Source organism: Microbacterium sp. SORGH_AS_1204 (assembly GCF_030818935.1).
In the GTDB taxonomy this organism is placed as follows: Bacteria; Actinomycetota; Actinomycetes; order Actinomycetales; family Microbacteriaceae; genus Microbacterium.
On sequence record NZ_JAUTBD010000001.1, the window covers coordinates 2,917,085 to 2,973,633 of the forward strand.

Below are 56,549 nucleotides of genomic sequence, written 5' to 3' on the forward strand. Positions count from 1 at the left end.
TGCCCGATCCCTCGAACGGCACGGTCGCGTCGCTGTCGCCGTGGACGACGAGCGTCGGAACGGTGACATTCGGCAGGTCGTCGCGGAAATCGGTGGTGGCGAAAGCCTCCATCGACTTCAGCGCCGCGTGGTGGTCTGCCTGATTGGCAAGGCGCTCGGCCTCGGCGCGGTCGGCCTCCGAGACGGCGAGCGTGCCGTCGACCGAGAAGAAGTCGGTCGTGAACTGGTGGTAGAACGCTTTCTCGTCGTCCTTGAGCCCCTGCTTCATGCCGTCGGCGGTCTCGTCGTCGAGCGGGCCCTCGGGGTTGTCGTCGGTCTTGGCCAGGTACGGCGGTACGGCCGCGGCGAAGACGACGCTGCGGATGCGCTCGGAGCCGTGACGCGACAGGTAGCGCGCGACCTCGCCGCCGCCCATCGAGAAGCCGACGAGAGTGGCGTCGCGCAGGTCGAGCGCCTCGAGCACGGCGCTCAGGTCGTTCGCGAACGTGTCGTAGTCGTACCCGGTGCGCGGCTTGTCGCTGCGACCGAACCCGCGGCGGTCGTAGGTGACGACGCGATAACCGGCGCCCTCGAGCGCGGGAATCTGGTGCGCCCACGACTCACCCGAGAGGGGCCAGCCGTGGATGAGCACGACGGGACGACCCGTGCCGCCGGTGTCGTCGACGTGCAGGTCGATGTCGGTCAGGAGTCCATGGTGTGCGGTGATCTCGCTCATGGCGGCAATGGTCCGGGGCCTTCCTGAACGCGGGCCCCTGCTTGACGCCAGGGTGTCGAAACGGTAACGCTCGCCCACCTGCCGAGGCACACACCGCCCACGGATGCAACGGCTCGGAGGCGCCTACCGGGCTTCGCTAGCCTGCCCGCATGTCATCGACACGTGTTCCCGGCTCGACCCTGCTCGCCGCGATGAGTGTGCTGGGCGTGCTGGCGCTCAGCGCCTGCACCCCGGCATCCGATGGCGCACCCGCGACCGGCGTGTCCGGCGGGCAGACGTCGTCGTCGGACTCCACAACGGTGGACGACGACGGCCGGACCGTCGTGACCGTCGTCAACACCGCTGAGGCGAGCGCCGGAGGTCGCGCCTTCCAGCTCGAGCGCGACGACGACACGTGGGAGGTGCACGTGGCCGTGGGCGATCGGGAGATCGAGGTGCGCGTGGCATCCGATGGGACGACGGTTCGGTCTTCCAACGACGACGACGCCATCGACGCCGACGAGCGTGCCGCGCTGGATGCCGCCGTGACGACCCTGGCGGACGCGGTGCGCATCGCCACCACGGAGCACTCCGGCGGCGAGCGTCTGGCCGAGGTTCAGCTCGACGAGCGTGACGGCACGTGGGCCTGGGAGGTGGAGCTCTCCGGCGGCACGACGGTGCGCGTCTCCGCCGCGGACGGCGCGGTCCTCTGACCCGCCCCACGATGCAGAGTGGCCCGCCGGGCGCAACCCTCACGCCCGAACGGGCGCGTTCGCGCCGCCCTCACTACACTCGCGCCATGAGCCACGCTCCCGACTCCGACGGTCATAGTCCGAGCGCCCGGGTGACCCCGGGCGACGCATCCACCCGGGGGGCGGTGAGCAGCCGGTGAGCGATCTCGCGCTGAACATCGTGCTCGTGGTCGTCTTCGTCATGATCGGCGGCGTGTTCGCGGCGACGGAGATGGCCCTGGTCACCCTGCGGGAGAGCCAGGTCAACGCCCTCGCCGCACGCGGGAGACGAGGTCAGAAGGTCGCAGAGCTGGCCCGCAATCCGAACACGTTCCTGTCCGCCGTGCAGATCGGCGTGACGGTGGCGGGATTCGCCTCGGCCGCGTACGGCGCGTCGTCGATCGCGCCCTCGGTCACCCCGCTCTTCGAGGGCCTCGGTCTCGAACCCGCGATGGCCGCGACCGTGGCGACCATCGCCCTCACCCTCGTCATCGCCTACCTCTCGCTCGTGCTGGGCGAACTCGTGCCGAAGCGGCTGGCGATCCAGCGCAATGCCGCGTTCGCGTACGCGGTCGCGCCCGTGCTGAACGGGTTCGCCACTCTGATGCGGCCGGTGATCTGGCTGCTATCCATCTCGACGAACGTGCTCGTGCGTCTGCTCGGCGGAGACCCGAACAAGACCGGCGAGGAGCTGACCGAGGAGGAGCTGCGCGACATCGTCTCCAGTCACGAGGGACTCCCGGCCGATGAGCGCCGCATCCTCGATGACGTCCTCTCGCTCCGCGGCCGCCATGTCAGCGAGGTCATGCGTCCCCGCCCGGAAGTGGTGACGCTGGACGCCGGAGGCACGATCTCCGAAGCGCGCGACATCGTCCGCGAGCTGCCGTACTCCCGTTACCCGGTGGCGGAGCAGTCCATCGACGACGTGGTCGGGTTCGTGCACGTGCGCGACCTCTCCGACGACGTCGACCGTCCTTTGAGCGCGGTGATGAGGGAGATCCGTTACATCCCCTCGACCGCGCGGGTGCTTCCGACCCTCACCGCGATGCGCGCGGAGGGCAGCCACATCGCCGTCGTGGTCGACGAGTACGGCGGCACCGACGGCATCGTGACGCTCGAGGATCTCGTCGAGGAGGTCGTCGGCGAGATCTTCGACGAGTACGACACGGATGCCGAGCAACCCCTGGCCGAGGGGGAGCACGGCGTCGTCGAGGGCCGGCTCAATCTGCAGGACTTCGAGGAGGCCACCGGTGTGACCCTCCCCCGCGGCGCCGCCGACACGGTCGGGGGCTTCGTCGTGGAGCGGCTCGGGCGACTGGCGAGGGCGGGTGACACCGTCGAGGTCGACGGTGCGACGCTGCAGGTGCGCGCGGTCGAACGCCGGCGCGTGGCAGAACTGCTCGTCACGCGACACCCCGTGGGCGAGTCCGAGGTGCCTACCGTCGACTGACGACGGCAGGGCGGGCGACACCCGCGACGGCCCGGGGCGGACCGTCAGGCGACGTCGCCTCCGAGCGGGGCGGCGGGACCGCCGAGTTCGAAGTGGTGCCCGTTGATGGCGAGCAGGTCTCGGTCACCGTCGGGGGCGACGTTCATCGGTGCCGTGGAGCTCGTGTCGCTTCGGCTGATCATGCGGCCCATGCTCACTCGATCCGGGGGTGCCACGGCAGGGGTTGACATCCCCGTGCCGCGCCGGACGGCAGGATCAATTGTGGACAATCAAATTGTGTACAATGCTTCTCTCATGCCTGCCGTCGATGCTCTCGTCTGCTTCGCTCTGTACGCCGCGAATCGCACCACCGCACAGGCGTACCGTGTGCTGCTCGAACCGTGGAACCTCACCTACCCGCAGTACATCGCGCTCGTCACGCTGTGGGGCGACGGGGAGCAGACGGTCAGCTCCCTCGGCGAAGCCCTCCAGCTCGACTCGGGCACGCTGTCGCCGATGCTCGCGCGCATGGAGGCCAACGGCCTGCTCACCCGCGCTCGTCGCGTCGACGACGAGCGCGTCGTCACGGTCACCCTCACCGACCGCGGACTCCGGCTACGAGACGAGCTCGCCCATGTTCCCCGCTGCATCGCCGCCGGCGCCGGACTGACCGACGCGAACAGCGCACGCGAACTCATCGACGCCCTGCACCAGCTCACCGAGGCCATGAGAGACCTCCGTGACCACCCCGACACCGTGCTCGCCGCCGCCGGCATCCCCCGCCCCCGGGCATGAGCATGTTCCCCGCCCCCTACGAAAGGAACCCCCATGGAAGCCCTCTACACCGCTGAAGCCGTCTCCACCGGACACGGTCGTACCGGCCACGTCACCGCGGGCAGCTTCATCGACCTCGAAGTCGCTCCCCCCACCGAGCTCGGCGGCTCCGGCCAGGGCACCAACCCCGAGCAGCTCTTCGCCGCCGGCTACGCGGCGTGCTTCCACGGTGCCCTGCACGCCGTGGCGCGCGGCCGCAAGGTCACGCTCGAGGATTCCTCGGTCGGCGGACGCGTGCACATCGGCTCGAACGGTCAGGGCGGCTACCAGCTCGCTGTGCTCCTCGAGGTCGTGCTGCCCGGCATCGAGCCCGAGCTCGCTCAGCAGCTCGCCGACGAGGCCCACCAGGTCTGCCCGTACTCCAACGCCACGCGCGGCAACATCGAAGTCACCGTCACCGTCTCGGAGGACTGACCTTCTGGTGACACCGGGGCGGGCGCCGAGTCATCGGAGGGTCGGACCGGCCGCACCGCGGCAGCACCAGCGGCTGCGGGTGGGCATGGGCACTCTTTCGACGAGATCGCGTTCCGTCCCGGTCCGCTCTCCCCGCCGCCGACCGCGCTGCGCGGCCGGTCAGCGCAGTTGCAGCTCGCTCTCCGTCTTCGCGTACGATCGGCGCAGCCACTGGCCGAAGCCGGGCTGCGCCAGGCACGCCGACGCGGTGTCGCACGTGACAACAGGATCTTTTGACGCGTAGGTCTCGTACACCCCGACCTTGCCGTCGAGGGCGTCGCCCTCGACGTTCACCGGCTGATGCTGCGACGGGTATCCGATGTAATAGGTGACGTTCTCGGCCGGGACCCCGACTGAGGGCGCGACGGCGCGCACCAGCGAGCCGACGCAGGAGTGGTCGGGATGATCTCCCCGCGCGAAAGCGCTCTCGTGCGGGATGTTCGTGGTCACATGGTCAGGGCTGCCGGCATGGATGAGTTCGGCGACGGTGTCGGCCAGGCGACTCGCGTCGAGTGTCGGCCCGTCATCGACCGGTTGCAGCACCGGCACGGTCCCGTTGATCAACTGGGTCAGCCCGGCACCCCCCGTGCTCGGGAACCCCGTGGCGTTCAGATTGCCGTCGGGCAGGCGAAGCACGGTGATCGAGAGGCGGGGATCGTCGACGGGCACGAACCGCGTCGCGCGCGCGCCGCTCAGGAGCGTGATCTCGCGCGTCTCCCACGGCATTGTGACATCCCGCATCCGGTCGTAGGCGGCACGGATGCCGGCCTCCCGTTCCAACGCGTAGTCGAGTCCGCGGCCCGCGTCACCGGCCGTGACGAAGACCGTCCGCAGAGTCGCCCCGGAAGCGATCACGCCGGCGAGGTGGGGGTTGGCGAAGATGATGTCGTCGTCGGCGTGCGCCCACACGGCGACGGTGGTCTCGCCCTGCGGCGGCTCGTAGGCGGGTGACGTCGCGCGCGGCGAGGTGCTCGGAACCGGAACGATGGGGTTGAGTTCCACCCACGTGCCCTCCGGGCCCGCCGAGCGTCGGATATCGCGGTAGATGAGCGCGCCGCCGCCCAGGGCGGCGAGACCTCCCACCGCGACTCCGGCCAGCACCAGCGCGCGGCGGCTGACGACCGGTCGCCGGCGCGGTGCACGCTCTGCCTCGTTGCCGCCTCCGTGCGAAGGCTCGTCGATGTCACTCACGGCAACTCCGTCCTGTGATGCGCCCCCCGGCGACGGATTTCGGGTACGTCGCGCCCCCGGGACGCCCTTCGACGCTATCGCGCTCCGCACGATCGTCCGAACGCGCCGCAGCGTGCCATCCGAGCCGATCGCTCGATCATCCGATGTCGACCGGAACCGTGCCGCCCGTATGCACCCGACGCATCGGCGATCCTCAGCGCGCGCCTAAGGACGGTCGTGACACTCGCCGTATGCAGACCTCCTCACCGCCGCGGTCACTGTCGCCCGTAGCCCTCCGCGTGCGCGCGGTGCTGAACGAGTGGGATCCGATCGGCGTTCGTCAGATCAGCAGTGCGTGGCCCGACGATGAGTACGACGACCTGATCCTGCCCATTCTCGAGGCTCTCGACGTCCGCCCCTCCGTCGGAGAACTGGCGGCGGAGCTGCGCACGGTCGTCGAGGTCGATTACGGGCTCCCCACCCCGGACGGATGCCACGACACGGCACGCTCGCTCCTGGCGATCGTTCCGTGAGCAGATCACCCGCCCTATCCGGCCGGTGGCGCGGTAGCAAGCCCTGCCGGCCGTTCGGACGACGCTCCTAAGGTGCCGTCCATGGTCGATCTCACCCGCCCGCAGACACCCGATCCCTACCCGCTCCTGCCGGCGACGGCATCGTTCGAGGTCATGAGCGATGACATCGTCGACGGTGGGCCGCTCGACGACGCGCAGGTCGCCGATGCGGGCAACACCTCGCCGCATTTGCGCTGGTCCGAGGTGCCGGAAGGGACGAGATCGTTCACCGTCACGTGCTTCGACCCCGACGCCCCCACGCCCAGCGGCTTCTGGCACTGGGTCCTGGTCGATCTCCCCGCCGACACCCGCGAGCTGCCCACGGGCGCCGCCTCGGCGACGCTTCCCGACGGCGCCTTCCACGTGCGCAACGACGGCGGGGAGGCCGGTTTCATGGGGGCTGCTCCCCCGCCCGGCGACCAGCCCCACCGCTACCTCTTCGTCGTTCATGCCGTCGGCGAGGACACCCTGGGCGTCGAGCCCGACGCCACCCCGGCCGCCGTGTCGTTCGCCCTGGCGTTCGCCACCCTCGGCCGCGCGATCCTGTACGGCACCTACAGCCGCTGAGGAGCGACGGTGACGCAACGAACCGAGGGCGTCGACGAGGAGCAGACGATCGCGGGCGTCGAGGAGCGCGTCGCGGCGCGTTTCCCCGAGGCGGCGCCCGAGGTCATCCACGATGAGGCCGTCGTCGCGGTGGGCCGCTACGCTGACGCGCCCGTGAAGGACTTCGTCGAGATCATCGCGGAGCGCGACGCCCGCTCCGCCGTCGAGGAGTCGATCGGCGAGGACTGACCCGTTCAGTCCATCTGCAGTTCGGCCTCGGCCTTCGGGTACGACCGACGGAGCCACTCTCCGAAGTTGCGTGTCCCGAGGCACGCCGCGCGATCCGCGCACCGGATGACCTCGTCCTGCTGCGTATAGATGCGGTAGGTGTCGACCTTGGCATCCAGGATCGCGCCGTCGAGATTTCGCGGCAGGTCCCTCGACGGGTAGCCCACGAAGTACTGGATTCCGGGACCGATCGCCGCATCCGCAGACAGGGTGTCGCGCACGACGGTGCCGACGACCGAGTGATCGGGGTGGTCGCCCGGGGCGAAAGCGCTTCCCCGCGGGATGTGGGTGAGCACGCGCGACGGGGAGTACCCCGCAGCGAGCTCCGCGACCGAGGAGAGCAGTTGCCCTCGGGACACGTCGGGACCGCCGCCGACGGGCGCGAGCGTCGGCACTCCGCCGTCGAGGAGCCGCCCCAGCGTCGCGTACCCGGTCGCCTCGAAGCCCTCACCCGTGATGTTGCCGTCGGGCAGGCGGAGGAAGACAACGGACAGTCGCGGGTCCCCCTGCGGGGTGAGGCGACGCGCATGCACGCCGGTCTGCAGGAGCAGATCCGTGGTGTCCCACAGTCCGTCGATCCCGCGCATCTCGTTGTAGGCGCGGAGGATGCCGAGCTCCCGGGCCTCGACATAGCCGTTGCCCCTGCCCGCATCGCCCGCGGTCACGAACACCGTCCGCACGCAGTCGCCGGCGGCGATCGCGTCGGAGATGGTCGGGTTGGCGAAGATGATGTCGTCGTCAGGGTGGGCCCAGACGCCCAGCACGGTCTCGCGGTCGCATGCCTGCGCGGCCGGCAGCGGCACAGGCACGGGCGTCGACGACGCCGTCGCACTCGCGGCCGGGGTGGGACCGGCGGTCTGCGGCGGGGAGGTGGGCGTCGGAGAGGGGGACGGGCCCGCCGGGGTCGCGACCGGATCGGGACGCAGGAGGGCGAAGGCGAACACGCCGACGGCGGTTGCGACGACGACGACGGCCACGGTGATCACGGCGAGGATCGCGGCCGCGGGGCGCCGCCGCCGGGAGCGTCGAGTCCGCAGGGCGGTGCGTGTCATCGGGGTCCCTTCCGCAGACCGCGTCGCGGCTGTCGTTCCGCGACGCGGACATCGGAACTCGGCCGGACGCGGATGGTGCGCGCCCGAGTGTAGGGGAAGGCCGTGACGGGGGCGAATGGGTCCAGTCGCCCCCGCGGCCCCGCGCTCTGCACTCACGTTTCGGGCGTATGAAGACCTCTCGCGGGTGAATTTAGGGGTGACTTCGGACTGTTATTGTTCGCGAGGTGGGATCGACGCAGGTCGATCGGGGGGAGGAACAGGTCGTGACTATCGACCTTCGGGATAGCGCATCCGCATCGGATCCGGAATCGCAGGTAGCGCACGCGGCGCAGGCTTCCGTCGCGGCGGAACCGCCCCCGCCGATGTACCCCCGCGATCCCTGGCGCCGCACCTACCGTCGCAACCTCGTGATCACCGACCTGCTATCGCTCGTCTGGGTCGTCTACGGCACGCAACTGCTCTGGTTCGGCCTGGGCAACGCGCAGCTGGCCGCGCGCGCCGACGGCCGGATCACCGACCTGTCGTACTGGACATTCTCGGCCATCCTCATCGCCACCTGGATGTGGGCCCTCGCCTTCGTCGAATCGCGCAGCGACCGGGTCATCGGCACCGGCTCGGCCGAGTACGTCCGGATCGCCGACGCAAGCTTCCGCCTCTTCGGCACCGTCGCCATCATCGCGTTCCTGACGCAGATCGACGTCGCCCGCGGATACCTTCTGATCAGTCTGCCCCTCGGCATCGCGGTCCTGCTCTTCACCCGCTGGATCTGGCGTCAGTGGTTGATCGTGCAACGTGCGAAAGGACGCTATTCGGCGAACGTACTGCTTGTCGGCTCCTTGAGTTCCGTGACCCAGCTGGCCCGGGAGTTCGCCCGTATGCCCAGCGCGGGGTACCGCGTCGTCGGAGCCTGCGTGCCCAACGGCAAGATCGCCGACGTCATCCCGGGCACCGAGATCCCGGTCATGGGCCATGTCGGTGACGTCTCGCGCGCCCTCGCTGTCACCGGCGCCGACACCGTCGCCGTCACGAGCGCCGACGACCTGCCCGCCGACAAGGTCAAGGAGATCTCCTGGAGCTTGGAGGCCGGCCGGCAGCACCTGGTTCTCGCTCCGAGCATCGTCGATATCGCCGGTCCGCGTCTGCACACGCGCCCGGTCGCAGGACTCCCCCTCATCCACGTGGAGACACCGAAGTTCTCACGCGGGCAGAGCTTCCTCAAGCGCACCGTCGACCTCACCGCGGCGTGCCTGGGCGTCATCCTGTTGAGTCCGCTCCTCGCCTTCCTGATGCTCTCCGTCCGTCTGTCGAGCGATGGTCCGATCTTCTTCCGTCAGACACGCGTGGGCTTGCGCGGCCGCGAATTCACGATGATCAAGTTCCGTTCGATGGTCGTCAACGCCGAGGAGCTGCTCGCCCAGCTCGCCGCCCAGCAGCGGGACTCGGGCAACGAGGTCCTGTTCAAGATGAAGAACGACCCCCGCGTGACGCCCATCGGGCGGATCATGCGCAAATACAGCCTCGACGAACTCCCTCAGTTGTTCAACGTGATCGGCGGATCGATGTCGCTCGTGGGCCCGCGCCCGCCGCTGCCGTCGGAGGTCGCCGTCTACGCCGATCACGTGCACCGGCGCTTCCTCGCCAAGCCCGGTATTACCGGACTCTGGCAGGTCAGCGGCCGCTCTTCGCTGTCGTGGGAGGAGTCGGTCCGGCTCGACCTGTCCTACGTCGAGAACTGGACCCTTCTCGGCGACTTCGCCATCCTCGGGCGCACCGCCCGCGCCGCCCTGGCACCGGGCGACACGGCCGCGTGACCACCTCTCACCCCGTCCCTTCCCCGCACGCCGGCGCCTCCGCCGGCACGGGGCGATCCTCACCTGAAAGGGCTTCATCGTGCGTCTGTCTGTAGTTGGTTGCGGCTACCTGGGGGCCGTGCACGCCGCGGCCATGGCATCCATCGGTCACGAGGTCGTCGGCATCGACGTCGATGAGCGCAAGATCGCCGCGCTCAGCAAGGGCGAGGCGCCCTTCTTCGAGCCCGGCCTGCAGGAGATCCTGACCGAGGGCATCGCCTCCGGCCGGTTGTCCTTCACCACCGACATGGCGGCCGCGCAGGGCGCGAAGGTGCACTTCGTGGGTGTGGGCACGCCCCAGCAGGCCGGCGGGTACGCGGCTGACCTCACCTACGTGGATGCCGCCGTCGACGGGCTCCTGCCATACCTCAGCGAGGACGACATCGTCGCCGGCAAGTCGACGGTCCCGGTGGGCACCGCCGCCCGTCTCGCCCCCCGTGTGGCGGAGCGTGGCGCCACTCTCGTCTGGAACCCCGAGTTCCTCCGCGAGGGCTGGGCCGTTCAGGACACCATCGACCCCGACCGCCTCGTCGCGGGCGTTCCCACCGAGGACGGGTCCCCCTCCGCGGAGGGGGAGCGCACCGCACAGGTGCTGCGCGAGGTCTACCACCCCTCGATCGCCAAGGGCACGCCCTTCATCGTCACCGACTACGCCACCGCCGAACTGGTCAAGGTGTCGGCCAACGCGTTCCTCGCGACCAAGATCAGCTTCATCAACGCGATCGCCGAGATCGCCGAGGTCACCGGCGCCGACGTCACGACGCTGGCAGACGCGATCGGTCACGACGCCCGCATCGGCCGGCGCTTCCTGGGCGCGGGCATCGGCTTCGGCGGCGGCTGCCTGCCCAAGGACATCCGCGCGTTCTCGGCCCGCGCGGAGGAGCTCGGGCGCGGCGAGTCCGTCGCCTTCCTGCGCGAGGTCGACGCGATCAACCTCCGCCGCCGCGACCGCGCCGTCGAACTGACCACCGATGCGCTGGGGGGCAGTGTGTTCGAGAAGAAGGTCGCTGTGCTGGGGGCGGCCTTCAAGCCGCACAGCGACGACATCCGCGACTCCCCCGCGCTCGATGTCGCGGTGCGCCTGCACGGTCTGGGCGCCCGGGTCACGCTGACCGACCCCGCCGCCATCGAGAATGCGCGGCGCATCCATCCGCAGCTGACGTACGAGGAGGACCTCGACGCGACCCTCCGTGACGCCGACGCCGTCATCGTCGTCACGGAGTGGGACGAGTACCGTCGCCACCTCTCGCCCGAGCACGCCGCGTCGCTCGCGCGTGGACTCGTCGTGGTCGACGGACGCAACTGCCTCGACCCGGCCGCGTGGCGGGCAGCCGGCTGGACCTACTTCGGCATGGGTCGCCCCTGACCGAACCTTCGATGGATCACGCCCCGGCCGTTCGGTCGGGGCGTCTTCCATAGGGGCCGGGGAGACGTCAACGGTCGCGACGGATCCCTCCACCTCGCCGTAGACCGGGGGGATCCCCCGCGAAAGGCCCCCCATGTCGACAACCACATCGAAGCCCGACTCCCCCACCGACCTGCACAAGAGGTCGTGGAAGTACGTCCTTCGAAAGACCCTCCGCGAGTTCGGCTCCGACCAGTGCACCGATATCGCCGCGAGCCTCGTCTACTACGGTGTCCTGGCGCTGTTCCCCGGGCTCATCGCGGTGTTCTCGCTGCTCGGCGTCGTGGGCCAGAGCGACGCCGCCGCCGACACGGTGCTCGGTATCGTCCGCGACGTGGCTCCCGGCGGCACCATCGACCTGCTCGAGCAACCCGTGCGCGAGATCGCCTCCTCCCCCGCCGCGGGCTTCGCCCTGGTGACCGGACTCGTGCTCGCCATCTGGTCGGCGTCCGGCTACGTCCGCGCCTTCGGACGCGGCATGAACCGCATCTACGAGATCGAGGAGGGCCGCCCGTTCTACAAACTCCTCCCCGTGCAGCTGCTGCTGACGGTGGCCACGGTGGTGCTCGTCGCCCTCGCCGCACTGCTGCTGGTCGTCTCCGGCCCTCTCGCCGAGGCCGTCGGCGAGGGTCTCGGGCTCGGCAGTGCGGTGGTCACCACGTGGAACATCGCGAAGTGGCCGGTGCTGCTGGCGGTCGTGGTGGTGATCCTCGCGATCCTCTACTACGGCTCCCCCAACGCCAAGCAGCCGAAGTTCCGCTGGATCAGCGTCGGCGCGATCGTCGCGATCCTGATCCTCGCGGTGGCGACGCTCGGCTTCGCCGTCTACGTCGCGAACTTCTCCAACTACGACCGCACGTACGGCTCGCTGGCGGGAGTGATCGTCTTCCTGCTGTGGTTGTGGATCGCCAACATCGCGATCCTTTTCGGGGCGGAACTGGATGCCGAGCTCGAGCGCGGTCGACAGCTGCAGGCGGGCATCCCCGCCGAGCGCGACCTGAAGCTCCCCCCGCGCGACACGACCAAGATCGAGAAGACCCGCGAGAAGGAGGAGAAGGACATCGCCGAGGGGCGTCGGATCCGTCAAGAACACGGCGGAGATTCCGGCGACGCCGGAACGGCGTCGTGACGAATACGCGTGCCGACACGTCTCCTTGCTGACGGCCCGGCCCACGGGCCCGTCGGAATGGAGGATGCCATGCGCAACAAGATCATCCTGGTCGGGGCGATCGCGCTGATCGCTTACGTCGCGGGTACCCGCACCCCGCGGGTCGCGGTGAAGAGCCGCGAGTCGGTGGGCCACCAGATCGTGCGCCTGTGGAGCGACCCGCGTGCACGCAGGCGTCGCCGCAGGGCCGCGAAGAAGGCGGCGACTGCAGCCGAGAAGCGCGCGAAGAAGACGTTCCGCGACCTGCGTCGGTGATCGCTGCCGGAGCGGCTTTCCACGGCGCCTCCGGCGCCCTCGGTGAGGCTTGAGCCGCTCGGGCACCACCCCTGTGGATGACACAGAGCGCCATTCGCATGCGCATGTGAAGATGTGCATGCGACACCGAGGAGGCCCATGAACATCACACCGCTCTCGATCCCCGCCGACGCCACCGTCGGCACCGACGACATCGACGACCTCGGGGCCGGCTTCGCGCCGCGCTGCCCGGAATGCCTGCACACATCGCAACCCTGGGAGGTCGGTCGCGGCGCCGCCTGGCGGTGCCCCGGTTGCGGACTGGCGCTGATCGGCTGAGACCGCGCGGGCTACGCTGACCCCGTGGTCGCCAGCATCCTCATCTCGGTCTCCGCCGTCGTCTCGGCGGTGCTCGTCGGTTTCGTCGCGCGCCGCATCCTCGGCACGGCAGTCGGGTGGCCCCGCAGCATCGTGGTGGGTCTGCTCGTCTTCGTGCTCGGCGTACCGTCCGCGGCCTGGACGCTGCGGCAGACCGGACTGGTGCAGACGGGCGGAGCGATCCCCGCCGAGGACGCCTGGCTGTGGATCGGCCTCGTCGCCCTCTCGCTCGCCTGGGTCTTCGCGCTCGGCGTCGCGGCGCTCGTGGCGAGCGAAGCCATCTTCCCGACGCGCCCCCTACCCAACCCGATCGATGTCGTCCGAGCGGCGCTGCGCCAGCGCAAGCGCACCCGTCGATACCTCGAGATCCTCGCCATCGCCTCACGTCACGGCGTCGGCTGGCTCTTCCACGGCGGCCGCTCTCGGGTCGAAGACCAGTTGAGCACGTCCGAGGAGCGTGCGAACGCGATCGTCGCGACGATCAACGACGCCGGCGTCAGCTTCGTCAAGCTCGGCCAAGTGCTGTCGACACGTCGTGACCTCGTTCCCGAGCCGTACCTCAGCGCGTTGGCGTCGCTGCAGACGAACGCCACGACGCTGCCCTGGTCGACCGTGCAACAGGTTATCGAAGACGACCTGGGCTCGCCGATCGGCGAGGTGTTCGCCGAGGTCGACCCCACTCCGCTCGCGGCCGCCTCCGTGGCGCAGGTCCATCGCGCGCGCCTGCTCGACGGTACGCGCGTGGTGGTCAAGGTGCAACGCCCCGCCGCGCGCGCCCAGGTAGAAGCCGATGCCGACATCATCGATCGGCTGGCTCATCGCGCCGAGGCGCGCACTCGCGTCGGGCGCGATCTGCGTCTCGAGGCCGTCGCGCGCGGCTTCACGGCCACCCTGCTCGAGGAGCTCGATTACCGCATCGAAGCCCGGAACACGGCGATGATCGGAGCGACACTCGACGAGATCGATCGCGCCGAACCCGCCCGGCGCGGCGTGGTCAGCACGCCGCGCGTATTCCCGAACGCCTCGCATCAACGCGTCCTGACGATGGAGCTCGTCGACGGCACCGCCCTCAGCGATTCCGCCGAACGACTGTCGTCTCTCGATGCCGCGCAACGCGACCGTCTCGCTCAGGTGCTCATGGCGACGGTGATCGAGCAGATCCTGGTGTACGGCGTCTTCCACGCCGACCTGCACCCCGGCAACGTGCTCCTCCGCCAGGACGGGACGCTGGGGCTCATCGACTTCGGAGCGGTGGGGATCATCGAGCGCAGCCGCCGCCAGCAACTGACGGCGCTGCTGCTGGCGGCGCTCAGCGAGAACGATGTCGCCGCCGCCGACGCCCTGCTCCTGATCGTCGACGCCCCCGATGACCTCGACCTCAACGCCTTCCGCCACGACGTGGGCGTCGTTCTGACCAGCGAACATCTCCGGACGACCGGCCACGGATCGATCTTCACGCGTATGGTCGACGTCATCCGGCAGCACCGCATCGCTCTGCCCGGAGAGCTGGCCTCGGCCTTCCGCAGCTTCGCCACGCTGGAAGGGTGCCTGCGGGTGCTCGTCGACGACTTCGACATGGCCGGTCGCGCCCTCCCCCTCATGCCCATGCTCCTGAGGCGCACCCTGTCGCTCTCGCGAATGGCGACCGACCTGCAGGCGCAGTCCGTCATCGCCCTCGCCCGGTTGGAGCAGATCCCCCGACGGCTCGACGCCCTCCTCACCGGCGCCGAGAAGGGGTCCATCGGCATCACGCTGCGCGGACAGGACGGATCCGACATCAGCGGCATCCTGGCCCGCACCACCGGCGAGATCGCCTCGACGCTCGTATCGATCGCCGCGGTGGTCATCGCCGTCGTCCTCGTCATCGCCGGTGGCGGACCCGTGCTCGGCGGCTCGATCACACTGTTCGCCGTGCTGGGGGCGGTGGTCGGCCTTTTCGGCTTTCTGGGGCTGCTGCGGATCGTGCGCCGCGGGTTCACCCGCCGGTCCTGACCGCGCGCGCGGACTCGCCTCATCGGGGATGCTGCCTAGGGTGAGACGTGCCCTCCACCCCCCAGCCGTCCCGACCGCAGCGACTCCGGGCCGCCGTGGCGATGTCAGCCATCGGCGCGGCGCTCTACCTCGCCGGGCTCGCGGTCGTCGTCCTGTCGCCCGAACATCTCGATGGACACGCAGACCTGCTCTTCCGCGTCGCTTTCCGGTTGTTCCCGTCCGCCAACGGGCGCGAGGTGGATTTCGGATTCAACGTGCTGCTCTTCCTGCCGTTCGGCATCCTGCTCGCTCCGCTTCTCCGTTCTCACGCATGGGCGGTCCTCGTCGTCGCGTGGGCCGTTCCGACGGTGATCGAGATCGCGCAAGGGCTGTTCCTGCCGGGGCGCGTCAGCAGCATCTTCGATGTCGTCGCCAATGCCGCCGGCACTCTGACCGCTGCCCTCTTCGTGGAGGGCATGCGGCGCCGACTCACCCGTTAGTTCGCCCCTCTGGTCGACACCGTTGGTTCCCTCCACGACGCCCGCGGCCTCCCGCCGCATTTCGTCGCCGAGATCGCGCAGGATGCGTCGAGGATGCAACTGCCGCGGGTCGTACTCCCGCCAATCCGGGGCCAGGTCGTCGAGGTCGCGCGTGACGCCCGCCTTGCCCTGCTGGTAGAGGGCGTGCACCCGGCCGATCATCTGCGGCAGCTTCTGTCGCCACTCTCTCAGACGGGCCGGTCCGACGATCAGCCCCACCAGTATTCCGACGAGAAGAAGCTTGTCGACGTCTATGCCGAACACCTCAGCCCCTCCGTGCCGCACGTCGGCTCGACAGCGCAGCAAGACGCGTCCGGTACTCGCGCCGCGTCGCGGGGGGCAGCGGCGAGGAAGACGCCGCGGATCCCTCCGGGGGGAGCGCGCCGACGGCCGCAAGGATCGCGGATACCGCCTGGGTCGCCTCGCGTTCGAAGGCGGTCCACACTTCCTGCGCTCGCCCGACGGGATCCACGACGTCGTCGTCTTCCTCCGGCATCACCCGCCCACTCAGGCGCGCTCGCCCTGCCGCCCGCACGAGACCCTCCCAATCGCCTGCGGCATCGCGTACCGGGCCGTGCGCGAGGAGGCGGGCGAACTCACGCACGGTGAAGACCCTCGAGAGGAGATCGGGACGCAGATCGAGGACGACTCGTCGGTGGGCGCGCTCCGCGCACAACACCGTGTCTCCCGTGGCGAGGACACCCTCATCGAGCCGTCGCGTTCGGTGCCCGGAGAGATCGAGCCCGTAGGTCTTGCCGAGGTCGATGGTCTCGGGCGCGGCTCCGATCCCCGGTCTGGCAGCGGTTCCCGCGCTCTCGACCTCGAGACCGCAGCCGGTGAACGTCTGCACACGGGACCGGATGAGCCCCGCGATGAAAGGCGAGCGGATCATGTTGGCCGTACAGACGACGACGATGCGATTCCCGACCACGGTTTCCTCCCACGGGGCGATCCCGTCGTCGCGACGGCCGCCTCCGAGCCCAGTCAAACGGCTGCAGCAACAGCGATCCGCCGACGGCGGTCTCCGCACGCACGCTTTCGACCGGGTGATATCGCGGCTTTCGACGGGCGAGGTTGTGGGCAAAGGAGCGATTGCGAGGCCGACCCCACCCGAACATGAGGTCTCACCCCCAACGAAAGGCCGACATGGGCATCTTCGGCAACGCTTTCTCCGGATGGCACCTCCTCCTCATCCTCGCCGTCATCCTGCTGCTGTTCGGAGCGGCCAAGCTCCCGGGGTTGGCCAAGAGCGTGGGCGAATCGGTGCGGATCCTCCGCTCGGAGAGCAAGGACTCCACCCCCGTCGGAGGCGAGACCGCCGAGACGGATCACGGGGATGCCACGCGCGGCCGACCCAGCCCTCCGACCGCGACGTGAGTCGGCCGTCGAAAGTTCGTGCCGGCCGCAGGCGACACGGCTCAGATGGGACAGGTGGGGCAATGCCCCTCCTGTCCCATCTGTCTGAGTTGCGCCGGCGCGCCGCGATCTCCGCGATCGCAGTGCTCGTCACCGGAGTCGCGGGGTTCGCCCTGTCGGACGTCGTCATAGCCGCCGCCGCAGATCCGCTCGCGCACGTGCACGGCCCCTCGATGACAGGACTCAACTTCACCCGCATCGGCGAGGCCTTCGACCTGCGATTCAAGATCGCCATGACACTCGGCGTCGTGCTCGCGTCGCCGGTATGGCTGTTCCAGACCTGGGCATTCCTCGTGCCCGGCCTCACCTCGCGCGAGCGGCGCGCGGGAATCACTTTCGTCGGCCTGGCCGTCCCTCTCTTCTTCGCCGGCACCTGCTTCGGATGGCTCGTGGTGCCGCAGATCGTCGAGCTGCTCGCGGGATTCGCCCCGTCGGGCTCGACCACCATGCTCACCGCCAGTCAGTATTTCGACTTCCTGCTGAAGCTCGTCGTCGGCGTCGGCGTGGCCTTTGTCTCTCCGCTGGCGATCATCGCCCTCAATGCCGTCGGCGTGCTGAGCGCACGAAGCGTTCTCCGCGGGTGGCGCGTCGCGCTCGTCGTCATCGTCATCTTCTCGGCTGCCGTGACGCCCCCGGCCGACCTGATGAGCATGCTGATCATCGCCTTCCCCCTCTGCGTGCTGTACGTCATCGCTGCGGCCTGGACATGGCTCCACGACCGCCGCGCCGCGCGCCGCGCGTCATCGTCGCACTGAGAGGCGACTGCCGCCTCAGCCGTCGACGCGGTCGCGGTCACCCGCACCGCCCGGCGGTCCGCCTCAGCCGTCGATGCCGTCGCGGCTGAGCGGACCGCCGGGCGTGATCGCTTCGGCCAGCCGATGCTGCAGGTCACGCGCGCCGTCTCGCGTCAGCGCCAGCGACACGCCGATACCGGTCTCGATGACGATCCACGTCTCGGGGTCATCGGAGCGGCGGAGGGCGCCGATCTCGAGGGTGGTCTCTTCTCCGCCACCACGATCTTCGCCGCGGCGCGCACGCACCGTGAGGGCAACTCCGACGCTCCGGTGGTCTTCATCATCGGGATGCACCGTCGCGCCGTGCTCTGTGACGCACCACTCGTGAATGCACGGTCGCCGGTCGACCCGTCGGGTTGAGAGACGCTGGTTCATGCCTGACACCTTTCTCGCGGGGACGTCGATCGCAATGACGTCCCGAACATCGGTGGGCACGAACGAAGTGAACCGCGAACCTCCGACATCGCGGTCAGCGCCCCGGCGGAAGCCCCCGCGGCGGCGTCGGGATGAGGTCGCTCAGCGCCACACCCAGCACGTCGGCGAGCGCCACGAGTGTGCGCAGCCTCGGATTCGCCGCCGTCCCCGGATTCGACTCGCCCTTCTCCAGCTTCCGGTAGGTGAAGGTCGCGAGTCCCGCGGCGTGAGCCACCTGTTCCTGCGACATCCGCTTGTCGGCCCGAGCGCGGAGCATGCGAGCGCCGAGCTCTCGGGCGAAGTCGGTCCAGGGGTCGGGCAGGTCGCTCATGCGTCCAGCTTGCAGGGCCACCCACGCTCACATGAACATGTAAACATTCCCCACGGATGACGCCCCCATGCGGGCGGACTCGCGCGGTCCGGGTGACACGGTCTTCCGGCGGGGCGACGGGACGGGCGATTGTTCCCCCGGTCCACTCCGCCGCGGCCAGCCGAAGGAGTCGTTCACGCCCGGAAGAACGCCGCGCGCGCCGGTCGCCGGGGCTTCACCCGACTCGTCCGCCCGAGCGAGACGTCACGCACGAGCGGAGCGGTGAGAGAGTCCCCGCGCCCACCGTTGCGTCCACTCCCGGGCGCCGGTCTCGTGAACAACCCCCGGGCGTGGACCACGGAGCACCTATGCAAACAGCCGTCTCACTCATCGAGTCATCCGAGCACTCTTTCGATATCACCCGAAGCGGGGGGCCGGGGTCATCCTCGTGGCAGCGTCATTACGCGCGCTGGGTGATCCTCGCCGACATCGTCGTGGTGGTGACCGTCACCTTCGGCACGCAGGTGCTCTGGCTGGGCCCGCACCCCGTCGCCGTCGCATCGTCGCCATTCACCTACACGACCGTGTCGGCCGGACTGACCCTCGCCTGGATGACGGCCCTGTCGCTGTGGGGCACACGACACGCGCGTGTGCTCGGCTACGGCATCGCCGAGTACCGGTTGGTCCTGGGCGCCTCCGTGCAGTTGTTCGGACTCGTGGCGATCGTCGCGTACCTGACCGGTGCCGATCTGTCGCGCGGCTACTTCCTGCTCGGGCTGCCCCTCGGCTGTGTCGCGTTGATGGTGGGGAGGCTGCTCTGCCGGAGTTGGCTCGCGCGAGAACGGCGACGCGGTGCCATGAGCGCGCGCGTCGTGCTCGTAGGTAGCGCGGAAGAGAACGCACGGGTGGCCGCCGAACTCTCCCGCCAGCCGACCGCCGGCCTTCACGTGGTCGGTGTCCACACGCTCGACAGGGCGGGCTTCGCCTCAACCTGGTCGGAGGAGAACGCGCGACACCTGCGCGCCCGCCTCGAGGACCTGCAGGCCGACAGCGTTCTGGTCTCCGGCGGTGCCGTGCTCGACGCGCACGACATCCGCCGGATCGGCTGGAGCCTCGATCCGGGCCGTCAGCACCTCATCGTGGCCGTCAACCTCACCGATGTGGCAGGTCCTCGGCTGCACACGCGCCCCGTGGCGGGGCTCCCCCTCGTGCATATCGAGACCCCGCAGTACTCGGTGACGCAACGCTTCCTGAAGCGTGCTTTCGACATCGTGGGCGCCGGCATCCTCGTGCTCATCCTGTCGCCGGTGTTCGCCGCGCTCGCGCTCCTCGTGCGCGCCTCGGGTCCGGGTCCGATCCTCTACCGCCAGGAGCGGGTCGGGCAGGGCGGCGCACCGTTCGGCATGCTGAAGTTCCGCTCCATGGTGGACGGAGCCGATTCCCGACTCCAAGAATTGCTGAGCGCGCAGGGACGCGACGGCACGCCCCTGTTCAAGGTCGACAACGACCCTCGGATCACACCCCTCGGGCGGTGGCTGCGCAAGTTCTCGCTCGACGAGCTCCCGCAGCTGTTCAACGTCCTAGGCGGCCAGATGAGCCTCGTCGGACCCCGCCCCCAGCGCGATGCGGAGGTGGAGTTCTACGACGACGACGCCCACCGGCGTCTCATCGTGCGTCCGGGCATGAGCGGGTTGTGGCAGGTCAGCGGCCGCTCGGCACTGGCGTGGGACGACGCCATCCGTCTCGACCTCTTCTACGTCGAGAACTGGTCGCTCGTCGGCGACATCGTCATCCTGATCCGCACCTTCAAGGCCGTACTTGCTCCCGGCGGCACCGCACACTGACGCATGATGAAGGGGCCGGCTCGAATGAGCCGGCCCCTTCATCGTTCCGTCTCGGCGGTCACCCGCGACGCGTGCGACGCCTCGTCACGGCCTCCGCGGGAGGTTCCACGCTCGGGACCTGGACCGGAATTTCATCTGTGGCGTCACCCCCGGGTGCGGCGGGCGTCCTCCGCTGCGAAAGCGTCCGCAACCCGCTGACATTCTCAGGCGGCGGGCCGGCGGGCTGCCTGCGCGGACCAGCCTCGCGCTGCTCGGCCGTCCCCGCCGGGGTCTGTTCCTGCCGCCGCAGCCGGAACCGCCACCACGGCTTTCCGGACGATCGCGGAGCGCCGTAACCGTAGTAGCCCCCGTACTGCGAGCCGTAATAGCTGGAGTCGACGCCGCGCAGCGGCATCCGATTCAGCACGATACCGAGGAGATGGCCACGCGTCTTGGCGATGTTCTCGGTCGCGCGCGTCAACATGTCGTCGGTGGTGCGCCCAGCGGTGACCACGAGGACGGCACCGTCCGCCCAGCTCGCGATGACGGCCGCGTCGGCGACCGCGAGCGTCGGAGGGGAGTCGACGATGACGACCATGTCGCCCGCGAGCTTCCGGGCGAGCGACTGCATGCGCTGCGACCCCACCATCTCGCTCGGGTTCGGCGGCGTGCGGCCTGCCGCGACCACGAAGAGACGACCGTTCTGGTCTACTTGGTGCGCTACCTGCTCGATCTGCGCGCGTCCGGCCAGCACGTCCGACAGGCCGACGTCGTCGGAGAAACCGAACATTCCGCCGAGCACCGGACGCCGCAGGTCGGCGTCGATGAGGACGACGGACTGGCCGGTCGCGGCGATGCTCACGGCGAGGTTCGCGGCGGTGGTCGACTTGCCGTCGCCCGGGAGCGGACTGGTGACGACCATGACCCGAGCCGGGCGGTCCACGTCGACGTACTGCAGGTTGGTGCGCAGTTCTCGCATCGCCTCCTTGTGGGCGAACGAGCCGCGACCATCCTTGATGTCGTCGAACGAGAACACCGCGCGCCCGCCCGCCAGTTCCTTGTCGACGGGGAGGATGCCGACGACAGAGGCGTCGACGGCGTCCGTGATGTCGCGAGCCGATCGCACGCGTCGATCGAAGGTCCGACGCACGAGCGCGAAGATGATGCCCGCCACCCCGCCCGCGAGCGCCCCCACCGTGATGTCGAGCCGGATGTTGGGCGACGACGGCGAGGTGGGCAGGCGCGCCGAGTCACCCGCGACCAGTCGTACCGCGCTCTGTCCGCTGCCCCCCGTCTCGAGCTGATCGACCTCCGCCGTCATGCCGCGTATCCACGCCTCCGCGAGGTCGCGCGCGGACTCCGGCGTGGGACCGGTGGCATCCACGCGCACATTGACGGTGTCGACCGGATTGGAGACCCGGATCCGCTGCACGAGGGACTCGGGGCTGTCGGGGAGTCCGAGATCCTGACGCGCCGTCTCGGCCACGCTTCGCCAGTACCCCATGTCGATGAACGATTTCACCTTCGAGAGGGCGAGCTGGTCTCCCGCGAGCGCGGCACCGGTCGAACCGTCGGACGCGACCGCGGCCACGTAACCACTCGCGTCCGCCGTGTAGACCCGCGGCTGCAGCGAGCTCCAGCCGAGGCCCGCCAGCGCCCCCACGGCGATCAGCGCGACGATCGCCTTCCAATACGCGCGCAGAATGCGCACCACCCGCTGCATGTCCACTTCTTCTGCCTTCCCGACCCGACGGCGGCACCGGCGGGTCGCCCGAACTATAGGCACAGCTGCGAGCGCCGTCCGACGCCGCCGAGGCCTCTCATCCGCGGGCGAAGGCTCCCAGAGGCGGACGAGCGGAGGGAGGGGTGACGCCGAAGGGGTGAGAGAGGGATGACGAAGGGGATGAAAGATGCGGTTTTCGCCCGGTTGAGCTCGTCCTCACCCTCAGGATCATCTCTACGCGGTCGACGCCTCGCTGCGACGACGAACCCCTTCGCCCTCCGGCGGATGGGGCCGCCCCCATCACCTGGAGGTACAGATGCTCATCGATGCGGACACCATTCCCACCGGCGTCCGGGCGACCCGACGGATCAGCCGATTCTGGGCGCCTCGCCCTGCGTCGCTCGCTCTGCTACGCGATGCGCTCTCGAGTGATGTCGTGCTGTTGCGCGGACCGGCCGGAGTGGGCAAGACGTCTCTGCTGCGCCAGTTCGCGGCATCCCTCGATGACGACACCCAGTACGGGGTCCAGTTCATCGACGGCAGTGTCACGGCACCGGAGGACGTGCCGCGCATCCTCGACGCCTTCGCCGAGGGCCCGAGCATGCGAATCCTGCTCATCGACAATCACACGGAAGGGGCGGGACTGTCGACGGAGCATCTGCTGCGTCTGCTCCGCTCCGACACGAACCTGCGGATCGTCGTGGCCACCCGGCAGGCAACGGGACTGGAGAGTCCGCTGGTCGCGATCGAGTTCGATGTGCAGGTGATCCCCGCCGAGAACCTCCTCATGACCCGTGAGGAGCTCGCCTGCGTCCTGGAGCTGAACGGCGTCGCGACGACCGAGGTGGGCATCGACGCGCTCGCCGAGCGCACGCACGGCTGGCCCGCGCTCGTGCAGCTCGCCGCGGCGCGTCTGCGACTGGAGGGCATGCCGCTGCGCACGCGCGACGAGGCCATGGCCGCGGCCGCGTACGCCAATGCGGCCCTCACCGCCGACCTCGAGCAGCGCCTGAAAATGCCCGTCTCCGACGACGTCCGCCTGCTCGCCGTGGCCCCGCACGTGACGGTGGCGATCGCGGATGCCATGGGGGTGGATCCGCGCGAAGGGTCGACGGGCGAGCTCGTGGCCCACCTGCAAGACGCCGGATTCATGTGGCCGAGTTCGACGCGACTGACACTGGCGGAGCCAATCCGTGAGCAATGGCTGCGCGAGATCACGCAACGCCGCCCCGAGGACGTCGGCCGCGCGCGGCTGCATCTGCTCGCTCACCTCGTCGCCGGGGGCGAGCCACTGCTTGCGGCGCAGCTTTCCGCGGACGCCGAGCAGTGGGCCACGCTCGCCGGAGTGCTTCGTTCGTCGGGCCCGGAGATCTGGGCGCGTGATCCGGAGTGCTTCCGGCGACTGGTCTTCCTGTTGCGCACCCGCGCGCCCATGACGCCGGCCGTGGTGGACGCGCTCCTCGCCCTCGACCCCGAGACGGCGGTGTCGCCGGACACCCCCGGCCTCGTCGTGACCGCCCTCGGCCAGCTCCCGGATGCCAAGAGCGCCGCGTCGGGCAATCTCGATGCCCTGATCCTGCGCGTGAGCCTGCTTCGCGCCGCGGGCCGCTTCGCTTTGGCGACCGAGGCCGCGGCCCTGTTGAACGACGCTGCCCGCCGCTCCGGCGACCTCAGCGACGAGGTGGCGTGCGAGGCCTGGTACCAGGTGGGGATGACCTCCTTCGCGATGGGGAAGCTGCGCGACGCGCGCGTGATGTTGAGCCAGTCCGAACGCATCGCTCCTCCCGCCCGCCGCATGCGCGCACGGGGAGCCATCGCCGTCGTCGATCTGCTCGAGGGCGATGTGCGCAGCGCGCAGCAGGTCGTCGCCCCCGATAAGGACGACAACTGGCGCAGCTCCCCCTGGGGAGAGGGCATTCTCCTCGCTGAGGCGTGGCTGCGGCTCGAGGCGGACGACGCTGCGGGAGCACGGGCGCGGCTCGACGAGCTCCCCGCGACGGCCGGTGCGCGGGAGTTGTGGCCCTTCGCCGCCGCCGTGCACGCCCTGTCGTTGCTGTTGTCGGGCGGAGCCTCCGACGCCCTCGGACTGCTTCGGACGTGGATGGTGCGAGCGCGCAGCACACCGCCCTCCCACTACCAGTCGACGCAGATCCTCACCGCGCGCGCGAAGGTGCTGATCGCTCTGCGCCAGGCGCGGAAGGCGCTCTCGCTGTTCGAGGGCCCCTTCGCCCTCGCATCGACGACGGCGCCCGCCATCGCGCTGTCGCACCTGTACGCCGGACGCACGCACGAAGCGTTCGTGATGAGCGTCAAGTGGGGGCTGCACCACGAGCCGTCGCCGAGAGCAGCCTTGGAGAGCCTGGTGGTCAGCATCGTCGCGGACCTGCGCCTGAACGGTGTCGCCGCGCACCGCACCGCGGTGCAACGGGCCGAGGCGCTCAGCGCCCGCCACGATCTGTGGAGTCCGTGGAGCGCCGTCGCGCCGGAGGACCGTGCCCTCGTCCTGCAGATGCTCTCGCCCGCCTCGCGAGACCAGATCACCCGACGATGCTCGTTCTTCGCCTCATCGGTGAGCGTGCCGCACCTGACGAAGCGCGAACAGGTGGTCCTCGCCCACCTCACGCCGACCTCGACCATCGCCGACATCGCGAAAGCTCTCGTGGTCTCTCCCAATACGGTCAAGACGCAGTTGCAGAGTCTCTATCGCAAGCTCGAGGTCTCCGACCGTTCCAGCGCGATCCGAGCTGCGCACGCGTGGGGACTCATCGAGACCGAGTCGGAGCTGTGACGGCGCGCGCCCGACGGCGACGCCGGGCGCGCCCGATCGCCACCCGGGCGACCCCCAGGAGGATCAGGACGACGACCACTCCCGGCACCGAGAGCGGCACCCCTGCCCCGCGCAGCACCGTCAGGATGACGACGAAAGCCGCCACGGGAACCACCCACGACGCCACCTGGCGAACGAGGCGGAGGACGGCCGTCGCGCGGTGTGCGCCTGGTCGGTTCATCGGGTCGCGGCGTGTCATCGCCGGGTCCTGCGGTGATCGGCGGAGACCTGCAGACCGAAGAGCCCGAACCAGGCGATGGCGAGCGTGGCGGCGGTGAACTCCAGGTTGCCGCCGAGGACCGTGTCGCCTCGGGAGAGGGCGATCATCGCGCCGGTGAACGAGGCGGCACCCACCGCGACCAGGGTGAGGACACTGGCCGCGCGCATCCATGGGCGACGCCGCAGCGCGGCCACCTGGCCCATCGCGACGATCGCCAAAACGAAACCCAGGACGGCGAACGAGATGTGAACGAGATCCTGCGGGAGGGCCCCTGCCGTGAACGGAACGGGACAGCCGGGCGAGCAGGTGATGACGGATGCCACCCCGAAGCAGGCGCCGCACATGAGCAACGACGTGGCGACCGGCCACCCGGCGACATAGTCGTCGCCGCGGGCGACGGCGGCCCGTTCCACCAGCACGGCCGCGATCGCCAGGAGCAGCAGAGCCAGGTTGAATAGCGGCGCGGTCGGCATCCCCGTCGCCCCCAGCTGACTGACGTAGTGAACGCTCGGGTCGCCCGCGCGGCACACCCAGATGAGACCGGCACTGACGAAGGCGGCGAGGCCTCCCAGCAGAGCCAGCCGGGCCGAGCGGCGGTCCGGAGGCCCGGGCTCGATGTCGACGGGCCGCTCGAGGGTGTCGGTCATCGGCTCCTCCTGATCGGGCTCGGCAACTTTATCGTCTCGACCGTCATGCCTCTGCGACCCGCGGGGTGATCTGCGCGTCCCCCGGGGTGATTTCCCCCGTAGCCGTCCGGGCCCGCGGAATGCCGGGCCCATGCTGGGGGGTGCGGGCAGAGTGACCGCGTCGCCTGCGAGCCGGGGGGCCGCAGCGCTTGATGCGATTGCTCTGCCCGCACCCTCGTGACCGTCCTCGACGCACGTGCCCCCGCCGCGCGGCGTCTCTTCGACGGGCGAACCCACGGGTGAGAAATGGGCTCGATCCGCACACGACCGCGGACGGCCGTGGGAGTGTCGAACCGAGCGATCGTCGAGCGGTTCTCCCCCAAGATCCCGACTCTCCGAACGCGGTCGCTCTTCCCCCGATGCACGGTCCCGCGGCTCCGGCACCCGAGCCCGGGACCGTGCATCTCCCGCGGCCCTCCTTTCGCATCGATCCACGTGGGACGCGTGCAGCCGGGGGCCTTCGTGACCGACGCACGACCCGAGGAGAACCGTGATCGAGCCAGCCGCCCCCGAATCCGACGGCCGACGGCGGGGCGCACGGTCCGATCCCGACGCCGCGCAAACCGCGGCGTCCCCGCTGGACGACCTGCTCGACTCCGCCGGCACGCACGACCAGGAAGTGCCCGTCTTCCCCGTGGGTTTCCGCGGGTACGACAGGGACGCCGTCGACGGCGCCGTCCGCGAACTCCATGAGCGCCTTCGACAAGCGGCGGCCGACGCGCAGACCGCGAAGCTCCGTACGGAGGCGATGTTCGCTCAGCAGCGCGCGGAGCACGACCAGGAGCTCGAGGACGCTGCACGTCGGCATACGGAGCAGGTCACCGCTCTTCAGCAGCAGATGCGCGAAGCAGCGGCGCGTGCCGCGGAAGCCGAGACGCGGGTCACCGCACTTTCGAACGAACTCGTCACGGGCCGGGACGGCGAGGACCGCGACCCTCACCACGATCGCCAACAGTTCGACGCGATACTGCGCGTCGCGGAAGAACAAGCATCCGTGCTCGTTCAGAACGCCGTGGCTCAGGCCGAGCGGCTGCTCGACGGCGCCCGCGACGAAGCGGCATCCATCCGCGACGATGCGCTCGCCGAGCAGACGCGGTTGCGCGCCGAGGCGCAACACGACGCGGATCAGGTGCGGCTGCGCGTCGAGACCGAGGCGACGGCGCACGCCGCGCGGCTCGAGCGCGAGCAGGCCCACGCCGCCGAACGCCTCGCGCAGGCCGAGCGCGAGGCCGTCGCCGTCCGCACCGAGTCGGAACGCGGCGCGGCAGCCCTCCGGTCGATGGTGTCCCGTGAAACGGGTGAGTTGCGGGCCGCGGCCGAGCGCGATGTCCGGGAGATGACCGCTCGCGTCCTCGGGCTCGAGGAGTCCCTCACCCGGCGGCAGGACGAAGCACAGCAGGAGTTCCTCGTGCTGCACAATCAGGCCGTCGCACACGCGGAACGCATCACGGCGGACGCGACCGAGCAGGTATCGGCAGCTCTCGAGCACGCGCGGCGGATCGGCGCGCGCGCCGACGACTTCGAACGCCTCGCGCGCGCGCAGGCACAGCAAGTCGAAGCCGACGCCCAGGTCAGAGCGCGCGAGGTGCTCGACGACGCCCGCGACAAGGCGCAGCGCATCGCCGACACGATCAGCACGCACAGCGTGGGGGTGCTGCGCGACGCGGGGATCGCGCACGCGATCTTCGTTGGCAGCAGCAGCAGCTCGCCAGCTTCCTGACCGAGATGAACGAACTGCTGCGCGCTGTCCCGCGGGGCGGCCGTGCCGGCGTCACCGAGGCAGGTGTCGCCGAAGCGTCGGATGCCGGGGAGGAGCACGCGGCCGAGCCGGGCGCGGGCACGGCCTCCGACTCCGCGGAGGATACGGCGTTCGAGCGGGGGGACTGAGCACCACCGCTCCCGGCGAGCTAGCGTGGTGGCATGCGGAACGTCCCCCTCGGCCCCACCGGCCTTACCGTGCCGAACGTCGTCGCCGGCATGATGCGCATCGACGACAAGACCGACGCCGAAGTCCGCGCGCTGTACGACGCCGCCCGCGGTGCGGGGATCGACTTCTTCGATCACGCCGACATCTACGCGCGTTCGCTGCACTCGGCCGAGAAGCGATTCGCGGAGGCGCTCGACTTGAGCGCTGCCGAGCGCGGCGAGATCCGCCTGCAGACCAAGGCGGGGATCGTGCGGGAGGGGCCGTACTTCGACTTCTCATACGAGCATCTCGTGTCGTCGGTGGAGGCGTCGCTCCGGGCGCTGCAGACGGACTACGTCGACGTTCTGCTCCTGCACCGACCGGACGCGCTGGTGGAGCCGGCCGAGGTGGCCCGCGCGTTCGACCACCTCGAGAGCACGGGCAAGGTGCGTGCCTTCGGCGTCTCGAACCACACTCCGCGGCAGATCGATCTTCTGCGGACCGCGGTCCGTCAGCCCCTGGTGGCCAACCAGGTGCAATTATCGATCGCCCACGCGCCCCTCGTCACCCAGGGACTCGCCGCCAACATGGAGAGCACGCCCCAGTCGTCCGTGCTCGACGGCGGCGGACTCGTCGAATACTGCCGCATCAACGGCATCACGCTGCAGGCCTGGTCACCGCTGCAGGGAACGCGAGGCAACGGCGGTGTCTTCCTCGGGCATCCCGAGTACGCCGAACTGAACGCCGTCATCGACGAACTGGCCGAGAAGTACGACGTGACGCCTCTCGCCATCGCCGTGGCCTGGATCACCCGGCATCCGGCCGACATGCAGGTCGTTCTCGGCACGACCACCGCGGGTCGCCTCGCCGACGCGGCCGCGGGATCCGACCTTCGCCTGACCCGCGCCGAGTGGTATGCGCTCGTGCGGGCCGCCGGGTACATCGTTCCCTGACCGGGCCAGGACGTCGCCCGAGACGCCGCGGGTCAGTCGCCGCGACGGCGGCGGCGGCCTCGCGTGACGACGATGACGCCTCCGACGACCACGATCGCCGCGGCGATCAGCGGGATGAGCACGAATGTGAACCGCCCGGCCTCGGCCTCGGTGTCGGGTTCCGCCTGGGCGGAGTCGTCCGTCGCCGGGACGGTGGCACTCACCGAGGGTGAGGGGGTGGGAGTCACCGGCGCTGAAGTCGCCGTCGCGGCCGACACCGTGACCGTGACTTGCGCCAGCGCCGACTCGCCCGTTCCCACGGCGATCACGACGTCACCCGCCCGCGTCGGAGTGAACTCCACGACGGCGGTGCCACCGGAGACGGGGACCGCGGCGGAGGTTCCGCTGACCTCGACGCCCTCGCCGGCGAACGCTCCCGAGTCGATGTCGGCGAGCCCGAACGTCGCGGTCTCGAGACCACCGAGCCCGGATGCGGTGAGGGTCGTCGTCTCGCCCAGCGACACCGACGTGGGTTCCGCGGTGACGGACGGAGTCGCCGCCGCCGAGGCAGCGGACGGGGCGGCGACGAGCGCCGCCAGCAGGACGACCAGAGTGGGCAGAGATGTTCTGATACGCACGGGGGATCCCTTCGTCGGTCCGGGCAACGCTATCCACGGAGCGGGCGTCACGCGCGACGGTGGACGGCGCAGCTCCCGCGCGATATGGCCCACCGTCGAGGTGCTCGCCTAAGCTGGCACCGGCCCGCTCGGAGGGAGGAGCGCGATGAGATCGCCGACGCCATTGCCTCTCGGGGCGATCCTCAGTGCGGTGTCCGCCGCGATCTGCGCGGTTCCCACCCTGGCGCTGCCCGCCGACTCGCCCAACGCCCCGAAATCGGCCCTGCTCGTGGTCGGAGCCGTCCTGTTCGCGATCGGAGTCGTGCGCGTCCGCAGCGAAGCGGACACCCGACGATCCGCTCCGGAGCACAGGGACGACGACGACCACTGAAGACGACGGAGGCGTTTCAGACCCCGGCATCAGAGGGCGGAGGGCTCCTCGAGCGTGTCGGCGGTCACGAGCGATATCGGTTCCGTGGGGAGGTCCCAGGAGACTGCGGGGTCCATTCTCTTCTCCCGTCAGGAAGGGGTCGCCTGAATCGACGCCCCGCCGTGCGCCGGGGTTCATCACGGCGGGGTTGCACGGGTGGTCCGCCGCTGGCGAGTTCGCAGATGCCGAGCGCGTCCGCAAACCCGGGAAGCGATCAGGCCGCGCGGGCCAGTGTGCGCGAGCTCTTCGGCCGAACGACAGCGGTCGCGGCGGCGGGGTCGTCGATCGCGATGTCGAGACTCAGTCCACGCGACGAGTTGGCGTCGTTCGCCATGCGCTTGAGGAGGTTCTGGTCGAGGGCCTCCGGCTGCTCCGAGTCGAAGACGAATCGCAGCGGGATGGACGGCTGGAGCCAGACGGTCGAGCGACCGACAGGTTCGCCGGGTCCGTGAACCCACGACAGGGTGAAGCTCTCACCGCGGCGCAGCTTGGTCGCCACGACCACCTTGACGTGTGCCAACAAACGGTCGTCGATGCTGATCGGCTCGGTCGTCGTGCCGTAGTAAAGCTTCGCCATGATGTGCCCCTCTGCTCGTTGCTTGAATTCGAACTTACTAGTTAGACTAGCGAATAGGCAAGCGAGATATTAGGAGACCGGTGAAGATCGACAGCACGTCGCCTCCGTCGTACTGGTACAGCGAAAGCGCCGACGACGACCGTGGAGCACGCGTCATGGAAGCCTTGCGCTCCTACCGCGCAGCGGAAATGGCGATGCGGCGCCGTACGCAGACCTCGATGTGCATGGGCGAGAACGAACTCCTCGTGCTGCGATTCCTCACGCGCGCCGCCTCGTCCGCACGCGCGGTGACCCCGATCGATCTCGCCCGACACCTCGGCGTCTCGACCGCGTCGGTCACGGCGCTCTTGGATCGCCTGGAGCGCTCGGGCCATGTCGAGCGGCGGCCGCATCCGTCCGACCGGCGAAAGGTCGTCGTCTCCGCCACCGGCCACGCCGACATCGAAATGCGCGACACGCTGTCTTCGATGCACGCGCGCATGATGCAGGCGACCCGCGGGATGAGCGAGAGCGACACGGTGGCCGTCACAGGCTTCCTCCAACGTATGCGGTGCGCCGTCACCGCCGTCTGCGACGCCGGTGAGGACGAATGCTGCACCATCGCCGTGCCGCCGTCGGTCACCGCGCGGGCCGCCGACGCCGCCTCCGCTGCGGCACCGGAGGCGGCCGCATGACATCGTCGGTCGACGTCGTCGTCGCCCTGCAGGTCGACGGGGAGGCAGAGGTCGTGCTGTCGGTCGTCCCGGCTGCGGGGTGGGTGGTCGACGAAGCACTGGACATCACTGTCGACGGGGTCGAGGTGCACCCCGTCGAGCACATCGATGCGCACGGCACGCGGCTGCACCGCGCGACCCTCCCGGTCGGCACCGCCGACATCCACTACCGCGGGGTCGTCGCGCCCCCGGCCGCACCGGCTCCGTCGGATGACGTGGACCCGGTGCGATACCTCCGGCCGAGCCGTTATGCCCCCTCCGACGCCATCGGCGCCGCGGCTGAGCCGTTCGCGGGCCTCCCCGCGCGCGAGGCGGTCGCGCGTATCCCGGCGTGGGTGTGGGAGCACCTCTCGTACGTCCCGGGATCGAGCGGGCCGACCGACACCGCCCTCGACACGCTCCGGGAGCGCGAAGGCGTGTGCCGCGACTATGCGCACCTCACCATCGCGCTGCTGCGGGCGAGCGGTGTACCCGCGCGTCTGGTGTCCGCCTTCGCCCCGGGACTGGACCCCATGGACTTCCACGCCGTCGTCGAGGCCTTCGTCGACGGGCGATGGGAGGTCGTGGATGCCACCCGCCTCGCGCCTCGCGACCACCTCGTACGCATCGCCACCGGGCGCGACGCGGCCGACACCGCTTTCCTCACCACGCTGTCGGGGTCGCTCACGTTGACGTCGGTGACGGTGACCGCCGTCGTAGACGGCGACGTGATCGCCGACGACCACGCGCGTGCCGTGCTCCTGCGCTGACGCTCGCCATCCCCTGCGCGGGTGACCCCTCGGCGGGCGTGCCCATGGGCGTCACCCGGCGACGCGGACGACTTCGGCGATCACCCGTGGGTCGGCGAGGACACGGAAGTGCCCACCTCCGCTCAGACGCACGTTGCGCGCCCCCGCGAGCTCGCTCCCCTCGGGGATGTGAGGATCGAAAGCCCCGTACACCGACACGATGCGCGCGTTCGCCTCAGCGGAGGCCGCCAGGGCGCGCATCGTCGCATCGCCCGATGCGAAGGCGCGCAGAGAGGGCGTGGGCATCAGCCGGCTGTAGCGCGACCCGCCGAACGGCGTGGCGACGGCCACCATAGCCCGGACCCGCGAACCCGCCGGGTCGAACGCCATCACGTGCTTGCCGATCAGACCGCCCTTGCTGTGCGCGACGAGGACGACGTCGTCCAGACCTCGCGAGACGAGCAGCGCCGCGACGCGCGCGGCCTGCTCCGCGATGGGGCGTCGGTTGTCGCCGAGCTCGGCGACGACATGAACCGGGTGGCCGCGTTCGTGGAGCGCACGGGCGAGGGGCTCGAGGAAACGCCATGTCTCGTAGATGCCGGGAAGCAGCACGATGGGGGTGCCCTCCCCACCGGTGAACGAGTCCGGTCCGTCGCGGCCGACGAAGGCGCGCCACTGGCCGCGCACCGCATAGACGTAATCCCGCACCCACCACCCCAGCTCGCGCAGGCCCATGCGCGCCGTCATCATCGGGCTCGTCTCGGCATCCGTCGACATGCCCCCATCCTCACCGCCGACAGCGAGCGGGTCAGGCGGGTTGCGCACGCCCCGCCGCACACCGACGCGTCGGACGCAACCCCGCAAATCCCTTCGGGGGCCCGCTCTATCGTGTGGCGCATGGACATCTCCGACATCCGCTGGAACGAACCCGCCCGCCAGAAGATCCTCGACGACGCCGACAATGTGTTGCGCGAAGCGGTCGTCGCCATCGCCCGCGAAAGCGACGGAATCTCCTCCGACGAGGCTTTCGCGCAGATCAACGCCCGCATCAAGGACCGTTTCATCGACTACGAGCCGGGCCCCGACATCCGCACCTACGCCGACGCGATCGCCGCCGGCGAAGTCCCCACCGACGACGCAGCGTAAGACGGCCGTCCCGGGCGCGCAGACCCGCGCCCGGGAGCGGCATCAACACTGCCTGCGGATTGTCTGTGATCGGGCCGCTGTCACGGGTTCGCGGCGTACTCTCCTTGTACCCGACCCCGGCATCGCCGGTGCGGATGACGCCCCTCTGGCGTCCTCGATGACCCTCGCCCGTCGAGCCTCTCCCCCACCTGGCTCCGGACGAGGGTCGTCGCCCGCTCCGGCTCAGCGGTCCTCGCCGTAGCCGCGGATGCTGCGCAGGTCGTCTTCGAGGTCTTCAGCGGGCAGGTCGCCGTCGGAGACCGCGGCATCCGCGGCCTTCTGCTCCCGCGCACCGTCCTTCTTCTCCTCCACCCCGGCATCGGTCGCGCCGTCCATGACAGGGGCGTCCTGGGTCTCTTCGCGATCGGTCATCGTCGTCCTCCTTTGAATCGGGTGAGACACGAATCCTTCCGCACCAGATCGACACGGAGGCGGGGCTTGCGCGGCGCTGCCGTCGACCCCTTCGGCGAGGGGCGAACACGGCAGGGCGAGCGGGTGAGCTCGGGACACCGGCGAAGGCACGTCGCTGCTCGCGTCCGTCGTGGCACCGTCGGTGGCGACGGCCGCCGTGCCGACGACACGATGTTGGCGCCGCCACGGCCGCCGCGGTCGAACCCGCCGCGATCAGTGGTGCACGGGATGCCGGCGCTCCAGCGCCGCCCCCTCCACGTCGACGTTGGGGATGAGGCGATCCAGCCAGCGGGGCAGCCACCATGCCGCCCCTCCGAGCACGTGCATGATGGCCGGCACCAGCAGCATCCGTACGAGGAAGGCGTCGAGCAGCACCCCGAGCGCGAGGCCCAGTCCGAAGGACTTGGTGATGACCGCCTCGGAGGTGATGAATCCCGAGAACACCGCAATCATGATGATCGCCGCCGCCGTGACGACGGTGCGGCCGGCGCGGAAGCCCTGCGCCACGGCCAGGCGCGGAGTCGCGCCGTGGGCCCACGCTTCGCGCATGCCCGTCGTGAGGAAGAGCTGGTAATCCATGGCGAGGCCGAACAGGATGCCGACGAGGATCACCGGCAGGAAGCTCAGGATCGGGCCGGGATCGTGCACGCCGAACAATTCGCCGAGCCAGCCCCACTGGAACACCGCGGTCACCGCACCGAAGGTGGCGAACAGGGAGAGCACGAACCCTCCGGTGGCGATGAGCGGCACCAGCAACGAACGGAAGACCATCACCATGATGAGGAACGACAGCCCGACCACCACGATCAGGTAGACCGGCAGCACATCGGCCAGTCCCTCGGAGATGTCGATGTTGATCGCCGCGGCTCCCGCGACACCGAGCTCGATGTCGCCGTTCACCGGCGGCAGCGACCGGAGATCGCGCACGAGCTGCTCGGTCGATACGGCGTTGGGCCCCTCCTGGGGGATCACCTGGAACGCGGCGAGCGTGCGATCGTCCGAGACGGCGACGGGCGCGACCGCCGCGACGTCGTCTTGGGCGAACAGCTCGCGCGCGATCTGCAGCTGCACGCTCTGCACATCGTCTTCGGCCGTACCGTCGGGGAGCGCGGCGGTGATCAGAAGGGGCGCGTTGGAGCCCTCTCCGAAGGCCTGCTCGCTCCACGTGAAAGCCTTGTAGCCCGAGGAGTCCTCCGCCTCGCTTCCACCGTCGGGCAGTCCGAGACGCATCGACAGCGCGGGGATGGCGATCACCAGCAGCACGGCGGTGGCGACCACCATCGTGACGACGGCCCGCAGGGTCGACATGGGGCGCACCGATACGGCGCCCGTGGCGACGGGCGCCGTATCGGTGCGAGCGGCGCGGCGCGGGTGGTCGGCGACGTCGGCCGCAGCGGTGCGAGCGGCGCTGCGCGGGTGGCCGGAGGCGTCGGCCGCCGCCGTGGCACGGGTGCGCGCCTTCGCACTGAGGATGCGCATGCCGGCGAGTCCCAGGAGAGCGGGAGTCAGCGACACCGCGATCAACACCGCGACCAGGACGCTCACGGCACCCGCCGTGCCCATCAGTCCGAGGAAGGGGATGCCGGTGATGTTGAGCGCGAGGAGGGCGACGATCACCGTCGACCCCGCGAAGACGACAGCGTTGCCGGCGGTGCCGTTCGCGAGACCGATGGATTCCACGACGTCGGCACCCTGCAGCAGCTGACGACGGTGCCGGTAGAGGATGAACAGCGCGTAGTCGATGCCGACGGCGAGTCCCAGCATCACCCCCAGGAAAGGGGTGACGGATGCCATCTGCACCACGCCCGAGAACGACAGGGTGGCCATGGATCCGATGGCGACGCCGATGAGGGCCGTGACGATGGGGAACGATGCGGCCAGGAGTGAACCGAGCACGACCACGAGCACGACACCGGCGACCGCGACGCCGATGACCTCGCCGACGCCGAAGATCTCGGGGATGCCCTGTGAGATCTCGGTGTTGAACGCGACTTCGGCGCCGGCCACGGGTTCGGAGAAGTGGGCGACCACGGCCTCCTTCGACGCCTCCGCGAGCTCGAGACGCGGCTTGTCGAACGACACGTTGACGATCGCCGTGGCCCCGTCTTCGGACACCAGGCGGATGGCATCCGCGAACGAGAGGAGTTCGGCGCCGTCGGCGAGCTGCGTCTCCTGCGCGGCGATCTGCGCCAGCGCGTCGGTCACCTGCGCCTGCTGCTGCTCCAGAGCGGCGCGCTGCTGGTCGAGCTGCGCCTGCTGCGCGTCGAGGGCGTCGAGCTGCGCCTGCTTCTGCGCCTCGGGGAGCGGTGCCGCCTCGAGCTGTGCGCGTCCGGCGTCGAGCTGCTGCTGCCCCTGGTCGAGCTGGGCCGCGCCGGCGTCGAGCTGCTGCTGGCCGGCCTCAACCTGGGCGCGCGCGTCGGCGAGCTGCTGACGACCGTCGACGACCTGCTGACGCTGCGCGTCGAGCTGGGCCTGCGCCTCGAAGAGGTCGGTCACGCGGGCGACGTCGGGGAGGTCTCCCGCAGAGTCGACCAGAGCGGTGATGTCGCTCTTCTGAGCGTCGGTCAGCGCCTGACCGTCGGCGGTGCGGAAGACGACCGCCCCCGACGCCCCGCTGAAGTCGGGGAGCTCGTCCTGCAGTTCGGCGATCACGTCACCGGAGGCCGTGCCGGGGATGTCGAAGCTGGAGCTGAGGCCCTTGAATCCCAGCGCGAAGCCCCCGCCGACGACGCCGAGGATCACCGCCCAGGCGACGATCACGATCCAGGCGCGCCGGGCGGCGAAGGTTCCAAGGCGGTGCAGTAGTTCGGCCATGCGGGGTTCCTCTCGTGCGGTGCGCGCGAGGGAGCACCGTCGGCTCCGACCAGTCCGGGCAAAGATAACACGCACCGTCTCGTCTCGGTTCCGCTCGACGTCGCGCACAATATGTGACATGGCTCTTCCCCGCAGTGGTCCCGTTCGCAGCGAAGCGGCTCGTCTGGCGATCCTCGACGCCGCGGTCGCGCTCTTCGCCGAGCGCGGGTACGACCACCTGACGATGGAGGGCATCGCCCGCCGGGCCGGTGTGGGCAAGCAGACCATCTACCGGTGGTGGCCGAGCAAGGGCGACGTCATCGCCGAGGCGATTTTGGAGGGGCGCCTGCTGGGCAACCGGCGTGAGCTCCCCGACACCGGCGACGCTCGCACCGACCTGGCCGCGTGGCTCACCGACCTGTTCACGCTTCGCGCGAGTCCCGAGGGAGAAGGTCTGCTGCACTCTCTCGTCGCCGCGGCGGCGGGGAGCGCGGAGACCGGGCGGCGCCTGCGCGCCGAGATCCTCGCCGCCCCGCTCAACGAGCGCCTGTCGCAGGCGATGGGCGGGGTCACGGGCCCCCGACTCGACGCCGCCGCCGACGCCCTGGTGGGGGCCGTCATCCTGCGCGCGCTCAGCCGCGAGGAGTTCGGCGGCGACGACATGCTGCTGCTCGTCGACGCCATCGTGGGGCCACCCCGGCACTGAGCGGGGCGCCTCGCGACCGCGCGGCCTCGACCGCGGGCGCGGGCCGTCGGTGGGATAGCGTCGAAGCCATCCCGCCCCTCGACCCGATGAGCACCCGATGAGACCCAAACTGCAAGACGTCGCCGCCCGCGCCGGGGTCTCGGTCACCACCGTCTCGCGCGTGCTGAACAACCGCGGCTACCTCAGCGACGACATCAAGAGGCGCGTCGACGATGCCGTCTCGGAGCTCGGCTACCGGCCCAACGAGATCGCCCGCTCGCTCATCGGCCAGCGCTCGACGCTGGTCGGCCTCATCGTCCCCACTGTCGCCGATCCGTTCTTCGGCGAACTCGCCTCGCACGTGGAGGGGGCGCTCGCCGCACGCGGCTACAAGATGCTGCTGTGCGACTGCCACGACACCCCCGAGCGCGAGGAGAAATACCTCGACCTGCTGCAGGGCAACCGCGTCGACGGCATCATCAGCTCGACGCACAACCGCGACGTCACCGGATACGGCCGTGCCGACCTCCCCATCGTGGCCATCGACCGCCGCCTCGGCGAGGGGATCCCCACCGTCCACAGCGACAACCGCACGGGCGGGGTGCTCGCCACCGAGCACCTCATCGCCCGCGGGGCGCGCACTCCCGTCCACCTGACCGCCACCGACCACCCCGGCAACCAACGCGCGGCCGCCTACCGCGAACGCATGGCCGCGCACGGACTCGAGCCGCGCGTGATGGCCTACGGCTACGACACCTCGCTCGACGAACGGCGCGCGGCGATCGAGACCTGGCTGACCGTGAACCCCTGCGACGGCGTGTTCGCCAGCGACGACCTCACCGCCCTGATGGCGTTGGAATGGGCGAGAAAGACCGGGCGACGAGTACCCGACGACCTGCGCATCGTCGGCTACGACGGCGCTGCGGCGCTGCAGCTGGCCGTTCCCGGCCTCACCACCGTCCGCCAGCCCATCGAGCGGATGGCGGCGCGGGCGGTCGACCTGCTGATCGAGAGGATGACGGATTCTGCGGCGATCGCGACCGCAGAGGCTCCGCTGCCGGTGGCGCTGCGCCACGGCTGGACGTCCTGACGGCGCCCATTCCACCCGGCGTGTTCGTCGATTCGTGCGCGAGCGCGGGGGCTGCGGGCAGCCGGTGCGATCGCACGCACCCCGGACAGCCCGATCTGCTCCCGCACACGAAGACGGCCGCAGACGCGTGTATCGCGCCGCATCGGGAGGGAACGCGACCGCACCGGTGGGGTGGCGGTGCGGTCGCGGGTTCAGCGGCTGTTCGAGTCGTTGACCTCCAGCGGCGTCACCGACAGATCCCGGATGCCGATCCTCTGGCCGACGGCCTCGACGGTGACGCCGGCGCGGGCGTCGGCGTAAGCGGCCGAGGTGAGGGAGGCGCGGCCGTCACCGGTGAACACCTCGATGGAAGACGCGTCGACGAGGATGTCGAGGGCGAGTGAGCCGTCGGCCTCCACGGGGGCGGTGCGGATCTCGCGGTACGTCTCGGGCATGGCATCCGCCACCGCGTCCCGTCGGCGATCGATGAACACCACTCCCGCACCGGCGTCGTACCCGACGGTCACCTCGGCGTCGCCGGAACCGAATCGCAGGCGCACCTCGCCCGCGTCGGGTGCATCGATGCGCGCGCGCAGGCGGAACGCGCCCGTCGAAGGCTGGACGGGAAGGTCGACGATGTCGCCCGGCACGACGGTGAAGCTCGACGCCGTCGCGCTCTCGCCCTCCCGCGCCTCGAGGGCCGCGACCGGCTGCGACAGGAGCGACAGCCGCCCGTCGATCTCTCGGAGGACGATCTCGCGCGTGGTCGAGAGCGATCCCCCCTGCCAGCTCCCCCCGGGGAGGTCACGGGCGTAGGCCCAGTTGTTGATCCAGCCGAGCGCGAACCGCCGCTCCAGCCGACCCTGGTCACCGTCGCGCGGGTCGTTCCAGGTCACGGCCGCGTAGAAGTCGGCACCGCCGTCGAGCCACTGCGGTTCGTCGGTGTCGGCGGTGAAGCGCTCACCGTCCCAGGCGCCTGTCCAGTACGCGAAGCCCGTCGTGCCGCCCGTCGACGACGCGTCGGCGCTCACGCCGAGCACCCACGTGCGCCGGCCCGAGGTGGGGTCCACCATCTCGAACAGATCGGGGCACTCGAGCAGCCCGTAGTCCGTACGGACGAAGTCGGAGACGTAGGTCCATTCGCGGAGGTTCTTCGAGGTGTAGAACCCCAGGCGCCGCCCCTCGGCGAGAACCATCACCCACTGCTGGCGCGCGTCATCCCAGACGATCTTGGGGTCGCGCCAGTCGGTCGCGCCGGGATTGTCCATCACGGGGTTCCCTTCGTAGTTCCGGAAGCTGAAGCCGCCGTCGGTCGAGACGAACAGCGACTGACGCTGCACGCCGTCGTCCTGCTGGGTCGCGAGGGCCACGATCGCCCCCGCCCCGAACCCCGCCGTGTTGCGCTCGTCGACGACGGCGCTCCCGGTGAGGATGTCGCCGAGCCCGTTGCGGTACTTCTCGATCGCGACACCGCGGTTCTTCCACGTGACCATGTCGGTCGAGGTGGCCAGGTGCCACGCGGTGCCGTTCCCCTCGGGGTAGTCCGCGTTGTAGAGGTAGTACAGCCGCCACTCGCCGTCGACGAAGACGGGGCGCTGGGGGTCGTTGATCCAGTGCTCCTCGGGAGTGAGGTGGAAGGCCGGACGGAACCGTTCCCAACCTTCGGGGGTGGCGAAGGGATCGGTCATTGCTGTGGGTGACGGCGTCGGCGACGGCGTCCCCGTCGAATCCGGGGAACCCACGGGCGCGCGCGGCCACAGCAGCACGACCAGGACTACCGTGACCAGGAGCGCGACCAAAGGGAGCGGGAGGATGCCGTGGGGGCCGCCGAAGCGACCCCCACGACGGGGAGCGGGCCGCGTCATGCGCGGCTCCGGTGACGGCGGCGGTACAGGAGAGACATTGCCGACCCGACCGCACCCAGGGCGCCCGCGAACAGAAGCGGAAGCCAGGAAGCGTCCACTCCCGTCGCGGCCAGGCGGGCGGGCGCCGCCGCAGCGGGCGACTCCTGGACCTTCGGTCCGGGCGCCGCGACGGGCGAGCCCTCCGAGCGCCCGGGCCGGACGACCGCCGGCGGGGTCGGGTCCCCCGCCGGCGGTGTCGGTGTCACCACCGGCGGTGTGGGGGTCACCACCGGGGGTGTCGGTGTCACCACCGGCGGTGTCGGGGTCACCACCGGGGGTGTCGGTGTCACCACCGGCGGTGTCGGGGTCACCACCGGCGGTGTCGGGGTCACCACCGGCGGCGTCGGGGTCACCACCGGCGGTGTCGGGGTGGGGTCCGGCTCCACGCGCGTCCCCACGAACTCCACCCGGCTCGTCGCCACCTCGTGCGGCTTGTCGACGAACGATGCGACCGAGACCTCCACGATCTCGTCACCCACCGGCACGACCGTCACGCTCAACGTCGTGCGCGAGCACACGATCTCGACCCGGTCGGCCGGCAGCTCGACGGGGTCGACGAGGTACCCCGTCCGGGGATCCACATCCGCGGTCGCTCGAACGCGCACGCCCGCCTGGCAGTCGAACCGCTGGCCCGCACCGAGCCGGTCGACGATCCGCAAGGTGTCCCACGGCCCCCGGGGCGACTCCAGCACCCACCTCGCTCGCGCTTCGGTGTCGTCCGTCCACGTACCGTAGCTGTTGCCCCGGGTGCGATCCGGCGGGCCGAAGAACGGACCGGGCCGCTGCCCGGAAGTGAGCGTCGGCTCCGCGTACGTCGTCGATGTCGTCGCCGTCGCGTCACCCTCGCGGGAGTCGACGGTCAGAGCCAGGGCGGGAGTCGCAAGCACGGTCGCCCCGATCACGCCTCCGGCGGCAAGGACGACGAGACGGGAGCCGACGCGGGTCACTGCTCGCTCACCTCGCGAGCGTTGCGCCGACGACGCGAGACGACGAGAGCCCCAGCTCCCAGGCCCACGGCCGCGACGGCCAGAGCGCCACCGACGAAAAGCGCCGTCGAGTCCACACCCGTGATGGCCAGGGGCGAACCGGGGCGGGCGGTGCCGGTACCGGCGGGTCCTGTCACCGAGGCCGGGACGGGGTCGGCGGAGACGCCGGGCTTGGACGCGCTGACGGAGGGCGAAGCCGAGGGCGACGTCGTGGGCTGAACCGGTCCGGGCACCGACGTGATGCCGCCGGCAGCGAGCAGCAGGGTGGAATCGAGCTGACCGTCGACCGTGTCGGCGACGGCGGCGACGATCTCCACCGGCTTGCCCGGGGTGACCGTGGCCGTGCAGGTCAAGGCGACCGAGTAGCCGTTCATCTCCGTGTCGCGCGTGCCGGGGTTGCCCTCTTTCGTGAGGTTGGAGACGAACAGCTCCGGGTGGGTCTCGGCGTTGATGCTCTTCAGGCCCACCGGCACGTCGCCCAGCGTGGAGCACAGTCGACCGCCGACATAGACACCGAAGGCGTCGCTGTAGTTGCGCTCGGACCATCCCGCGTACTCTTCGCTGCCAATGTGATAAACGATTGTCAGACTCTCGCCCTCGGGAACGACCTGCAACCGCAACTCAGCCGCGTCGTACGTCGTCGACGCGAACGACGACTCGAGCAGCGCCGAGCCGGCCCCGCCGAGGTCACCCGTGGTGGTGAGCTTGGCGTTGGGGCCCGTGAGTGCCGACGCGGTGAAGTCGACGTCGGAGGCGGCGGCGGGATCGGCGGCGCGCAGCGACCCGGTGGTCAGCGCCACTCCCGACACCGCGCCGGAGGGAAGACCCAGGTCGAGGCCCGAGAACGTTCCCGCCTGCACGGCGCGACCGGTCGACAGGCTGGCCGACGACAAGGAGACATGGCCGCCGATCAGGGATTTCGCGGCCGTTGCGGCATCCTGACCCTCGAAGGTGGACAAGGTGGTCGCGGCGTGCGCCGGCGCGGCGGCGAGCAGCAGGATGGCGGCCGACGACACGGCTGCGGCTGCTGACACCGCGAGGGGGACGCGCCGCGCAGGCGTCCTGCGGGCGAGGGGGACGTGCTGGGTCATGACACTCCTGAGGATTGCGGTGGGCGCGACGAAGGGGGTCTTTCGGACCGGTTCACGTCGTCGCGAAGAGGGTGGCTGGTGCGGGCTCAGACGACCGCGTGAGGAGGGATGCCACGGAGCACGCCGCTCGGCTGCTCGCTGCCGAGAGTGCCAGACATTCTCGGCAAACTCAAATTCTGCCAATCGTTTGACACACTTTGCCTCGCGCCATACGCTGACCGCGAGGAGCAGGAGCCACGTCTCGCGACAGAAAGCAGATCCGACGTGACCATCACGCACAACCGAGTAGGACGCACCCGCGTCCGGCTCGCGGCGATCGCCGCAGTGATCGCCACCACCGCCGTCTTGGCGGCGGGAGCACCCGCGCAGGCGCAAGCCGCGCCCGCGGCCGTTCCGGGCTACCCGGCCCCGACCGAGCACACCCAGAAGGCCTACGACCCCGAGGACGACTTCACCGCGAAGTGGACTCGCGCCGATGCGCGGCAGATCAAGGCCATGAGCAACCCCAACGCCCCGTCGCGTGCGAACTCCATGCCCGAGGAGTACACCATGCCGACGGTGCCGCAGGACTTCCCCGACATGAGCAACGAGCAGGTGTGGGTCTGGGACAGCTGGACCCTCACCGACGGGAGCTCGGCGCAGCCCAGCTTCAAGGGCTGGGAGGTCGTCTTCTCGCTCGTCGCCGACCGCAAGCTCGGCTTCGACGACCGTCACACGTACGCCAAGCTCGGCTACTTCTACCGTAAGGCCGATGTGGCGGAGCGCCCGAAGAACGGCGGCTGGACCTACGGCGGCCTGGTCTTCCCGGACGGGGCATCCGGCGCGATCTTCGAGGACCAGTCCTTCAGCCACCAGACGGAGTGGTCGGGCTCGACCCGCATTTTCGACGGCAACAAGCTGCGCATCTTCTACACGGCGGTGGCGTTCTACCGCAACGAGGACGGCTCCAACCGCAAGCCGTACGACCCGCGCCTGGTGCAGAGCGAGGGGCGTATCTTCGCCGATGACAAGGGCGTGTGGTTGACCGGCTTCCGCGACCAGCACGACATGCTCAAGGCCGACGGCGAGTACTACCAGACCGGCGCGCAGAACGAGTTCTTCAACTTCCGCGACCCGTTCACCTTCGAGGACCCCGCCCACCCCGGCAAGACCTACATGGTCTTCGAGGGCAACTCGGCCTTCCCCCGCGGCGAGCGCTCGTGCACCGAGGAAGACATGGGCTATGCACCGGGCGATCCGTACGCCGAGACCGCCGACCAGGCGATGGACATGGGCGCGCACTTCCAGCTCGCCAACGTCGGACTCGCGGTGGCCGAGAACGCCGCCCTCACCAAGTGGCGCTTCCTGCCGCCCATCCTGTCGGCAAACTGCGTGAACGACCAGACCGAGCGTCCGCAGATCTACATCAAGGACGGCAAGTACTACCTGTTCACCATCACCCACCGCAGCACGTACGCGGCCGGCATCGACGGCCCCGAGGGCGTCTACGGTTTCGTGGGCGACGGCATCCGCAGCGACTTCCAGCCGGTCAACCGCGGGTCGGGCCTTGCGCTCGGCAGCCCCGCGAACCTGAACTTCGCGGTGGGCACGCCCTTCGCACCGGACTACAACCAGCACCCGGGACAGTTCCAGGCCTACTCGCACTACGTCATGCCCGACGGCCTGGTGCAGTCGTTCATCGACACCATCGGCACCAGCGACAACTTCGTCCGCGGCGGAACCCTCGCACCGACCGTGCGCGTCGACATCAACGGCAACGCCGTCACGGTCGACCGCTCGTACGGCAAGAACGGGCTCGGCGAATGGGCGGACATCCCCTCGGGCTACGCGCACAAGATCACCCCGACGCCGGACCCCCGGCCGATCGGCTGACACCCTCCCCTCGAACGGGGCCCCGCTGCGGCGGGGCCCCGTTCCTCGTTTCCGCGGATCGCGCGCGGCCGGCCGCGGGCATTTCACCCGCTCCCTCGCCCGTCATCACCCTCTCGCGGACCTCCGCGTAATCTGGGTCTCACCACCCCCCGGGGGCGGGGTGCTGAGGAAATCGGGTGCTGATGGATGCCACGACGATGGCCGACGCGATCCTGCACGCCCTGGGCGGGCCCGACAACGTCGCGTCCTCGACGCACTGCGCGACGCGTCTGCGGGTGAACCCGCGGGATGTGGCACGGGTGAACGCCGCCGCACTCGACGCCGTCCCCGGCGTCCTGGCGACGCAGGTGGTGGGTGAACAGGTGCAGGTCGTGGTGGGCCCGGGCCGTGTCGACGAGGTCGCCGCGGCATTCGCGCGGGTGCTCTCGCCCGACCCGACGGTCCCCACGCGCCGCCTTCCGACTCGCGTGATCAGCGTGATCGTCGATGTCTTCACCCCGCTGCTGCCCGCGCTCGTGGCCGGGGGCCTGCTCACCGCCATCCACAACGTGCTCGCCGGCCCTGGCGCGTTCGGTGATCTGGCAGCGGTGGACGCCGTACCGGAATTGCGAGGTCCGGTGGCCCTGGTGGGCATGCTGGGCGCGGCGGTCTTCGCCCTCCTGCCCGTGCTGCTCGGCTTCGCGGCCGCCGGACGCTTCGGAGGGAGCCCCTATCTCGGTGCGGCGATGGGCGCAGCCCTCGTCGCCGCCCCCGGACTCGCCGCCGTCTCGGCGCTGCCGGCCATCCACCTGACCCCCAGCACGGGGTGGGTGCTCGACGGGATCGACGTGCTCGCCATCGATTACCAGGGCACGGTGCTTCCGATCATCGTGATCTGCTTCGTCCTCGCCCGCCTGGAGCGCTTCTTCGGTCGGCGGCTACGGGGTTCGGCTCGAGTGCTGCTCGTGCCGCTCCTGACGTTGCTGACCACGGGGCTGCTGGCCTTCCTCATCCTGGGCCCGACGCTGCGCTTCCTCGGCGACACCGCCGCCGAGGGCATGGAGTGGCTGTACACGAGCGCCGGAGTGGTCGGCGGCACCGTGGTGGGCGCGGTGTACTCACCGCTCGTGGTGACCGGTCTGCATCAGGGACTGATCGCGATCGAACTGGGCCTGCTGTCGACCGGCGGATCGTTCATCTTCCCCATCGCCGCGGCCGCCAACGTCGCTCAGGCAGCGGCCACTCTCGCGATCTGGGTCTCCGCACGGCGCGGGTCGCGACTGCGCGCACTCGCGGCGACGGCGACCGTTCCGGCGGCGCTCGGCATCGCGGAACCGGCGATATTCGGTGTCACACTGCGGCTGCGCGCACCCTTCGCGATCGCCGTCGGCGCGACGGCCGTCGCCGCGACCCTGCTCGCGGCGTTGCGAATTCAGGCCGTCACCCTCGGGGCGGCCGGAGTCTTCGGCTTCGTCTCGATCGCCCCGGGCCGGGTCGGACCGTTCCTGGCGTGCCTCGGGGTGTCGATCGTGCTGTCGTTCACCGGGACGCTCCTGTGGGCACGCTGGCGGCAGCGGGGCGGGCGTCCGCTCGAGAGCGACGGGGCCACCGAGCCGAGCGACGAGACGACGGTCCGCTCCCCGGCGGCGGGGACGCGGCTCGACGTGTCCGCCCTGGCCGACCCGGTGTTCGCCGCCAGGGCCCTGGGCCCGACGTCCGCGGTCGCGCCGTCCTCGGGTCTCGTCTCCTCCCCCGCAGCGGGAACGGTCAGCGCCATCGCGGCCGCCTCGCACGCGTACGGCGTCACCACCGACGACGGCACGGAGCTGCTCGTGCACGTGGGAATCGACACCGTGCGGTTGGCGGGCCGAGGGTTCCGGCCGCTCGTGCGCGTCGGCGACCGGGTCGCCTCCGGCGATGCGCTCGTGCATGTCGACCTAGCCGCGGTGAGGGGGGCCGGGTTCGACCCGGTCGTGCTCACCATCGTCACGAACGCCGACGAGCACCAGTACACCGACATCGCGGGGGGCTCCGAGGTCGCCGTGGGGACGCCCCTGATGCGGCAGACCCGCGTTGCGAAAGAATACTGATTAACCGCTTGACCATCCTCTCGACCGCTTGCTAGCGTCTGCGTAACCGATTAACCATCCCGGTTCATCGGTCGCCGTGAGTCTCAACGAGGAGTCATCCGCATGCACGAACAAGGGTTCTTCCGGCCGCCCCACGCCTGGGTCGGCGACGTCATCCCCTGGCAGGAAGACGGACGCTTCCACCTCTTCTATCTGCACGAGTCCCGCCGCACGCCCAAGGTCGGCATGCCCTGGCACCGCGTGATCACCGACGACCTCGTCACCTTCACCGAGACCGGTCCGGCGCTGGCCTCCGGCGGTCCGGATGCCGACGACTTCAACGTCTACACCGGCAGCGTCGTCGTCGAAGACGGCATCCATCACGTCTTCTACACCGGCCAGAATCCCGCTCGCGTCGGCTCCGACGGCCTCCCCCTGCAGCTCGTGCTGCACGCCAGCAGCACCGATGGCATGCACACCTGGCAGCGCCACCCCGAGCACACGTTCGGCGCGACGGCCGGCTACGAGAGTGCCGACTGGCGCGATCCCTTCGTCTTCCGAGACGAGGCCGCGGGTCTGTGGCGCATGCTCGTCACCGCCCGCCACGCCGATGGTCCCGAGCGCCGCCGCGGAGTGATCGCGCAGTGCGTGTCGCGAGACCTCCGCACGTGGGAGGCCGCGGAGCCGTTCTGGGATCCCCGCCGCTACATCGCGCACGAGTGCCCCGAGGTGTTCGAGTGGAACGGCTGGTGGTACCTGGTGTATTCCGAGTTCAGCGAGTCGTTCACCACCCGCTACCGCGTCTCGCGGAGCCTTCACGGCCCCTGGACGGTCCCTGCCGACGACTCCCTCGACGGCCGCGCGTACTACGCGGCGAAATCCGCCGCCCGTGGCGACCGTCGCTTCTTCTTCGGCTGGATCGCCTCCCGCGAGGGCGGAACCGACGACGGCGCCTGGCAGTGGGCGGGAACCCTCTCGGTGCTCGAAGCCGAGCAGAACCTCGACGGGACGCTCCGCTTCCACCCGCCGCGCGAGCTGGTGGAAACCTTCGACCGGGGCGTGGCCACCGCGGCATCCGGCACCGTCCTCTCGGCCCCCGACGGCTACGCCGACCTCGTGTTGACCGAGACGATCCCCTCGACCTTCCGCGTCGACGCCGTGTTCGACATCGCCGAGGGCACGACCGAGTGCGGGCTACTGCTGCGCGCGAGCGCCGACGGCGACGAGGGCTACGCCCTGCGCCTCGAGCCCCGACGCAACCGCCTCGTCTTCGACCGCTGGCCGCGCCGGCGCACCGGCGGCGAGCAATGGCAGATCTCGGGCGACGTGCCCTTCGCCGTCGAGCTGGAACGCCACGTCGATCTCGCCCCGGGCGCGCACCGCATCGAGGTGATCGTCGACGACGACCTGTGCGTCGCCACCGTCGACGGCGCCGTCACTCTCAGCACGCGTCTGTACGACCGCACCGCCGGCGGTGTCGGCGCCTTCGTCGGCGAGGGCAGCGCCACGATCCTCAGCCTCGACGTGTCCACACGAGAAGCGCGCTCCCCCGCCCCTCAGCGCGGCGACCTCCTCGTCGCCTCCTCCTGACCCCACCCACACCCGCACCACACACATCAATGGAGATACACATGGTCAACCACGCCCGCACGGCATCCTGGCTCGCCCTGGCCGCCGCCACCGCCGTCGTCCTCTCCGGCTGCGCCGGCAGCGGCACAGGGGGAGATCCCACCGACGTCAACCCCGAGGGCGAGATCACGCCCCGCGAGATCTCGTGGCTGCTCTCGCGCCCGGCCGACGGCGGGGTCATCACCGCGATGCAGAAGATCGCCGACGAATACGCCGCCGATCACCCGGGCTTCGCCCTCAACCTCATCACCACGCCCGACCGGCCCAGCTACATCCAGAAGTACGAGACGCTCGCCGCGGCGAACAAGCTGCCCGAGCTCTTCGACACCGACGCCACCCCCTTCGCGCAGAAGCTCGCGGAACAGGGCCGCATGGTCGACGTCGATCTGCTGCTGGACGACCTGGGGCTCGCCGACGACTACCGGGAGGCGGCGCTGAACTACCAGCGCTTCGACGACGGGTCGCTGTACATGGTGCCGTTCGAGTTCCAGCTGGAGTTCTTCTGGTACAACCGCGACCTGCTCCAGCAGGCGGGGGTGTCGGTTCCCGCGACCCTCGACGACTTCGCCCCGATGTGCGAGGCGCTGCGCGCCCAGGGCATCACGCCGATCGCCCTCGACGGCGCCGACGGCTGGCCCCTCGAGCGCTACATGGCGTACTACCCCTTCCGTCAGGCGGGCCCGGAGTACGTGCAGAAGCTCAAGACGGGCGAGGCGAAATTCTCCGACGCCCCCGGCCGCGCCGCCGCCGACTGGCTGTACGGCCTCGGTCAGGCCGGGTGCTTCCAGGAGGGCTTCTCGTCGACCGGCTACGCCGACGCTCAGGCGCAGTTCACCTCGGGCAAGGCCGCGGTCTACAACATCGGCACGTGGGAGCTGGCGAACCTCGCCACCGACGAGCTCGACGCGGGGGTCCGCGACAGCGTCGACTACTTCACGCTCCCCACGCTTCCGGGGGCGGTGACCGCCGACGACGAGTACGTCGCCCCGTCGGGCATCGGCATGGCGGTCAATGCCTCCACCTACGACCCCCTGGTGCGCGACTTCCTCGCCTTCGCGCTCGAGCGCTACCCCGCCGAGGTCGCCGCTTCGGGCGCCCTGTCTCCGACCACGGATGCGGCCACCGAGATCCCGGCGAACGCCACGCCGCTGTACACCCGGGCGATCGAACAGGCCGGCGAGGTCGGCGAGAAGCTGGCGATGCCCTGGGACACGCAGCTCGACCCCGCCACCAACACCCGCCTCCAGCAGGAGTTGACCCTGCTCGTGCAGGGCGACATCACGCCCGACGAGTTCGTCAGCACCATGGATGCCGCCCTGACGGAGAACGTCGGTGGCTGACACGCTCGCACCGAGCCGGCCCCGGGCGACCGGGGCCGGCCGGCCCACCGCCCGCCGCCGTCCGCTCAGCACCTCGATGCTGCCGCGACGCTCGGGCCTGGCCGTCGCCGTCTTCCTCGTGCCGCCGCTGCTGCTCTACGGCGCGGCCGTGCTGCTGCCCATCGTGCAGTCGCTCGTGCTGAGCCTGTTCGAGTGGGACGGCATCACCGACCTCGAGTTCGTCGGGCTCGACAACTACGTCAAGATGTTCACCCGCGACGACGTCTTCTGGACCGCGTTCGGCAACGCCCTCGGCTACCTCGCGATCTGCCTCGTGCTGCAGCTCGGCGGCGCCCTCGCGGTGGCGGGGCTGCTGACCGCCCTCCCCCGGGCGCGCGAGCTGGTGAAGACCCTCTACCTGCTGCCGGCCGTCATCTCCACCGTCGCGATCGGCTTCCTGTTCCTGCGCGTCTACTCGCTCGAGCCGGTCGGTCTGCTCAACCAGCTGCTGGCGTGGGTGGGCCTGGAAGGCCTGCAGACGGCATGGCTGTCGAACGTGCAGACCGTGCTCGCCGCGGTGTCGATCCCCGAGGGGTGGCGTTTCACGGGCCTGTACATGCTCATCATCTACGCCGCCCTGATCGCCGTGCCCAAAGAGCTCGAGGAGGCCGCCCGCCTCGACGGCGCCTCATGGTGGCAGACGTTCTGGCGCATCCGCTTCCCCTACATCCGGCCCGTGTGGATCACCACCACCGTCATGGCGACCACCTTCGCCCTGCGCGGCTTCGACATCCCGTACCTGCTCACCAACGGCGGGCCCGGACAGTCGTCGGAGCTGTTGACCACCTACATGTACAAGACGGCCTTCGTCCACACCGACTACGGCTACGCCAGCGCGATCTCGGTCTTCATCGTCGTGGAGTGCCTGGTCGCCGTCGGCCTGATCTTCCTGCTGCTGCGTCGAAAGGACGCGTGATGAGCACGACCCTCGCCCCCGCCCCCGCGGCATCCGTTCCCGCCGACCCCGCCCCCGCGCCCCGTCGCGTGCACCGCTCGCCGCGCCTGCGCGTGCAGCGCACCCTGCTGACGGTCACCGTCGCGCTGATCGTCGTCGTGCAGGTGTACCCGCTGCTCTGGCTGTTCCTCACGAGCTTCCGCACCGCGAGCGACTTCGCCGGCGGCGACCCGTTCGCCCTCCCGCGCGAGTGGACGCTCGAGAACTACTCCCGCGCGTTCGGCACCGGCAACCTGCTGCTGAACATCGGCAACTCGCTCGTCGTCACCCTCGGGGCGAGCGCCCTCATCGTGGTGGCGGGCATGATGGCCGCCTACGCGCTGCAGGTGCTGGGTTTCCGGCTCAGCGGGTTCGTGCGCGCGCTGTTCCTGCTCGGCATCATCGTGCCGGTGCAGATCGCGCTCGTGCCGCTGTTCATCGACTACTCGCAGGTGGGGCTGCTCGACACCCATCTGTCGATGATCCTGCCGTTGGCGGCCTTCTCGCTGCCGATGGGCGTGTACCTGTTCTCGTCGTTCTACGAGTACATCCCGCGCGAGCTCTACGAGGCCGCCTCCCTCGACGGCGCGGGTCCGTACCGCATCTTCCTGCAGATCACGACGCCCCTGTCGGTCAACACGATCATCACCGTCGTCCTGGTCAACAGCATCTTCATCTGGAACGACTTCATCTTCGCGAACACCTTCGTGCTCTCCGACGGACTCAAGACCATCCCGCTGGGCCTGCAAAACTACATCGGAGCGATGGGCAACACCGACTGGACGGCGACGTTCGCCGCGGTGTGCGTCACGGTGACGCCGCTGCTGCTGGTGTTCCTCGTGCTGAACAAGGCGATGATCGCCGGGCTCGAGAGCGGAGCGACCAAGGGATGAACGCGAGGACCCCCTCATGACCACGACCATGCGCGACGTCGCGAAGGCCGCCGGCGTCTCGGTCGCCACCGTGTCGCACGTCGTCAACGACAAGCCCGGCGCCCGCATCGGCGAAGACGCGCGGCGCCGGGTGCAGGAGGCCATCGTCGCCCTCGGCTACCGCCCCAATGCGCTCGCGAAGACGCTGTCGGAGGGGAGCTCGCGCTTCATCGGGCTGGTGGCGGATGCCATCGCCACCACGCCCTTCGCCGGTCAGATCATCCATGGCGCCCAGGACGAGGCGTGGCGTCACGGCTTCGTGCTGCTCGTGGCCAACACCGAGGGCAACGCCGCCGCCGAGAACGACGCGATCGCGATGATGCTGGAGCATCAGGTGCGCGGCATCCTGTACTCCACCTGGTACCACCGCGAGATCGATGTGCCGCCGCCGTTGCAGCACACCGAGACGGTGCTGGTGAACTGCTTCGCGGCCGACGATTCGTTCCCCGCCGTCGTGCCCGACGAGGAGCAGGGCGGCCGCACCGCGACCGAAGAGCTGCTGGCGGCGGGGCATCGCCGCATCGCGTTCGTGAACACCACGTCGCCCTCGCCGGCGCGGGTCGGTCGCCTCGCCGGGTACCGGGCGGCCCTCACCGCCGCGGGTGCCGACGTCGACGACGCCCTGGTCTTCGAGGCCGCCCCCGAGCAGGAGGGCGGCTACGACGTCGCCGAGGCCGTGGTCGCCTCGGGCGCGACGGGCGTCTTCTGCCACAACGACCGCGTCGCGATGGGCCTCTACGACGGCCTGCGTGAGCGGGGCCTGCGCATTCCCGACGACATCGCCGTCATCGGCTTCGACAACCAAGACGTCATCGCCGCGCATCTGCGACCCCCGCTGTCGACGGTGGCCCTCCCCCACTACGAGCTCGGCGCCGCGGGAGTGCGCACCCTGCTCGGTCTCGAATCCCCCGCCTCCGGTGCGCGGCAACTCGTCGCGTGCCCCTCCATTCCGCGAGAGTCCCTATGAACCTTCCCCGCCCGCGATTCCACCTCACCCCCTCCCGCAACTGGATGAACGACCCGAACGGGCTCGTCTACACCGGCGACCGCTGGCACGCGTTCTTCCAGTACAACCCCGAGGGAAACGACTGGGGCAACATGAGCTGGGGCCACGCCTCCAGCAGTGACCTGCTGCAGTGGGACGAGCACCCCGTGGCGCTGCCGCACCGCCCCGGCGAGCAGATCTTCTCGGGCTCCGTCGTCGCCGGCCCCGGCGACACCCTTACCGCGTTCTACACCAGCGCGTACGACCACGGCATCCAGGCCCAGTCGCGCGCGACCAGCGTCGACGGCGGCTCTACGTGGACTCCGGATGCCGCGAACCCGGTGCTCGATCGATCCAGCTCCGACTTCCGCGACCCCAAGGTGGTCCGCGTTCCCGGCGGCGGGTGGCTCATGCTCACCGTCGAGGCCGTCGAACGTCGGGTGGTGTTCTACGCCTCCGACGACCTCGCGACCTGGAGGGAGACGGGCTCGTTCGGCCCTCTGGGGCCGGAGGGCGTGGTGTGGGAGTGCCCGGATCTCGTCCACCTGCCCGTGGAGGGCACCGCGGAACGGGTCTGGGTGCTGCTGCTGAGCACCAACCCGGTCGGCGACGACGCGGATCCGGCAGGGTCGGCGATGCACTACGTCGTGGGCGACCTCGAGGGCGGCGTCTTCCGCTCGGACGCCATGAACCTCCGCTCTCTCGACCACGGTCGCGACTTCTACGCCGGCGTCACGTTCGACAGCGCTCCGGGCGGTGCCGCGGTGATGCTGGGGTGGATGAGCAACTGGCGCTACGCCCACGTCGTGCCCACCGCGCCCTGGCGCGGGGCCATGTCGCTGGCGCGGACACTCGGTCTGCGCCGCATCGACGGGGCGTTGCACCTCGTGCAGCGGCCCGTCCTTCCCCCCACCGCCGCGGGTGATGCGGCCCTGCTCACCGTCGAGCCGCACGCGGTACTCGAGCTGACATGGGATCCCGCAGCGACCGGGGCCGTGCACGTGCGGCTGTCCGGAGAAGGGGATGCCACGGTCGACATCGTCCACGACCCCGTGGCCCGCACGCTCGCCGTCTCGCGCTCCGGTGCCGTCGCCGACGCCCTGCATCCCGATTTCCCCGGCGAGCGCGCGGCGCCCCTCGTGGGGACGGCGGGTGCCCTGACGCTCGTCGTCGACGGCCCGCTGCTGGAGGTGTTCGCCGACGACGGTGCCACCGTGCTCTCGCACCTGGTGACACTCGGCGGCGGGCCGCTCACCGTCTCGGTCGCCGCCGAGACCGCGGTCGTCCCCGCCGTGCGCGTCAACGTCAACGTGGTCGGCGACGTCGCCGCCCAGGAAGGTCCCGCGGCTCCGGCGGCCGCCTGACCGACGTCTCCCCGAACCGCCGGACACCACCCGGCGGGTGCATCGTCGCGCCCGCCGATCACGAGGAAGTGAGAAGCACCATGCCGTTCGAGATCTCCCGTCGCGCCCTGCTGAAGGGCGCCGGGGCCGGGGCCTTCGGCCTCGCCCTGGCCTCCGTCGCTCCCCCGGCCGCCCAGGCCCAGACCGCATCGCAGCGTGCGGTATTCCACATGACACCGCCGACGGCGTGGCTCTGCGACCCGCAGCGCCCGATCGTCTCGGGCGGGCAGTACCAGCTCTACTACCTGCACTCCGACGTCAACAACGGCGCGGGCGGGTGGGATCACGCCACGACCGACGGCGTGAGCTTCACCCACCACGGCACGGTGATGCCGCTCACGAACGGCGTGCCGGTGTGGTCGGGGTGCCTCGTCGTCGACACCGCGAACACCGCCGGATTCGGGACGGGGGCCGTGATCGCCCTGGCCACACGACCGACCGATGGCATCCGCAAGTACCAGGAGCAGTACCTGTACTGGTCCACCGACGGCGGCTTCAGCTTCACGATGCTGCCCGACCCCGTGCTGGTCAACACCGACGGTCGCACCGCGCAGACCGCCGCCGAGATCGACAACGCCGAGTGGTGCCGCGACCCGAAGGTGCACTGGGATGCCGTGCGCGGCGAGTGGGTGATGGCGCTCGGTCGCGCACGGTACGCCGGGTTCTACACCTCGCCGAACCTGCGGCAGTGGACGTGGCGGAGCAACTTCGACTACCCGAATCCGCAGCTCGGCGGCATCGAGTGCCCCGACCTGTTCGAGATGACGGCGGACGACGGCACGCGTCATTGGGTGCTGGGCGCCAGCATGGACGCCTACGGAATCGGTCTGCCCATGACGTACGCCTACTGGATGGGCACGTGGAACGGCACCCGCTTCGTCGCGGACGACCTCACTCCCCAGTGGCTGGATTGGGGATGGGACTGGTACGGCGCGGTCACCTGGCCGAGCATCGAGGCCCCCGACACCACGCGCCTCGCGATCGGGTGGATGAACAACTGGAAGTACGCCGCCCGCGACGTCCCCACCGACGTCACCGACGGGTACAACGGCCAGAACTCGATCGTGCGCGAGCTGCGCCTCGAGCGGCAGTCCGGCGGCTGGTACAGCCTGCTGAGCGCCCCCATCGCCGCCCTCGCGGGCCGTGCCACCTCCACGGTCACGCTCCCCGACCGCACGGTGGACGGCAGCGCCGTCCTGCCGTGGAACGGGCGGGCCTACGAGCTCGAGCTCGACATGTCGTGGACGGATGCCACGAACGTCGGCGTCTCGGTCGGGCGGTCGGCCGACGGCTCCCGGCACACGAACATCGGCAAGTACGGCTCCGACCTCTATGTCGACCGCGGTCCGTCCGAGCGCAGCGGCTATGCACTGACCCCGTACACGCGCGCGGCGGCCCCCATCGACGCCGCCGCCCGGTCGGTCCACCTGCGCATCTTCGTCGACCGGCAGAGCGTCGAGGTGTTCGTCAACGCCGGCCACACGGTGCTGTCGCAGCAGGTGCATTTCCTGGAGGGCGACACCGGGATCTCGCTGTACACCGACGGCGGCCCGGCCCGGTTCTCCGGCATCACGATCCGCGAGTTCGGGGTGCCGGTGTAGGGGAAAGAGGGGGATCGACCGGGGGCGCCCGCGCCGCGCCCCCGGTCGCTATCACAGCCGGGCTCGAGCAGTCCAGGCCCCGGCACCGCAGCGGCATCCCGTAGAATCATCCGGAGCAAGGGGAGTACTCCCACCGCGACGATCTCGTCAGTACGGTTCACGCCATCGTGAGCCCGGGACGTCGGCCCCATCGCCGGGTGGAGGAGACCTTGGTGTCCTGCTGCACACCTTTTTCCCTTGGAGGCCGTCTTGGGCGTCACCCCCCTCGTCTGGATCATCACCATCGCGGTCACGATCGCGTTCTTCGTCTTCGAGTTCTTCGCCCACGTGCGAAAGCCCCACGAGCCGACCGTCGGCGAGTCCGCCCGCTGGTCGGCGTTCTACATCGGCCTGGCGCTGCTGTTCGGCGTCGGTATCGGCGTCTTCTCGGGGTGGACCTTCGGCGGTGAGTATTTCGCCGGGTATCTGACCGAGAAGGCGCTGTCGATCGACAACCTCTTCGTGTTCCTGATCATCATGACCGGGTTCGCGGTGCCGAAGAAGTACCAGCAGAAGGTGCTGATGATCGGCATCGTCATCGCGCTCATCATGCGCGGCGCGTTCATCGCGGTGGGTGCGGCGCTCATCGAGAACTTCTCGTGGATCTTCTACATCTTCGGCGCGCTGCTGCTCTTCCTCGCCTACCGTCAGGCGTTCTCGCACGGCGACGACGACCCCGCCAACGGCAAGTTCATGAAGTTCGTCCGTCGCATCCTCCCCGTGAGCGAGGAGTACAACGACGACAAGCTGACCGTCCAGAAGAACGGCAAGCGCTTCGTCACCCCGATGCTGCTGGTCATCATCGCCATCGGCTTCATCGACCTCGTCTTCGCGGTCGACTCCATCCCGGCGATCTACGGCCTGACGCAGGAGGCGTACATCGTCTTCACGGCCAACGCCTTCGCGCTCATGGGTCTGCGCCAGCTCTACTTCCTCATCGGCGGTCTGCTGGAGCGCCTCGTCTACCTCGCACAGGGCCTGGCCGTCATCCTGGCCTTCATCGGCGTCAAGCTCGTCCTGCACGCCATGCACGTCAACGAACTCCCGTTCATCAACGGCGGCGAGCCGATGCTGTGGGCGCCGGAGATCCCGATCTGGTTCTCGCTGCTGTTCATCGCCGCGACCGTGGCCGTGGCGACGTGGCTGAGCCTGCGGAAGACCCGCAACGACGCAGAGAAGAACAAGCGCGAGACCTTCGACGGCGAGAAGGTCATCCACGCTCCCGAGGACTGATCCCCCGCGGGGGTGGCGTCAGCCGCCCCCGCAGAACCGATCTCCGCACAGCGGGCCGGCGGCACCAGCCGCGGGCCCGCTGTCGTATCCGGCGCGTGTGCGCAACCCCGACGAGCACGTCAGGGCGTCGGCCTACCGTTGCCGGCATGACGCGATTCGGCTACACCCTCATGACCGAGCAGAGCGGCCCGCGGGCGCTCGTGGACTACGCCGTCGGCGCCGAGCGCGCCGGCTACGACTTCCTGGTCTCCAGCGACCACTACTCCCCCTGGCTGACCAGCCAGGGCCACGCCCCGTACGCCTGGACGGTGCTCGGCGCCGTGGCGCACGCCACCTCGAACGTCGAGTTGATGACGTACGTCACCTGCCCCACGGTTCGGTACCACCCCGCGGTCGTCGCGCAGAAGGCGGCGACGCTGCAGCTGCTGTCGGAGGGCCGCTTCACCCTCGGTCTCGGCTCGGGTGAGAACCTCAACGAGCACGTCGTCGGCGAGGGGTGGCCCGCGGTGCACGCGCGCCAGGACATGTTGGTCGAGGCGATCGAGATCATCCGCGCGCTCCACACCGGCGACCTCGTCACCTACGACGGCGAGTACTTCCGCGTCGACTCCGCCCGTGTGTGGGACGCGCCCGACGGCGGCGTGCCGATCGGCGTGGCCGTCTCGGGCGAGCACTCGATCCGGCGCTTCGCCCCGCTCGGCGACCACCTCATCACCACCGAACCGGATGCCGAGATCGTGCAGGGCTGGGACGAGCACCACGAGGGCGACTCGCGCAAGATCGGACAGATCCCGATCAGCTGGGACCCCGACAAGGATGCCGCGATCGCCCGCGCGCACGACCAGTTCCGCTGGTTCGCCGGCGGCTGGTCCGTGAACGCCGACCTGCCGACTCCGGCGGGTTTCGCCGGCGCGTCGCAGTTCGTGCGCCCGGAAGACGT

55 protein-coding genes (2 of these 55 running past the window's edge) are annotated in these 56,549 nt (G+C 70.1%); 38 read left to right on the top strand and 17 right to left on the bottom strand.

Features of this window, described 5'->3' with window-relative positions; all coding sequences use genetic code 11:
- Window positions 1-715, bottom strand: partial view of an alpha/beta fold hydrolase gene (locus tag QE410_RS13390; protein WP_307332955.1) — the 5' portion only. The gene continues 122 nt to the left of window position 1, outside the view; the window shows 715 of its 837 coding nt (coding positions 1-715); its start codon is at window positions 713-715; its stop codon lies off the left edge, out of view.
- Between the two features lie 149 nt (window positions 716-864).
- Here QE410_RS13390 and QE410_RS13395 point away from each other — a divergent pair, with 149 nt between their 5' ends.
- Window positions 865-1,407, top strand: a complete 543-nt coding sequence (locus tag QE410_RS13395; RefSeq protein ID WP_307332956.1) for a PepSY domain-containing protein — start codon at window positions 865-867, stop codon at window positions 1,405-1,407.
- Window positions 1,408-1,582: 175 nt separating this feature from the next.
- Window positions 1,583-2,875 carry a hemolysin family protein gene (locus QE410_RS13400; protein ID WP_307332958.1) on the top strand — a complete coding sequence of 431 codons (1,293 nt, stop codon included), beginning with the start codon at window positions 1,583-1,585 and terminating at the stop codon, window positions 2,873-2,875.
- Between the two features lie 44 nt (window positions 2,876-2,919).
- On the opposite strand, the gene QE410_RS13405 is transcribed toward QE410_RS13400, so the two are convergent.
- On the bottom strand, window positions 2,920-3,057 hold the full coding sequence (locus tag QE410_RS13405; protein WP_307332960.1) for a hypothetical protein: 138 nt from the start codon (window positions 3,055-3,057) through the stop codon (window positions 2,920-2,922).
- A 112-nt stretch (window positions 3,058-3,169) separates the two neighbouring features.
- Here QE410_RS13405 and QE410_RS13410 point away from each other — a divergent pair, with 112 nt between their 5' ends.
- A complete protein-coding gene (locus QE410_RS13410; RefSeq protein WP_307332961.1) occupies window positions 3,170-3,649 on the top strand; it encodes a MarR family winged helix-turn-helix transcriptional regulator in 480 nt (159 codons plus the stop codon).
- Window positions 3,650-3,682: 33 nt separating this feature from the next.
- Window positions 3,683-4,102 carry an organic hydroperoxide resistance protein gene (locus QE410_RS13415; protein WP_307332963.1) on the top strand — a complete coding sequence of 140 codons (420 nt, stop codon included), beginning with the start codon at window positions 3,683-3,685 and terminating at the stop codon, window positions 4,100-4,102.
- A gap of 159 nt (window positions 4,103-4,261) precedes the next feature.
- Here the strand turns inward: QE410_RS13415 and QE410_RS13420 are convergent, their stop codons facing one another.
- On the bottom strand, window positions 4,262-5,332 hold the full coding sequence (locus QE410_RS13420; protein ID WP_307332964.1) for a PIG-L family deacetylase: 1,071 nt from the start codon (window positions 5,330-5,332) through the stop codon (window positions 4,262-4,264).
- 230 nt (window positions 5,333-5,562) lie between these two features.
- On the opposite strand from QE410_RS13420, the gene QE410_RS13425 reads away from it, so the two are divergent.
- From QE410_RS13425 to QE410_RS13435, 3 genes are all read left to right on the top strand, one after another.
- Window positions 5,563-5,844, top strand: a complete 282-nt coding sequence (locus QE410_RS13425) for a hypothetical protein (RefSeq protein WP_307332966.1) — start codon at window positions 5,563-5,565, stop codon at window positions 5,842-5,844.
- 81 nt (window positions 5,845-5,925) lie between these two features.
- Window positions 5,926-6,450, top strand: coding sequence for a YbhB/YbcL family Raf kinase inhibitor-like protein (locus QE410_RS13430; RefSeq protein WP_307332968.1), 525 nt, complete (start codon window positions 5,926-5,928; stop codon window positions 6,448-6,450).
- Between the two features lie 9 nt (window positions 6,451-6,459).
- Entirely contained in the window at window positions 6,460-6,678 is a 219-nt protein-coding gene (locus QE410_RS13435; protein ID WP_307332970.1) for a three-helix bundle dimerization domain-containing protein, read from the top strand.
- A 5-nt stretch (window positions 6,679-6,683) separates the two neighbouring features.
- On the opposite strand, the gene QE410_RS13440 is transcribed toward QE410_RS13435, so the two are convergent.
- Window positions 6,684-7,769, bottom strand: coding sequence for a PIG-L family deacetylase (locus QE410_RS13440; RefSeq protein ID WP_307332972.1), 1,086 nt, complete (start codon window positions 7,767-7,769; stop codon window positions 6,684-6,686).
- Between the two features lie 362 nt (window positions 7,770-8,131).
- Between QE410_RS13440 and QE410_RS13445 the strand changes: the two genes are divergently transcribed.
- The 7 genes from QE410_RS13445 to QE410_RS17150 all read left to right on the top strand — a co-directional run bounded on the left by QE410_RS13445 (window position 8,132) and on the right by QE410_RS17150 (window position 15,275).
- Window positions 8,132-9,580: a sugar transferase gene (locus QE410_RS13445; RefSeq protein ID WP_307334539.1), complete on the top strand. Its 1,449-nt coding sequence runs from the start codon at window positions 8,132-8,134 to the stop codon at window positions 9,578-9,580.
- Window positions 9,581-9,659: 79 nt separating this feature from the next.
- Window positions 9,660-10,985: a UDP-glucose/GDP-mannose dehydrogenase family protein gene (locus tag QE410_RS13450; protein WP_307332974.1), complete on the top strand. Its 1,326-nt coding sequence runs from the start codon at window positions 9,660-9,662 to the stop codon at window positions 10,983-10,985.
- A 133-nt stretch (window positions 10,986-11,118) separates the two neighbouring features.
- Complete coding sequence (locus QE410_RS13455) at window positions 11,119-12,153, top strand: YihY/virulence factor BrkB family protein (protein ID WP_307332976.1); 1,035 nt, start codon at window positions 11,119-11,121, stop codon at window positions 12,151-12,153.
- A gap of 9 nt (window positions 12,154-12,162) precedes the next feature.
- Window positions 12,163-12,447: a hypothetical protein gene (locus QE410_RS13460; protein ID WP_307332977.1), complete on the top strand. Its 285-nt coding sequence runs from the start codon at window positions 12,163-12,165 to the stop codon at window positions 12,445-12,447.
- A gap of 138 nt (window positions 12,448-12,585) precedes the next feature.
- Entirely contained in the window at window positions 12,586-12,765 is a 180-nt protein-coding gene (locus tag QE410_RS13465; RefSeq protein WP_307332979.1) for a hypothetical protein, read from the top strand.
- A 24-nt stretch (window positions 12,766-12,789) separates the two neighbouring features.
- The gene (locus tag QE410_RS13470; RefSeq protein WP_307332981.1) at window positions 12,790-14,796 is read left to right on the top strand and encodes an AarF/ABC1/UbiB kinase family protein; all 2,007 of its coding nucleotides are present in this window, start codon (window positions 12,790-12,792) and stop codon (window positions 14,794-14,796) included.
- Between the two features lie 101 nt (window positions 14,797-14,897).
- Entirely contained in the window at window positions 14,898-15,275 is a 378-nt protein-coding gene (locus QE410_RS17150; protein WP_373459380.1) for a VanZ family protein, read from the top strand.
- A 304-nt stretch (window positions 15,276-15,579) separates the two neighbouring features.
- On the opposite strand, the gene QE410_RS13480 is transcribed toward QE410_RS17150, so the two are convergent.
- Window positions 15,580-16,245: a hypothetical protein gene (locus tag QE410_RS13480; protein WP_307332985.1), complete on the bottom strand. Its 666-nt coding sequence runs from the start codon at window positions 16,243-16,245 to the stop codon at window positions 15,580-15,582.
- A gap of 215 nt (window positions 16,246-16,460) precedes the next feature.
- On the opposite strand from QE410_RS13480, the gene tatA reads away from it, so the two are divergent.
- Window positions 16,461-16,691 (top strand): twin-arginine translocase TatA/TatE family subunit, encoded by a 231-nt coding sequence (tatA, locus tag QE410_RS13485; protein ID WP_307332986.1) that lies wholly within the window; start codon window positions 16,461-16,463, stop codon window positions 16,689-16,691.
- 62 nt (window positions 16,692-16,753) lie between these two features.
- Window positions 16,754-17,485, top strand: a complete 732-nt coding sequence (tatC, locus tag QE410_RS13490; protein ID WP_307332988.1) for a twin-arginine translocase subunit TatC — start codon at window positions 16,754-16,756, stop codon at window positions 17,483-17,485.
- Window positions 17,486-17,548: 63 nt separating this feature from the next.
- On the opposite strand, the gene QE410_RS13495 is transcribed toward tatC, so the two are convergent.
- The gene (locus tag QE410_RS13495; RefSeq protein WP_307332990.1) at window positions 17,549-17,899 is read right to left on the bottom strand and encodes a hypothetical protein; all 351 of its coding nucleotides are present in this window, start codon (window positions 17,897-17,899) and stop codon (window positions 17,549-17,551) included.
- Between the two features lie 94 nt (window positions 17,900-17,993).
- Window positions 17,994-18,269: a helix-turn-helix domain-containing protein gene (locus QE410_RS13500; protein WP_307332992.1), complete on the bottom strand. Its 276-nt coding sequence runs from the start codon at window positions 18,267-18,269 to the stop codon at window positions 17,994-17,996.
- A gap of 452 nt (window positions 18,270-18,721) precedes the next feature.
- Here QE410_RS13500 and QE410_RS13505 point away from each other — a divergent pair, with 452 nt between their 5' ends.
- The gene (locus QE410_RS13505) at window positions 18,722-20,092 is read left to right on the top strand and encodes a sugar transferase (protein WP_307332994.1); all 1,371 of its coding nucleotides are present in this window, start codon (window positions 18,722-18,724) and stop codon (window positions 20,090-20,092) included.
- A 58-nt stretch (window positions 20,093-20,150) separates the two neighbouring features.
- On the opposite strand, the gene QE410_RS13510 is transcribed toward QE410_RS13505, so the two are convergent.
- Entirely contained in the window at window positions 20,151-21,794 is a 1,644-nt protein-coding gene (locus QE410_RS13510) for a polysaccharide biosynthesis tyrosine autokinase (protein WP_307332996.1), read from the bottom strand.
- A 316-nt stretch (window positions 21,795-22,110) separates the two neighbouring features.
- Here QE410_RS13510 and QE410_RS13515 point away from each other — a divergent pair, with 316 nt between their 5' ends.
- Window positions 22,111-24,582, top strand: a complete 2,472-nt coding sequence (locus QE410_RS13515; protein ID WP_307332998.1) for a LuxR C-terminal-related transcriptional regulator — start codon at window positions 22,111-22,113, stop codon at window positions 24,580-24,582.
- Between the two features lie 234 nt (window positions 24,583-24,816).
- Here the strand turns inward: QE410_RS13515 and QE410_RS13520 are convergent, their stop codons facing one another.
- Complete coding sequence (locus QE410_RS13520; protein ID WP_307333000.1) at window positions 24,817-25,488, bottom strand: DUF998 domain-containing protein; 672 nt, start codon at window positions 25,486-25,488, stop codon at window positions 24,817-24,819.
- Window positions 25,489-26,017: 529 nt separating this feature from the next.
- Between QE410_RS13520 and QE410_RS13525 the strand changes: the two genes are divergently transcribed.
- From QE410_RS13525 to QE410_RS13535, 3 genes are read left to right on the top strand one after another with little or no spacing between them, the layout of a single operon-like run.
- Window positions 26,018-27,247, top strand: coding sequence for a cell division initiation protein (locus tag QE410_RS13525; RefSeq protein ID WP_307333002.1), 1,230 nt, complete (start codon window positions 26,018-26,020; stop codon window positions 27,245-27,247).
- Between the two features lie 5 nt (window positions 27,248-27,252).
- Complete coding sequence (locus QE410_RS13530) at window positions 27,253-27,414, top strand: hypothetical protein (RefSeq protein WP_307333004.1); 162 nt, start codon at window positions 27,253-27,255, stop codon at window positions 27,412-27,414.
- 33 nt (window positions 27,415-27,447) lie between these two features.
- Window positions 27,448-28,386 (top strand): aldo/keto reductase family oxidoreductase, encoded by a 939-nt coding sequence (locus tag QE410_RS13535; RefSeq protein ID WP_307333006.1) that lies wholly within the window; start codon window positions 27,448-27,450, stop codon window positions 28,384-28,386.
- A 32-nt stretch (window positions 28,387-28,418) separates the two neighbouring features.
- On the opposite strand, the gene QE410_RS13540 is transcribed toward QE410_RS13535, so the two are convergent.
- On the bottom strand, window positions 28,419-29,003 hold the full coding sequence (locus QE410_RS13540) for a hypothetical protein (RefSeq protein ID WP_307333008.1): 585 nt from the start codon (window positions 29,001-29,003) through the stop codon (window positions 28,419-28,421).
- A 145-nt stretch (window positions 29,004-29,148) separates the two neighbouring features.
- Between QE410_RS13540 and QE410_RS13545 the strand changes: the two genes are divergently transcribed.
- Window positions 29,149-29,373 carry a hypothetical protein gene (locus QE410_RS13545; RefSeq protein WP_307333010.1) on the top strand — a complete coding sequence of 75 codons (225 nt, stop codon included), beginning with the start codon at window positions 29,149-29,151 and terminating at the stop codon, window positions 29,371-29,373.
- A 253-nt stretch (window positions 29,374-29,626) separates the two neighbouring features.
- Here QE410_RS13545 and QE410_RS13550 read toward each other — a convergent pair whose 3' ends face one another.
- Window positions 29,627-29,989 carry a hypothetical protein gene (locus QE410_RS13550; protein WP_307333011.1) on the bottom strand — a complete coding sequence of 121 codons (363 nt, stop codon included), beginning with the start codon at window positions 29,987-29,989 and terminating at the stop codon, window positions 29,627-29,629.
- Between the two features lie 80 nt (window positions 29,990-30,069).
- Between QE410_RS13550 and QE410_RS13555 the strand changes: the two genes are divergently transcribed.
- Together QE410_RS13555 and QE410_RS13560 are read left to right on the top strand one after the other, a co-directional pair.
- Window positions 30,070-30,663: a MarR family winged helix-turn-helix transcriptional regulator gene (locus tag QE410_RS13555; RefSeq protein ID WP_307333013.1), complete on the top strand. Its 594-nt coding sequence runs from the start codon at window positions 30,070-30,072 to the stop codon at window positions 30,661-30,663.
- Entirely contained in the window at window positions 30,660-31,451 is a 792-nt protein-coding gene (locus tag QE410_RS13560; protein ID WP_307333016.1) for a transglutaminase family protein, read from the top strand. The genes QE410_RS13555 and QE410_RS13560 overlap by 4 nt, the downstream gene beginning before the upstream one ends.
- A gap of 51 nt (window positions 31,452-31,502) precedes the next feature.
- Here the strand turns inward: QE410_RS13560 and QE410_RS13565 are convergent, their stop codons facing one another.
- Window positions 31,503-32,207: a triacylglycerol lipase gene (locus tag QE410_RS13565; protein WP_307333018.1), complete on the bottom strand. Its 705-nt coding sequence runs from the start codon at window positions 32,205-32,207 to the stop codon at window positions 31,503-31,505.
- A 120-nt stretch (window positions 32,208-32,327) separates the two neighbouring features.
- Here QE410_RS13565 and QE410_RS13570 point away from each other — a divergent pair, with 120 nt between their 5' ends.
- Window positions 32,328-32,576, top strand: coding sequence for a hypothetical protein (locus QE410_RS13570; protein WP_307333019.1), 249 nt, complete (start codon window positions 32,328-32,330; stop codon window positions 32,574-32,576).
- Between the two features lie 222 nt (window positions 32,577-32,798).
- On the opposite strand, the gene QE410_RS13575 is transcribed toward QE410_RS13570, so the two are convergent.
- Window positions 32,799-32,987, bottom strand: coding sequence for a hypothetical protein (locus QE410_RS13575; RefSeq protein WP_307333021.1), 189 nt, complete (start codon window positions 32,985-32,987; stop codon window positions 32,799-32,801).
- Window positions 32,988-33,239: 252 nt separating this feature from the next.
- Complete coding sequence (locus QE410_RS13580) at window positions 33,240-35,840, bottom strand: MMPL family transporter (protein ID WP_307333022.1); 2,601 nt, start codon at window positions 35,838-35,840, stop codon at window positions 33,240-33,242.
- A gap of 118 nt (window positions 35,841-35,958) precedes the next feature.
- Between QE410_RS13580 and QE410_RS13585 the strand changes: the two genes are divergently transcribed.
- Window positions 35,959-36,525: a TetR/AcrR family transcriptional regulator gene (locus QE410_RS13585; protein ID WP_307333024.1), complete on the top strand. Its 567-nt coding sequence runs from the start codon at window positions 35,959-35,961 to the stop codon at window positions 36,523-36,525.
- Window positions 36,526-36,622: 97 nt separating this feature from the next.
- The gene (locus QE410_RS13590; protein ID WP_307333026.1) at window positions 36,623-37,594 is read left to right on the top strand and encodes a LacI family DNA-binding transcriptional regulator; all 972 of its coding nucleotides are present in this window, start codon (window positions 36,623-36,625) and stop codon (window positions 37,592-37,594) included.
- A gap of 191 nt (window positions 37,595-37,785) precedes the next feature.
- Here the strand turns inward: QE410_RS13590 and QE410_RS13595 are convergent, their stop codons facing one another.
- From QE410_RS13595 to QE410_RS13605, 3 genes are all read right to left on the bottom strand, one after another.
- A complete protein-coding gene (locus tag QE410_RS13595; RefSeq protein WP_307333028.1) occupies window positions 37,786-39,261 on the bottom strand; it encodes a glycoside hydrolase family 32 protein in 1,476 nt (491 codons plus the stop codon).
- A 173-nt stretch (window positions 39,262-39,434) separates the two neighbouring features.
- Window positions 39,435-40,424, bottom strand: coding sequence for a hypothetical protein (locus QE410_RS13600; protein ID WP_307333030.1), 990 nt, complete (start codon window positions 40,422-40,424; stop codon window positions 39,435-39,437).
- Window positions 40,421-41,554, bottom strand: coding sequence for a choice-of-anchor L domain-containing protein (locus QE410_RS13605; protein WP_307333032.1), 1,134 nt, complete (start codon window positions 41,552-41,554; stop codon window positions 40,421-40,423). Before QE410_RS13605 ends, QE410_RS13600 begins: the two co-directional genes overlap by 4 nt.
- 264 nt (window positions 41,555-41,818) lie before the next feature.
- On the opposite strand from QE410_RS13605, the gene QE410_RS13610 reads away from it, so the two are divergent.
- From QE410_RS13610 to QE410_RS13660, 11 genes are all read left to right on the top strand, one after another.
- Entirely contained in the window at window positions 41,819-43,426 is a 1,608-nt protein-coding gene (locus QE410_RS13610) for a glycoside hydrolase family 68 protein (RefSeq protein WP_307333034.1), read from the top strand.
- A gap of 182 nt (window positions 43,427-43,608) precedes the next feature.
- On the top strand, window positions 43,609-45,495 hold the full coding sequence (locus tag QE410_RS13615; protein ID WP_307333036.1) for a glucose PTS transporter subunit IIA: 1,887 nt from the start codon (window positions 43,609-43,611) through the stop codon (window positions 45,493-45,495).
- 102 nt (window positions 45,496-45,597) lie between these two features.
- On the top strand, window positions 45,598-47,064 hold the full coding sequence (locus QE410_RS13620; RefSeq protein WP_307333038.1) for a glycoside hydrolase family 32 protein: 1,467 nt from the start codon (window positions 45,598-45,600) through the stop codon (window positions 47,062-47,064).
- A gap of 41 nt (window positions 47,065-47,105) precedes the next feature.
- Window positions 47,106-48,443, top strand: coding sequence for an ABC transporter substrate-binding protein (locus QE410_RS13625; RefSeq protein WP_307333040.1), 1,338 nt, complete (start codon window positions 47,106-47,108; stop codon window positions 48,441-48,443).
- Window positions 48,444-48,519: 76 nt separating this feature from the next.
- Window positions 48,520-49,398 (top strand): carbohydrate ABC transporter permease, encoded by an 879-nt coding sequence (locus tag QE410_RS13630; RefSeq protein ID WP_307334542.1) that lies wholly within the window; start codon window positions 48,520-48,522, stop codon window positions 49,396-49,398.
- Window positions 49,398-50,309 carry a carbohydrate ABC transporter permease gene (locus QE410_RS13635; protein ID WP_307333042.1) on the top strand — a complete coding sequence of 304 codons (912 nt, stop codon included), beginning with the start codon at window positions 49,398-49,400 and terminating at the stop codon, window positions 50,307-50,309. The genes QE410_RS13630 and QE410_RS13635 overlap by 1 nt, the downstream gene beginning before the upstream one ends.
- Window positions 50,310-50,325: 16 nt before the next feature.
- A complete protein-coding gene (locus QE410_RS13640) occupies window positions 50,326-51,315 on the top strand; it encodes a LacI family DNA-binding transcriptional regulator (protein ID WP_307333044.1) in 990 nt (329 codons plus the stop codon).
- Window positions 51,312-52,697, top strand: coding sequence for a glycoside hydrolase family 32 protein (locus QE410_RS13645; RefSeq protein ID WP_307333046.1), 1,386 nt, complete (start codon window positions 51,312-51,314; stop codon window positions 52,695-52,697). The genes QE410_RS13640 and QE410_RS13645 overlap by 4 nt, the downstream gene beginning before the upstream one ends.
- 80 nt (window positions 52,698-52,777) lie before the next feature.
- A complete protein-coding gene (locus tag QE410_RS13650) occupies window positions 52,778-54,337 on the top strand; it encodes a glycoside hydrolase family 32 protein (RefSeq protein ID WP_307333047.1) in 1,560 nt (519 codons plus the stop codon).
- A gap of 249 nt (window positions 54,338-54,586) precedes the next feature.
- Window positions 54,587-55,609 carry a TerC family protein gene (locus QE410_RS13655; protein WP_307333049.1) on the top strand — a complete coding sequence of 341 codons (1,023 nt, stop codon included), beginning with the start codon at window positions 54,587-54,589 and terminating at the stop codon, window positions 55,607-55,609.
- A gap of 146 nt (window positions 55,610-55,755) precedes the next feature.
- Window positions 55,756-56,549: the 5' portion of an LLM class F420-dependent oxidoreductase gene (locus QE410_RS13660; RefSeq protein ID WP_307333051.1), read on the top strand. The gene runs 172 nt beyond the window's last position; the window shows 794 of its 966 coding nt (coding positions 1-794); its start codon is at window positions 55,756-55,758; the stop codon falls past the right edge of the window.

Excerpts from the sequence above, each read along its gene's own strand:
- QE410_RS13440 (WP_307332972.1), bottom strand. The coding sequence starts at position 7,769 with ATGACACGCACCGCCCTGCGGACTCGACGCTCCCGGCGGCGGCGCCCC.
- QE410_RS13535 (WP_307333006.1), top strand. The coding sequence starts at position 27,448 with ATGCGGAACGTCCCCCTCGGCCCCACCGGCCTTACCGTGCCGAACGTC.
- QE410_RS13545 (WP_307333010.1), top strand. The coding sequence starts at position 29,149 with ATGAGATCGCCGACGCCATTGCCTCTCGGGGCGATCCTCAGTGCGGTG.
- QE410_RS13465 (WP_307332979.1), top strand. The coding sequence starts at position 12,586 with ATGAACATCACACCGCTCTCGATCCCCGCCGACGCCACCGTCGGCACC.
- QE410_RS13580 (WP_307333022.1), bottom strand. The coding sequence starts at position 35,840 with ATGGCCGAACTACTGCACCGCCTTGGAACCTTCGCCGCCCGGCGCGCC.
- QE410_RS13530 (WP_307333004.1), top strand. The coding sequence starts at position 27,253 with ATGAACGAACTGCTGCGCGCTGTCCCGCGGGGCGGCCGTGCCGGCGTC.
- QE410_RS13445 (WP_307334539.1), top strand. The coding sequence starts at position 8,132 with ATGTACCCCCGCGATCCCTGGCGCCGCACCTACCGTCGCAACCTCGTG.
- QE410_RS13605 (WP_307333032.1), bottom strand. The coding sequence starts at position 41,554 with ATGACCCAGCACGTCCCCCTCGCCCGCAGGACGCCTGCGCGGCGCGTC.
- QE410_RS13565 (WP_307333018.1), bottom strand. The coding sequence starts at position 32,207 with ATGTCGACGGATGCCGAGACGAGCCCGATGATGACGGCGCGCATGGGC.
- QE410_RS13550 (WP_307333011.1), bottom strand. The coding sequence starts at position 29,989 with ATGGCGAAGCTTTACTACGGCACGACGACCGAGCCGATCAGCATCGAC.
- QE410_RS13455 (WP_307332976.1), top strand. The coding sequence starts at position 11,119 with ATGTCGACAACCACATCGAAGCCCGACTCCCCCACCGACCTGCACAAG.
- QE410_RS13590 (WP_307333026.1), top strand. The coding sequence starts at position 36,623 with ATGAGACCCAAACTGCAAGACGTCGCCGCCCGCGCCGGGGTCTCGGTC.
- QE410_RS13620 (WP_307333038.1), top strand. The coding sequence starts at position 45,598 with ATGCACGAACAAGGGTTCTTCCGGCCGCCCCACGCCTGGGTCGGCGAC.
- QE410_RS13560 (WP_307333016.1), top strand. The coding sequence starts at position 30,660 with ATGACATCGTCGGTCGACGTCGTCGTCGCCCTGCAGGTCGACGGGGAG.
- tatA (WP_307332986.1), top strand. The coding sequence starts at position 16,461 with ATGGGCATCTTCGGCAACGCTTTCTCCGGATGGCACCTCCTCCTCATC.
- QE410_RS13410 (WP_307332961.1), top strand. The coding sequence starts at position 3,170 with ATGCCTGCCGTCGATGCTCTCGTCTGCTTCGCTCTGTACGCCGCGAAT.
- QE410_RS13395 (WP_307332956.1), top strand. The coding sequence starts at position 865 with ATGTCATCGACACGTGTTCCCGGCTCGACCCTGCTCGCCGCGATGAGT.
- QE410_RS13585 (WP_307333024.1), top strand. The coding sequence starts at position 35,959 with ATGGCTCTTCCCCGCAGTGGTCCCGTTCGCAGCGAAGCGGCTCGTCTG.
- QE410_RS13595 (WP_307333028.1), bottom strand. The coding sequence starts at position 39,261 with ATGACCGATCCCTTCGCCACCCCCGAAGGTTGGGAACGGTTCCGTCCG.
- QE410_RS13575 (WP_307333021.1), bottom strand. The coding sequence starts at position 32,987 with ATGACCGATCGCGAAGAGACCCAGGACGCCCCTGTCATGGACGGCGCG.
- QE410_RS13570 (WP_307333019.1), top strand. The coding sequence starts at position 32,328 with ATGGACATCTCCGACATCCGCTGGAACGAACCCGCCCGCCAGAAGATC.
- QE410_RS13635 (WP_307333042.1), top strand. The coding sequence starts at position 49,398 with ATGAGCACGACCCTCGCCCCCGCCCCCGCGGCATCCGTTCCCGCCGAC.
- QE410_RS17150 (WP_373459380.1), top strand. The coding sequence starts at position 14,898 with ATGTCAGCCATCGGCGCGGCGCTCTACCTCGCCGGGCTCGCGGTCGTC.
- QE410_RS13500 (WP_307332992.1), bottom strand. The coding sequence starts at position 18,269 with ATGAGCGACCTGCCCGACCCCTGGACCGACTTCGCCCGAGAGCTCGGC.
- QE410_RS13430 (WP_307332968.1), top strand. The coding sequence starts at position 5,926 with ATGGTCGATCTCACCCGCCCGCAGACACCCGATCCCTACCCGCTCCTG.
- QE410_RS13615 (WP_307333036.1), top strand. The coding sequence starts at position 43,609 with ATGGATGCCACGACGATGGCCGACGCGATCCTGCACGCCCTGGGCGGG.
- QE410_RS13625 (WP_307333040.1), top strand. The coding sequence starts at position 47,106 with ATGGTCAACCACGCCCGCACGGCATCCTGGCTCGCCCTGGCCGCCGCC.
- tatC (WP_307332988.1), top strand. The coding sequence starts at position 16,754 with ATGCCCCTCCTGTCCCATCTGTCTGAGTTGCGCCGGCGCGCCGCGATC.
- QE410_RS13425 (WP_307332966.1), top strand. The coding sequence starts at position 5,563 with ATGCAGACCTCCTCACCGCCGCGGTCACTGTCGCCCGTAGCCCTCCGC.
- QE410_RS13515 (WP_307332998.1), top strand. The coding sequence starts at position 22,111 with ATGCTCATCGATGCGGACACCATTCCCACCGGCGTCCGGGCGACCCGA.
- QE410_RS13415 (WP_307332963.1), top strand. The coding sequence starts at position 3,683 with ATGGAAGCCCTCTACACCGCTGAAGCCGTCTCCACCGGACACGGTCGT.
- QE410_RS13640 (WP_307333044.1), top strand. The coding sequence starts at position 50,326 with ATGACCACGACCATGCGCGACGTCGCGAAGGCCGCCGGCGTCTCGGTC.
- QE410_RS13510 (WP_307332996.1), bottom strand. The coding sequence starts at position 21,794 with ATGCAGCGGGTGGTGCGCATTCTGCGCGCGTATTGGAAGGCGATCGTC.
- QE410_RS13520 (WP_307333000.1), bottom strand. The coding sequence starts at position 25,488 with ATGACCGACACCCTCGAGCGGCCCGTCGACATCGAGCCCGGGCCTCCG.
- QE410_RS13495 (WP_307332990.1), bottom strand. The coding sequence starts at position 17,899 with ATGAACCAGCGTCTCTCAACCCGACGGGTCGACCGGCGACCGTGCATT.
- QE410_RS13405 (WP_307332960.1), bottom strand. The coding sequence starts at position 3,057 with ATGATCAGCCGAAGCGACACGAGCTCCACGGCACCGATGAACGTCGCC.
- QE410_RS13645 (WP_307333046.1), top strand. The coding sequence starts at position 51,312 with ATGAACCTTCCCCGCCCGCGATTCCACCTCACCCCCTCCCGCAACTGG.
- QE410_RS13650 (WP_307333047.1), top strand. The coding sequence starts at position 52,778 with ATGCCGTTCGAGATCTCCCGTCGCGCCCTGCTGAAGGGCGCCGGGGCC.
- QE410_RS13630 (WP_307334542.1), top strand. The coding sequence starts at position 48,520 with ATGCTGCCGCGACGCTCGGGCCTGGCCGTCGCCGTCTTCCTCGTGCCG.